The organism is Ruegeria sp. CDSC025, from assembly GCF_059610805.1.
The window spans coordinates 55,525-111,915 of record NZ_JBXWOJ010000010.1 but is presented as its reverse complement, the minus strand read 5'-3'; the positions used below and the strand labels follow the sequence as shown (position 1 = coordinate 111,915).

The following is a 56,391-nucleotide window of genomic DNA, read 5'->3' as shown; positions in this document are numbered from 1 at the left end:
TCCTCAGACACTCGACCAAATCGACGATTTCAGGTTCGCGCGCCGCGTTCTTCAGAACCGTTGTGCCTTTGGCCAGCGTGGCCGCCATGACAATGTTCTCGGTCGCGCCCACGGATGCAAATCGCATCTCATGCACGGCACCTTTCAACCCGCCCACAGCTTTGGCATGCAGATACCCGTCCTTAAGCTCAATCTCAGCGCCCAGCGCCTCGAGCCCTTCGACGTGCAGATCCATCGGACGCGCGCCGATTGCACAGCCTCCGGGCAGCGAGACGACTGCCTGCCCGAACCGCGCCAGCAAAGGACCCAGCACAAGGTTTGACGCGCGCATCTTTCGCACGATGTCATAGTCCGCTGTCTGACTGGTCAGGTCGTGGCTGGACATTGCGATCACCTGACCATCCTGCAATGACGACACCTCGGCCCCCAAGGACTGCAGCAAAGCCGTCATCGTCTTGATGTCGCTCAGCCGAGGCGCATTGGTCAGCGTCAGCGGTTCTTCGCTGAGCAAGGTCGCCGGCATCAGCGTCAGACACGCGTTTTTTGCCCCTGCAATCGGTATCTGACCTTTAAGCGGCCCGTTGCCTGTCACCAGAATCGAATCCATCTGCTCTTATCCCTCGTCTTTGTCGGCTTTGCCGTTCTGGGTTGCCCGCGCCTTAGCCTGCGCCTTACGCCGCGCCATATTCGCCTTGAGCGCCGCTTTCAGCCGCTCTTCGCGCACATCGCCGGATCTGCCGTGTTTTTTAGGTGTATTTTTTTCTGCCATAACCTTTCTCTACAGGAGGCGAAAAAAACCGTCCAGACACCCTTGCGCCGCGTTTCGTTTGAGTCTAATCACCCGCCCACAGCGCTGCTGTAGCTCAGAGGTAGAGCACTCCCTTGGTAAGGGAGAGGTCGAGAGTTCAATTCTCTCCAGCAGCACCATATCCCCAAAAAATTCATCTAATTATCAATGCGTTGTGTTTTTGATTCTATTTACAGCCCACCCCTTGGCCCACCTTCTGAAAATACCATTCTCAACTTCCTTGTTTGCTATCCGAAAAATCGGCGCGAGTGCCAACTGTGGTATACGAAATTGGTTTTCTCGAAGCCTTGCGACACTTCCACCTCAGAATTGGCAGGCCTTAACTGACAGAAAAGTAAGCTGATTCTCGGGGCTCGATACCTCAAGCTAAAGGACTTTTCTTTAATTCTCACTTTCGTCCGAAACCTAAGCATTCTGAAAAAATGTAGGTGGTGCTATATTGAGCATCCAAAATCAGAGCTTCACTTTAACCGCTACAATTTCTCCCACACCGATTAAACACTTGAGTCGCTACAGTGATCGAGTTGCACAACAAAGGGGTCGGGTTGCGGGCATAAGGAGCGTTGGCTGCAGCAAAAAAGTAGGCAGCTGGCACATTACAGCTAAAGGTCACAATAAGGAGATGAGGTTTTTCGGTGAATACCCAATTCCCAGAGAAATCGCTGGTCGCTACAACCCGATCCATGCAATGCTATTCAGGTGAAAAACCCAGCTAATACAAACGTTCAGGTGCTAAAATGTTGAAGCGGATGTGGGCGATGATCACCTGGAAACCATCGCGTAAGCATCCGCAAGATTTCTATTGCCTGACACCCTATCTGAACAGCCTAGACCCGATTGAAAATCCCCGCACCCGGATCCGCGACGGACAAAAGGAACGCGAAGCTGGGCGAGACAGAAGGACCGGCAAAACAATCTGGTTGCCGCTTTCTGATTAAGCGTCCTTCGTGCGTCAGCGATAGATCTGCCCCGACCATCGTCAGGTTCGCTAACCCGCGCCTTCGTTTTTCGGCATTGTGCAGCAAACACAGCGACCGTGATTTGCGTAACACAAGCGGATGGGGTGCTCTTTATCAATTTCTTTTTCTTGTTCTTTGTCTATGTCTTGATGGAAGTACGTTCGCGTCGCGTTCGTAGAAACCGCACATTGATTTCATTACAAAAACTCAAATCATTTCGGTTTTAACGATCACCGATTGCTACTGAAACCGGTGCGTTTTTTCCAACCTTGTATTCATCCGGAAGTTCCAATGGCCCTAACCGGCCATTGACCGTCGGCAACTGGTGCTGTGACGCGGCCCGCCGAACCTGCCATTCGCTGCAAGCGCAAATTCATCGGCTGGCTGAACTCACACAATGCGGACAAAACGGATGTACAGCATCACCGAAAGGTGGATGATCTCGAGATTGGTTTTAAGAATTTGAAAGAGGCAGGTCTAGGCATAGGCAAAAGCAAGCAAAACTCCTGCCCCGCCCAAGTAAAGTTCTTCTGACAAGACGCTTGAAAGATCTGCGTTTTGTAGCGCCGGATCGCTATTCAGCTCCCCGTCCGCCCAGAACTGATCTCTTCAGATGATCGCCAGCAGAATCTTAGTAAAGACCCGCGACCTTTGCCCTCAGTTTTATCAGTGATGCAACAGTGTCGATTGTGGGTGTTGCGATCCCGGTCAGTTGCCCCAATTCCTGTACTGAAGTGACCAAGGCATCAATTTCCATAGGTCGGTTCAGCTCCAAATCCTGCCACATCGAGGTCTTGTGTGCTCCGACAGCCGCTCCTCCGTCAATGCGCTTTTCGACATCAATCGGGAACCTAACCCCCAGTTTTTCACCGATTTCCTGAGCCTCTAGCATCATTCCACGTGCCACGGAGCGTGAACCTTCATCAGTACACAAGACATCAAGTGTTGAGTGGGTAAGTGCGGAAATCGGGTTGAACGACAAGTTGCCCCATAGCTTCAGCCAAATTTCGTCCCGTATTCTTGGTCTTACGGGCGCGCGTAACCCGGCGGTGGACAATGCAGCCGAAAGATTGGAGGCACGGTCTGATTTAGTGCCATCGGGCTCACCCAAAGAAAAACGATTGCCTTCGACATGCTTGATCAATCCCGGAGCAATGACTTCCGCGGCCGGATAAACAACACAGCCAAGCACACGATCCGGTCCGAAACCGTTCCATTGCGCGTCTCCCGGGTCTACAGATGACAATCTCGTCCCCTCGAAGGGACCGCCCAGCTTGTGGAAATACCACCAGGGTACCCCGTTCACTCCGCTCACTATTGTCGTTTCATCCCCAATCAGTGGCTGGATCGAGTCCACAACTGCTGGAACGGAATGCGCTTTCAGTGTCACAAAGACATAGTCTTGGGGGCCGAGATCGGCGGCATTGTCCGAGGCGCGTATTGGCACGTTGATCGGGTCCTGCCCATCCTCATGGAGAGTCAGCCCTTTTTCTTGCATTGCAGCCAGATGTGGGCCACGTGCAACGACACTGACGTCCACGTCAGTCTGCGCGAGCTTCGCAGCAACGTAACCTCCGATAGCTCCGGCACCAAAGATGCAAACTTTCATGTGTCTAAGCCTTTGCCAGTCCCAATTTAGCGGCCAGCCCAATCCTTTGTATCTTACCAGTCGCACCTTTTGGTATCTCTTCGAGAATAACCACTGAAGTCGGCACCTTGAATTTTGCGAGCCGTGCGCCAACAAAATCCCGGACGTCCTGACCTGCAATCGTCGCTCCTTCTGAGAGCACCACCGCCGCCGCTATGTCTTCGCCCAGTTTCTCGTGGGGAACGGCAAAACAAACTGCCTGAGCAACGTCCGGATGGCTTAGAAGCACGGCGTCAACTTCAAGTGGACTGATTTTTTCTCCACCGCGATTGATAAGCTCCTTAAGGCGTCCAGTCAGTAGCAGATAATCCTCTTCGTCGAACGACCCTTGATCACCGGTGCGAAACCAGAGTTTTCCATCCGCTTCAAAGAAATTGTCTGCATTTGCCTGCGGGTTGCTCTCATACCCAGGGGTCACGTTCGGACCGCTGATAACGATTTCTCCGACATCCCGCGAAGCGATCAATACATTTTCCGTTTCGTCTGCAATTCTGACTTCAGGGCCCGCTGCTACTCCGACGTATCCGGGCTTTTGCTTTTGTGGAGGAAGCGGGTTGCAACACATTTGATGCGTGGCCTCAGTCATACCGTAGGCCTCGATGACAGGCGCATTGAATGTCGCCACCAACTCTTCCATGACCGGCGCGGGCAACGACGCAGAAGACGACCGCAAGAAACGCAAGCGCGATTGCTCAATGACTGATTGGTTTCGGGCGGCTCGGGCGAGAATAGCTTGGTGCATTGTCGGAACCGCCGTGTACCATGTCGGATCAACCTCAGCGACCTGTGAAAAAAAGCTAAGAGCGTTGAACCCAGGGGCGCAGCTAATTTGCGATCCGGCGCCTAAAGAAGCCGCGACTGCTGCGATCAACCCATGGATATGGAACAGCGGCATGATGCTTAGACAACGATCATCGATTGTCAGCTTCAAAGACGAAGCCACGTTCCGTGCCGACGAGTAGATATTGGCCTGCGTCAAAGGAACGATCTTGGGGCGCGACGTTGTTCCTGATGTATGGAGTATCAGGGCGACGTCATCTTCACCCGGCGCTGATGTATCAGCCACTCCAATTGGGTCACAGGCCAAAACGGAAAACTGTCCAGCTGGACGAGAACTATCGCTAGAAATCCGCAAGACGGCCACACCCAGTTCAGTCGCCGCTTGCACGGCTGGGCCACTTTCGTTTTCGCTTACTACAAGAGCCTTGGCTTTCAAGTCTTTGAGATAGAATACATATTCTTCGATAGTATAAGAAGGGTTTAAAGGCGCCGTCGTCGCCACTTGGGCGACGGATATGAATGCCGTCGCCATCTCTGGTCCGTTAGGCAACACAATTGCCACCCTGTCGCCGCGCCCTATTCCGATCTGATGCAGATCCTCTTCGACCTTCGCGCAATGCTCGCGCAAACCAAGGTAGCTTAACCAAGGCTGGCCAGGGGCGCCAATGGCATTTGCCGTGTCTGCATGGTGTGCAATCAATTCAGCGACTAAATGGGGCATCTGTTATCCGTTTACACAAGCATCGGTTTCTTTCGCAATGTTAGGTCGTCGCAGCAGGTTCTAAGTCACGCGTACGTTCAGGCTGCCCAGCTTGTCGACGGCCAAGACCATAACATCCCCTCGGTTGACGGGACCAACACCAGAAGGTGTCCCTGAAAGGATAACGTCCCCGGCCGCAAGCTCGAAGTAGTCGCTCAGATACGAGATCATCTCGGGGACTTTCCAAATCATCTGGTTCAAGTCGCCTTCTTGCCGAACTTCACCATTCACCGTCAGAGTAATCGGACCTCTGTCGAGATGCCCGACCTCTGATGCCTTGTGAATTGGTCCGCATGGCGCCGAGCGCTCAAACGCTTTCCCAATTTCCCACGGGCGGCCCATCTTTTTCATCTGCCCTTGCAGGTCGCGACGGGTCATATCAAGCGAAAGGCCGTACCCAAAGACATGATCCAATGCATCGTCCACCGAGATATTCGTGCCGCCGGACTTGAGCGCAACAAGCATTTCTGCTTCGTGGTGCACGTCGGAACTGTGCGGAGGGTACGGGAATTCCCCTGAAGGGTCCAAATTGTTTGGGTTCTTTTGAAAGAAAAATGGAGGTTCCCGGTTCGGGTCATGGCCCATTTCAATTGCATGCGCCGCGTAGTTTCGCCCAATGCAGTAGACACGCCGGACAGGGAACGTGCCGCCCCCCGATACGGGTATGACATGCACCTGCGGCGCGGGAATTACATGATCGGACATCGCTTTCCTCCTGAACGCTTGACTGCCAAAGATCGGATTTCCGAACGGTCAGATACCTTCCGATCGATGCCACGCCACATTCAAACGGGCGCGGCGGCTTACCAAGTCATCGCCAAAATTCAGGCTGTTTTGCAAGACCAACGGCTACAATCTGCCCCGACCATTTCCCGAATTGGTTGGGCGCCAGCGCTACTTCAGCTGTCGGACTGGATGCTCGTAGGCAGCACCCGCGAATAAACCGATTTCAGGTGATCCACCATGGCACTGGCCGCAAGCTCACAGTCGCCCTTTGCTATGGCAGACACGATCACATCATGTTCGCTAAAGCTGGAATAGTTTTCTGCGGGCTTTAAAGTTTCGCGTGGCTGCCCCCAAACAATCGATCTTCGAACCGAATTCAAAGTCTCAAAGAAGTATAAAAAGAGCTGGTTACGAGTGGAGCGGGCTATAGCGTAATGCAAATTATTGTCCCAAGCTTCGTACGTGCGCCAATCCTCTGCGGTACGACATTTGTCCGCGCATAGCCTCATTTGCTCACGATCGGAACGTGTGGAATGGAGCGCTGCGAGGCGGCTAAGCTGCGGCTCGATAGTAAATCTAACAGATACAACCTGCTCAGGTTTAATTTGGTTGCCCAAATAAGTTACATCGGTGAGGTTGAGAACCGGCCTGGAACCAACAAATGTTCCCCGCCCCACATGACGCCAGATCAGCCCCTGGGCCTCAAGCTCTGCCAACGCTCTTCGCAACTGATTGCGAGTGGTCCCAAGTTTTGAACACAGCTCACGTTCAGGTGGGAGCCTGTCGTTATGCCTGTATCCGGCATTGTTAATCAGGTCGCGTACACGGTGCGCGAGTTCGGTTGGTGCACTCATATCTCCACCCAATTTGGCGATTGGTTGATTGATTGAAACGCCAAGTCGGAAAAAACTCAAGGGCAAGAGGAAAGCAAGAAACGAGTCGCCGGACAGGATCCGTGACCACGTCTTGACACAAGCACGAGGGAGGAGTGCCGAGTGCGGTTAGCAACTGTTTCCGTAGAGGGCCACGCCGTTTGCGTGGCAATACTAAACGATGGCGGCAAGTTGGACGTTTTGCGCGCAGCGCAAGTGCTTGGCGAAGCGCTGGACGCAGGTTCAATGCAGCATCTGATCGCAGGCGGAAAAGAAACGCTCGGCGTTTTGAAAACCCTCGTTTCATCGGCCGAAACGGGTAATCTAAACGACGCACTGGTCCCGGATGACGCGCCGTTTCTGGCACCAATTCCTTCCCCGCGTAAGAACGTTTTCTGTGTCGGGCGCAATTATGCTGAACACATCGCCGAGGGCGAACGTGCCCAAAACCAAAAAATTGGCGTAACAGAGCATCCGGTCTTCTTCACAAAACCGCCGACATCGATTGTGGCGCCAGAGGCAGACATTCTGATATTCCCCTCGGTCTCACATGCCATTGACTATGAAGTTGAACTGGCAGTTGTGATTGGAAAACCGGGGCGAAACATAGCCAAGGCTGACGCATACGACCATGTATACGGCTATACGATCCTCAATGACATCACCGCACGCGACATTCAACGCCGACATGGTGGGCAGTATTTCAAAGGCAAAGGTTTAGATGGGTCTTGCCCATTGGGCCCCTTCATAGTGACCGCTGATACAATCAGTGATCCGCACGCTCTATCAATCGGATTAACAGTCAACGGCGAACAGCGCCAAAACGGATCGACGTCGGACATGATTTTCGACATTCCAACGCTGATCGCATCCCTTTCAGAAGGTATGACCCTGGAACCTGGCGACGTAATCGCGACCGGCACACCGTCTGGTGTCGGATACGCCATGGACCCACCACAGTTCCTGAAAGACGGGGACACTGTGGTTTGTGAAATTTCAGAAATCGGCACGCTCAGGAATACCGTGCGCGTCGTTTAAGTGGCTCCTGCATAGCTGAATCTGCGGGTTGCCAACCATGCAAGGGAGGAAGACTAAAATGATGAACAGAAGGACTTTCACAGCGTCCTTGCTTTCGGCGGTTCCGGTAGCAGGAGCACTAGGAACACAGGGCTTTGCGCAGGACTTGCGTAAAATTACCTTCGTGCAGCCAAGCCCTTCGGCAATCAATTCATTTCCGGTTTTTGTCGCCATCGGCGAAGGTTATTTCGCTGATGAAGGGTTGGATGTGACCGTCGAGGCGATCAACGGCTCAGGAGCCGTGCTTCAAGCATTGTCCGCCGGACAGGCTCACTTCGGTCGCCCCGGTCCTGGCCCCTTAATTGCCGCACGGTCGCGGGATGTAGATGCCGTACACATCTACAACGTTGCGGCACGCAGCAACTTTGGCATAGCCGTGCCAGAAGACTCTGACATCCAAAGTGTTGAAGAGCTTCGAGGTAAAGTTATCGGAACAGGTACGGCCGATGGCGCAGAAGTCGGCTTTGCACGTAACGTGATGACCGGAGCAGGCATGAAAGAGGGTGAAGACTTTACCTTCCTTACCGTCGGCGACGGTGGCCCGGCGACCGCGGCTTTCCTAAACGGCGAAATCGACGCTTACTCTGCTTCGACGGCTGATACGGCAATTCTGAACCAGCGCGGAATGGCGGTGCGTGACATCACGCCTGCGGAGTTCGGGCGTTTCTTCGGTAACGGCATCGCCACAATGGCTGACACAATCGCCAACGACCGTGAATTGGTCGAAGCTTGGAGCCGCGCGTTCGCACGTGGTCATGCATTTGCACTGGATGATGCCAACCGTGAAGCTGTTTTGAAGCATTTGGCGGATGGCAACCCGCAGGAAGGCGAGGACAAGGAGTTCCAGTCAGCACTGTTCGATGCCGTACGCTCGAAAACTATCGCGGCGGATCCGAGCAATGGCCTGGGATGGTACCCCGCCGAAGTTTGGCAGGAATGGCAAGACGCACTTGTTGCAGGGGGCGAAATTCCGGGACCGCTTGATGACTTGAGCGCGGCCTGGACCAATGAATTTGCCGCCATTGGCAACGAGGCCGCCAGCAAATGAACGCTGCAGCCGCACAAGAGTTTTCCGGCGCGCCCTTGGGCACGCCGGTCTACGAATTGACCCATTTAAGCAAGACCTATGCACGCAACCTTGTTGTTGCGCTTGAGGATATTAATCTGACGCTACGGAAAGGAAGCTTCACTTCTGTCATTGGGTCCAGCGGGTGCGGCAAGTCAACTCTGCTCAAGATCATGGCGGGTCTGATCCCTCCCACCAATGGGCGTGTGATCCTACAAGGTCTGCCAGTCACCGGTCCCCGTCGAGACATTGGTATGATGTTCCAGCAGGCGACACTATTTCCCTGGAAAACAGCAGTGGAAAACATCGTGTTGCCAATCGAAATCCGCGACGGCAAGGCAGCCGCCAAGCAAGCAATGGGCAAGGCTCACGAGCTTTTGGACATCGTGGGTTTGAAGGGGTTCGAAAACGTATACCCGAACGAATTGTCGGGCGGCATGGCTCAGCGCGCCTCAATCTGCCGTATGTTGATCACTGAACCAGCTGTGCTTTTGTTAGACGAACCATTCAGCGCGCTGGACGAGCTGTCACGCGACATGATGAATATGGAACTGCAGCGGATTTGCCATGAACAGGATGCGACCGCTTTTCTTGTTACGCACTCTATTCAGGAAGCCGTGATTTTGTCCGACGAAATCGTCGTGTTGAAACCACGCCCGGGCAGGATTGCCGAGATCGTGAAGGTCGACCTGCCACGCCCACGCACGTTGGATATGATGACCACGCCCAAGTTTGGCGCAATTGTGGACTACATTCGCGGCCTTCTGGATAAGGGAGAAGAAATGTGAGCGACGTTCATAACCACTCACCTTCCCTAAAGGATTCTGACACCGCAGAAGACACGGTATGGGAACAGAAAATTCACTTTATCGACTCGGTCCCACGCTGGCTGGCGATGACCTTTGTCTTCGTGGTTTTCGTGGGCACATGGCAAAGTGTCACGAGCCTTGGGCTGGTTTCCCCAATCATTTTGCCGACACCGATGGAAACCCTGAAAGATATGATCTTCGTGGGACAAAATCTATTGACTGGCGGCTACATGCTTGTGGCGCTGTGGATCACAATCAAAGAAGTAATCTATGGTTTTGCGCTGGCAATCGCGATCGGTTTTTCGCTGGGCGTATTGGTGGGGGAAACGGCATTTGGTGAAAAGGCGGTGATGCCTTATCTGGTGGCCATCGATACCATGCCAAAAGTGGCATTTGCCCCACTCTTTGTAGCGTGGTTAGGCTTTGGTATTGAATCAAAGGTCGCACTTGCTGCCTTTATCGCGACATTTCCAATCGTGGTTGGCACTGCGGCCGGGCTTCACGCTGCCGACGAAAACGCGCGAATGCTTTTCAAGACGATGGGCGCAAGTCGGATGCAGACATTGTTCAAGATGAAACTGCCGACTGGCCTGCCGCAGATTTTTACCGGCCTCAAGATCGGAGCAGTCGGCGTAATGGCCGGTGCGATCACGGGAGAATTCCTGGGCGGTGGCAAGGGATTTGGCGAACTTATCCGAGTTGCGGCCTCGCAGCTCAACACGCCGCGCGTGTTCTCCTTGATCCTGTACCTAAGTCTCGTTGGTCTCGCTGTATTTGCGACGGTGGTTTGGACACAGCGAAAACTGGTGTTCTGGCACAAAGAGCAGGTTGGCAGAGATGACTTCTGAGCCAGTGAAAATAAACTGCCAGACCTTGCGTGAATTTGTGGCGAGCGCGCTCGAAACTCGAGGTGTTCCAAAAGCGGATGCAGATCAGGTGGCCTCGACGATGGTTGAGGCCGACATATTCGGATATGGCACCCATGGAGTCTTTCGCTTGCGCCAGTATCTTGCCCGATTGGCCGGAGGCGGGTGCAACGCCAAACCAAACGTTACCGTCATACATCAGTCTGTCGCGACCGCGTTGATTGACGGCGATGACGGCCTTGGGCATTTGGCTATGTCGGCGGCGCGAGATCTTGCGATAGAAAAGGCGAAAGAGGCAGGTATCGGATGGGTCGGTGTTCGGCGCGGCAATCATGCTGGACCTTTGGCACTTTATGTGCGCCCACAAGCCGAAGTTGGAATGCTTGGCATGGCCGCAGCGGTGGGCAGTGCTAACCACGTTCCGCCCTATGGCGGAAGCGACTTGCTTCTTGGCACCAATCCTATCGCCTTCTCTGCACCTGCCGATGGCCCCGACCCGTTTGTGTTTGATATGGCGACGACAGTTGCCGCGATGGGTAAGATCAAGACCCTGTTGCAGCAAGGCGAACCTATGCCCGAAGGTTGGATGGTTGGGCGTGATGGCAATCCGTTAACGGACCCTGCTCGCAAATCAGAAGGGTTTCTTTTGCCGATCGGAGGTCCGAAGGGTTTCGGCCTTTCCGTGGCCATAGGGTTGATGGCCGGAGTCTTGAACGGCGCTGCATTCGGCTCTGACGTAGTCAACTTCACATCAGACACAACCTCACCCACAAACACAGGGCAATTCGTAATGGCGCTTGATCCGGCGGCCTTTGGAATGGAAAAAGACTTTGCTTCGAATGCAGCCCGCGTCTACTCTGAAATGCGCGCATCCGCCCCCCTGCCCGGTCATGACCCGGTACGCCTGCCCGGAGACGGAAAAACGGCTGCAGCTGAGGCCCGTCGCAAAGACGGTGTAAGCCTCAACCCCGCTCTTTGCCGAGAACTTAACAATCTCGCCCTGGACTGTGGACTGCCTCCCCCGTTTCCTGATGTTAACACTGACTAGCGGCATATCTGAGGGAAGCCGGACTGCACTTTTGACCAGGGTTTAGCGAGGCGTCACTTCTGGCTTCAGCGCTTTTACAAGCGCCGAAAGTTTGTTCATCATGTGAAGTTTCATTGCCTTACCAAGCCCATCTGCATCTCGGGCCTTGAGCAACTCCATCATGGTTTCATGTTCGTCTATTGCCTGTGCCCAACGCTCGTCCGACAAGTTGGCCAAAAAACGTGCACGGCGGACCCGCGCGGCCAAAAGCTTGTGGTGGTTTTCCAGTATGTCGTTTCGCGCGCCCTTTATAAGTGCCTGATGGATGTCTTGATTGGCTTTAAAGTACGCCTGTCGATCACGCGCTTCGTACGCGCTCAGCATATCCTTGTGGCTACTTTCAATCCGTTGAATTTCCGCAACGTCCATTTGCTGACACGCTAGTTCCCCCGCCAGTTGCTCAAGCGCTGCGAGCACTGGAAACGTGTTTTCCAATTCTTCCCTCGTAACACTCGCGACACGGGCACCCCGGTTGGCTTGAAGCACCACAAAGCCTTCGGATGCAAGAACCTTTAGGGCCTCTCGCAATGGTGTCCGGGAAACACCCAATGAGTCGCAAAGCTGTTTCTCGGGCACTTTCTCACCCGGCTTCAAAACGTCTTCGACGACAAGATTGCGCAAGCGTTCGACCAACTCTTCATGTAGGGTCGGGCGATTAATGCTGTCCGTCAGGTTCATATCCACATCCTAATATTCAAGGACCATATCCAGCAGGCGCGCGACGTGCATCGCTTGGCGCTGCGTACCTTCGGCGATTTGGTGGCGGCATGATGTTCCATCCGCCACAACAATTGCATCCGCAGGCGCCGCGTCTAAAGCTGGAAACAGGTCGAGCTCTGCCATCTTGATCGAGACATCAATAGTACCGGGCGCGTATCCAAACGCCCCGGCCATACCACAACAACTGCTTTCGATCATGTGAACCTGTGATGCGGGAATACGCTTAAGTAAGTTGAGCATCGGTGTAACGGCATCGTGTGCTTTCTGGTGGCAATGACCATGCACATAAATGGGGCGATCTACCGATTTGAGAGGCAGATCCGGCTGTTTGGCCAGAAACTCCTCAAAGGTATGAGAGGCTTTGGATAGCAACTCCGCATCCCGCCCCGGACAAAGAGCCAAATATTCGTCCCGGAATGTGAGGATAGAAGAAGGTTCGAGACCGACTACCGGTATGCGCTGTGCAGCTGCTTCTCGCGTCGCGTCAATCACACGCTGTGCCTCGTGACGCGCCTCTTCCACGCAACCCTCAGCCAAAAGAGTGCGCCCGCAATCCAGCGGCCTTCCTGTTTGGTCATCTCTTGCTATGGCAACCCGAAGCCCTAGCGCACGCAGAACCCGGACAGCGGCGCGCAGATTGTCTGGCTCGAAATATCGGTTGAACACATCGGCAAACAGAAGCACCTGCGGATCTATGTCTTGGGCCTCGACATCCCGGAACGGGTCGGAGGACCACACTGGCAGGTCACGTCGCGCCGAAATTCCAGTTGGTTTCTCCAACAGCGTACGCAAGGGCCCAATTTTGTTCCGAGCATTCAATAACCACGCGACTTTTGCAGCTTTTGGCGCATATCTCGGCAGATAAGCTATTAATTTATCAGCCAATGTCAGCCCGTCTTTTTTGCGCTTCGCTGAAAGTACTTCGATCTTCATGCGGGCCATATCGACGCCAGTCGGGCATTCACGCGCACAAGCCTTGCAAGACACGCAGTATTCCATCGTGTCCTGCATTGCGTCTGAAGTTAAACCACCCGGCAACTGCCCGCTGATGGCAAAACGCAACGTGTTTGCCCGCCCACGTGTGGCATCACGCTCGTTTCTCGTCGCACGAAAGGAAGGACACATTACTCCGCCCTTGAGCTTGCGACACGCACCGTTGTTGTTGCACATCTCGACGGCACCCTGAAATCCTCCTCCGGCACCCGGCCAAGCGGACCAGTCCAGCGCCGTTTCGAATTCAGGAACTGAGTAGTCCGGGCTGTAGCGGAATAGGCGGCGATCATCCATGGCAGGCGCGTGCACGATTTTGCCGGGGTTCATTAGCCCGGCAGGGTCAAACCGGGCCTTAACCTGTTCAAACGCGGAAACGATACGAGGGCCGAACATCTTTTCATGAAACTCTGATCGCACGATCCCATCACCGTGTTCGCCTGAATGAGACCCTTTGTATCTCTTGACTAGATCAAAGGTCTCTTCGGCAATCGCCCTCATTGTCCGGACGTCTTTGTCCTGCCGCATGTTCAGGACAGGACGAACATGGAGACACCCGACTGAGGCATGCGCGTACCATGTCCCTTTTGTGCCGTGCCGGGTAAAAATTTCGGTCAGGCCAGCGGTATAATCGGCGAGATCAGGCAACGGGACGGCGCAATCTTCCACAAAAGAGATCGGCTTGCCGGCCTCCTTCATCGACATCATAACGTTCAACCCGGATTTTCGGTATTCGGCGATCGAGTTTTGCAGTTTGGTATCAGTAACTGATACAACCCCGCCCCAACGGTTTTCAGTCCCACTGAAATCAAACCCGAGATCTCCCATCAGTTGCGATAGCTCGACAAGCTTTGCAGCATTGGCGTCAGCGCTACCCTCAGCAAATTCCACTAACAACAACGCTTCAGGGCTGCCTTCTACAAACGCCTCAATCGTACTGCGGAATAATGGGATATCTCTCCCCAACGCAATCATGGTGTCGTCGATCAATTCTACCGCCTGCGGCTTGAGCGTCACGAGGTGCTGTGTTGCTTCCATCGCAGCACGGAACGTCGGGAAATGACACACGCCGACAACTTTCTCGCCCGGCAAGTGAGCAAGGTTCAGTTCCAATTCAGCGAAATAGGCCAGAGTGCCTTCTGACCCCACCAGCAAATGAGACATGTTGACGTCGTTGCCGACAAGCGCATCGATGTTATACCCGCCCACACGACGCTGGAGATTGGGAAACCGGGCGTCAATTTCCGCAGCCTCGCGACGCCCCAGAGCACGCATGTCCCCAACAAGATCGGCATAATCGCCAGATGGCGTCGTATCGGCGCTGAACCGTGCTTCCATACCATCGCTGAGGATTGCACTTATTGCACGGACGTTATCGCGCATGATCCCGTAGCGCAGGGATTTTCCACCAGAAGAGTTGTTGGCAGCCATTCCTCCAAGCGTGCAACGCGACGCGGTCGAGGGGTCTACGGGAAACCATAAGCCATATTGCTTTAGTGACTGGTTCAACTGATCCAGAACAACGCCGGGCTGAACACGCGCGACACGGTTCTCAACGTCCACGTCAAGAATACGATTCAAGTGCTTGGTGTTGTCTAAGATAACGCTTTGATTGACCGTTTGCCCACATTGCGATGTGCCGCCGCCGCGCGGAAGAACGGAGCATCCTTCGTCGCGCGCTACAGACATCACGGCCTGCACGTCCTCTTTGTTTCGGGGAATGACCACGGCGTCCGGCATCCTCTGATAGATCGAAGCGTCAGTCGAGTATCGTGCGCGTGATGCCGAGTCAGCCATCACCTCGCCTTGGACGTCAGACATCAGTCGGCGATGCAACGATCCATTCTCAAGCATCGGGTTCGCCTTCCCTTCCCAACTAGCCAATTAGAAGCTTCACTTCACCGTTGACTGAATAATGAATTCATAATTAACTTTTGCCAATAGGTAATTGCGCCACTGTTTCGGCGCCAGCGGAAGGATCAGTTCAAATGCGCCAGGCGGGCAGACATTTTTTGCAAATCCCAGGGCCAAGTGCCGTGCCGGAACGCATCCTGAAGGCCATAAGCATGCAGACCATCGATCACCGGGGGCCAGATTTTGCAGAAGTAGGCCACAAAGCCCTCTCTGGGATGAAAACAATTTTCAAGACAGAACAAAACGTCTTTATCTATCCTTCATCCGGTACAGGCGCGTGGGAAGCTGCGCTTGTGAATACAGTGTCGCCGGGCGGAAATGTTCTCATGTACGAAACAGGACATTTCGCATTCATGTGGTGCAACTTGGCTGAAAAAATTGGGTTACAGCCAGAGTTGATTGAAGGGGATTGGCGTGGCGGTGCGGACCCCAATCAGATAGAAGACCGCTTGCGCGCGGACAGTCAGCACGAGATCAAGGCGGTATGCGTCGTCCACAATGAAACTTCTACCGGGTCAGTCTCGCCTATTGAGGAAGTGCGCAGGGCAATAGACACGGCGAAACACCCTGCCCTTCTTTTGGTTGATTCAATCTCTGGCCTTGCATCGATCGATCTTAGGTTCGACGAATGGGGCGTAGATGTCTGTGTCTCCGGTTCGCAAAAAGGGATGATGCTACCGCCGGGTCTCAGCTTCAACGCTGTGAGCGATCGTGCTCTGGAACATTCAAAATCCGTGACCATGCCACGCAGCTATTGGAATTGGCAGGATATGGTCGAGCCGAACCAGAAAGGGTTCTTCCCTTATACCCCTGGCACCAATCTTATCTATGGATTGAATGAGGCCATCGATATGTTGCACGAGGAGGGGCTGGAGAACGTATTCGCTCGTCATGCCCGCCACGGAGCCGCGACTCGAGCTGCCGTGCAAGCATGGGGGCTTGAGGTATTGTGTGCCCGCCAAGGTCAGGAGTCAGGCGTACTGACCGCTGTCAAAGTGCCTGAGGGACATTCTGCTGATGCCTTTCGTGCGACGGCGCTGGAGCACTATGATATCTCACTCGGAAATGGTCTATCCAAAGTAGCCGACAAGGTATTCCGAATAGGTCACTTAGGCGATTTCAACGACCTGATGTTGATCGGCACACTCTCAGGCGTAGAAATGGGACTCGCCAAAAGCGGCGTGCCGCACACTACAGGCGGTACTCAGGCTGCATTGGAGTATCTCAAGGCCGCGTAACGCCGGACAGAGTCTCCAAAAACTCAACCAGGTCTGCAATCTCCTGCTCGGATAAATTCAGTTCAGAGAGTATGGCTTCGCCATCGGCGTGAAGCCTTTCTATATCAATTTCGTTATAGTGTCGGACCACGGCGTCCAGATCATCCAGGCTGCCGTCATGCATATAGGGGGCGGTTTCGGCTACACCTCGAAGGCTGGGCGTACGAAAGGTTCCAAAATCGGAATGGCTCCTTCGTACATTTCGGACCGCCCACGCGCCTTGCTTTTCCGGATCGTCAGTCCAGTCTCCGTCCAATGTGTAAGGGCTGGAGAGCAAGAAGTTCAGCCCTCCGAACCGGCCATCGTCGACTTCGGTTTCACTCAGAAAATATGGCACGCCCGCGTCGTGGAATTCGTTGTTGGAAAATCTCGGGCCATTATGGCAGAACGCGCAATTCCCGCGCCCCAAGAAGAGCTGAAGCCCTCGCTGGGCAGCTTCGGGGTAGTTCGCAGCCTCTGCCAGATCGCTGCGCTCCAACGCGTCGCGAAAATCGTCAAATTGTGTCCGCTCGGTTACCCGCGTTTCCAGGTAAGCTGATAGGGCTTTGGCAATGTTTACCAAGACCTGCTCTGTGTCTTGGCTTTGAACATCGCCAAAAATGACCTCAAAATCTTCAATGTGCGTACTCTCGGAAATGGCTCTCATTAGGCTTTCTTTGCTGTGCGCCATCTCTTGTTCTTCAATGATCGGATGCAAGCTGGCAGCCCACAGATTATCGCTCTTTCCGCCCCACCCGTACCATCGCAGACCTGCCAGATTTCGCAGTGATGGCGTATTCCGATCCAAAATCACGCGACCGAATGTTCGTGCCTCGGAGTTGGTGAGTGCCTGCTCGGGGTCGTGACAACTTGCACAGGCAAATGCACCATCAATCGACAACACCGGATGGTCGAAAAGCGCTGCGCCCAGCGCAATCGCTCGGGGATCGTTTGAAACCATGTTGCTTGGATCAGGTTGGAATGATGGTGGCCACGGCCCAAAGGACAGCGTTTGTTGGATTTCATCTTCTGACAATAGGACTTCTGCACGCACCGAACTCGTCAGTAAGACTAGCGCAGCTGTCACCCACAACTTCATTTCAGCGCAATGTCAAAGGTGTAGGATACCGATTGCCCTTTGTATTCGACGTCCACTTGAAGCTCCCACATACCCGGCATGTGAAACAGCATATCATCAACACGGAACACACCGTCGCCTTTTGCAGTGACGACTGGAAGGTAGTTCATCCCGTGTTGGTGAGCAGGCATGATTGCATCGACGCGCATATCAATCACGGTAATTTCGCTGCACACAGTGAGGAGTATTGAAAACGGTTGAGCCAACGGAATTTCGTTGACAGTCAAATGCACAGCAGGCGCGTTCTGAATTTCAGAACCCATCCGTTGCCCGGTCGCCTCACAAGCGACGGCAGCGCCGGAAGATACCAGAAACCAGACGAGCCAGCGGATCATTTTGTTGCCAGCAATCGTTCTGCGTTGGCATAGGCAATGTTGTCCGCTATCTGGTCTGGAAGCAAATCCAGCCATTCGCGTGAAAATTCTGCATGCGGGCCGACGTAATACCAGCGCTCCGGCGCAAATGTATCGGTACCGACCATAAACCGATCAGGATGCGCTTCGAACGCAGCTTGCCAATCCGGATCGACACGGCCCCGCGAGACCATGTCGGAACGGAACGCCAGATCGGCCCAAAGCCGGGGATACGCATTCAAAGCGTCGACAACCTTTCCTGGATCGTCAAAGCCAGAATGTGCCCACAGTACCCGAGCCTCCGGCCAGGTTTCGAAGATCAGGTCAACCGCGTCGCGATCACCGTGATGGTGCAGAATTAAGTTCCGTTCCTTCGCCAGTGCGATCATACGCTGGATAACCGGCGTTTTGATATCGTCCCCATAGGCGTGAAACTCGCCGATGGCTTCGTAGTCGTTCTTCGACAGATTTGCTTCCAGATAATCGATTACTGTTTCGTCGTGCATCCAGGTGTTGATCTCACCGCGACGACGATAGGGACGAAGTGCCGGAACAACGATGTCCGGCGCTGCAGCCAAAAGCAGTTGCGTTCCGCTATCGTCCGAGCTGGAAACCAGGGCTTTCCGCACGCCTGCATCCCGCAGGATTTTGGCCACTTGTTCGGGCGGAACCAGTTTCACGGCATCATGGCTGTAGTGAATATGTGCATCGAAAATCGGTCGCTCATCGGCGATGGCCACTCCGCTGACTAGCGCTGCATATACAATGAATATGTATTTTAGCACTTCAAGCATCCTCCATAGCGTTCAGTCCCGAGCAAGCGTGACGTCGAAATTCACGTGCAGGTAAGGTTCAGTGATCCTACCAGAAAGTGCCATGTCATCGGGAAATTCCGAAGCTGGTCGTTCAACATACGTCATCACCAGATCGTCTCGAACACCAAAGACCGTATCCTGATCCAGATAGGGATCGTCGTCCGGAAAAATCTCGGTCACGAGTGAGCGATAGCCGGGGGCTTTGACGATAAAGTGCAGGTGTGAGGGCCTCCACGGATGGCGACCGCAAGCACGCAGAATATCGCCAACTGGCCCGTCAGACGGCACAGTGTATTCAACTGGCTTTACTGTGGTGAACGCGTATCTGCCATCGTCACCAACTGTCATCAGCCCGTGGAAAGAGTAGGTGTCCTGTTCTTCATCCTGACTGGCGTAGAGGCCGTTGGGTGCCGTTTGCCAGATGTCGAGTTCTGCTCCTGCAATGGGATTGCCCGCTGTGTCCCGAATGATGCCTTCAGCAAGCAGAACCGACCCGCCGTAGTGTCGTTTCATATCCCCACCCATGGGCAGCGGAGGTGCGCCGGATACATGAAACGGGCCCAACACCGACGAACTTGTTGCGTCTGGACTTGAATGCAGCATGTCCACCAAAGAAGACAGGCCCAGCACGTCCGACGCCAGCACAAACTCGTGCCGGTCCTCGGTTTCCACAGCGGCACAGCCCTCGAGAAACGCAATCCCAGCGCGCCATTCGTCATGCGTCAGGTTGGTTTCGCGCGCGAAGTCATGAAGGTGTTTGACAAGTGACCCCATGATTTCGCGCATCCGCGGATCGGTGTCCTTGGACAGGTATCCCATGAACACGTCGGTGATATTATCTTTGGTGACAGAGCGCATCTGTGCCTCCTTAAATCAGGGCAAGGCTGAGGATCGGGAACTCGATCAGAATAAACAGAACGATCAGCATCACGAACGCAAAGGGAAGTGCGCCCATGAACACATCCTTGAGCGATATTCGGTCATCGTTGATCGTCGATTTGATGACGAAGCAAGATATGCCCAAAGGCGGGGTCAAAAGCCCGATTTCGGCGCCGACCACAGTGATAATGCCAAACCAAATAAACGACATGTCCAGGGCTTCGGCCATGGGCAGGAACAGCGGGACGACGATCAGAATGATGGACGCTGTATCGAGCAAAGTTCCCAGAAAAAGCATCAAGAGAACGTAGAGCAGCATGATCGACCAAAAGGACGCGGAATTTCCCGCGAGCAAATCCTGCAACTGATTGGGCAGCCCGGCCAGCCCCAGCATGCGACTATAGATCGAAGCCGCCGTAATCAGGAACAAGATCGCCGCTGTAATATGACCGGTTTCCAGCAACGCGTCCCAGAACGCTCTTGGTGTCATGGACTTGCGTACGACTGCGATCACGAGCGCAACCAGTGCCCCAGCGGCACCCGCCTCGACAGCGGTTAGCCATCCTGTGTAAATGCCACCGAGCACTACCGTGATAATGAACAATGTGGGCAGGGTCTTGGATGCGATCTCGCGCCAGGACATCCATTCGGTGTCTTCGACGACCCGGCCGCCCACAAATGCAGGTGTAAAGCGGCCCATCAACCAGATCGCGCCCACATAAGCTATTGCCAGCATGATACCGGGTATAACTCCCGCCAGAAACATGTCCCCTACGGACTGTTCGGCGACAAAGGAATAGATGATCAGCATCGCCGAGGGTGGAATAATCATCCCCAAAACCGACGACCCGGCCACAACCCCAACCGCAAAACGTGGATTATATGCCTGCGCCATCATCTGCGGGACCGAGACCTTGGTGAACACTGATGCGGACGCAATGGACGACCCGGTAACGGCCGCAAACACAGCATTTGCTCCGACGGTCGCCATTCCGATACCGCCTTTGACCTTGCGAAATCGCATGGTCATGACCTCGTAAATATCCCTCCCTAGTCCCGCTTTTGAAACGATGAGGCCCATAAAGGTAAACAGCGGGATTGTCGCGAAACTGTATTCCATCGCGCTGTCGCCCACCGCAACCTTCAGCAGGTTGAGCGCAAGCGTGAAGTTGTCCCGCATCAGCCAGATCGACACGAAGGAGACCACGCCCAAAGCAATTGGAATATAGACCCCCGCGTAAATCAGAAAGACTATGGCAACGACCGAGATCAGGCCAATCTCAATCGGCGTCATTCTGCGGCCTCGTCATGCTCTGGGGTGCGAATAAGTTGCGGGCGGTCCTGCGCCGTGACGACCTTGAGCAGGAAGATCACGCAGGCAAGCGCAGTACCGCACGCGATGACCAGTTTGACCGGCCACCAAGGCAATGTGAAAAGACCGGGCACTCCGAAGTAGTCCTGTGTTTCCCACATGTGAAGAAATTCTGGGAAGGTTACATAGGCGATCAAGGCCATGAAGATTGCCGAAATGGCGTTGATGATGCGCCTCAGGTTGGCTGTCAGACCGGGGCGACGATGGTGTAGCAGGTTCAGAAACCCATCTGAGCGCGTCAATCGATCCACTCTGACAACGTCGGCCAGCTGCAGGAACACGATCATCACGACCGAGAATTGCACCATCTCGTAGGTTCCGCGCAGTGGGGCCGAAAACAGGCCCCGCGCAATGACGTCAACATTCAGAATGACCACCAACGCTAGGACGACAAGCGTACCCAATGCGTTGGCGGCGATAGCAAGCGAATTGGCGACCCGCGACAGGACAGCAACAGCAGTCTTCAGCATGTAAGGCCCCTTTCTCAGGTCGCCGAAAGGTTATTTGACCGTCCAGTCGCGCACACCAGTGAATCCGGCGCCCTGAAGCTTGCTCAGATAAGCGGCTAGCATCTCTGTGCCCTGTTCGCCGTTTTCGTTAAGCGTTGCAGCCCATTCCTGCGCAACATTGGGCATAGCATTTGCCCACGCGGCGCGGTCTTCATCCGAGATTTCAATGATCGATCCGCCAGCTTCTACAAAGGCATCTCGTGACGCTGCGGCTCGGTCCATCGCAATGCCTGCCACATGGTCACGGTAGTCAATAGCCACGGCCTGTAGTACTTCTTTGACCTCATCGGGCAGACTCGCCCAGTAGTCGGCATTGACGGTGACTGTTTTTGTATTCACCGCACCAAGGTCTGCCTTCAACATGTAAGGGGCCACTTCGACGATTTTGAACGTCTTGGAAGCTTCCGGCCAAATCATTACGCAATCGACGAGGCCGGTTTGGACCATGTTGTAGAAATCTGTAAGGCCACCGCGAACGCCAGCCGCGTCCTTGATACCCTCGAGATAGCGCAGGTTCAAACCAGCACCCGCGATCTTGCGTCCTTCAAGGTCTGCAACTTTCTCGACCGGCTCTGAGCAGAACATCTGATATGTGTCGAGCACAACGCCTGTTGCCAGATAGACCTGATTTTGCGCAGCGAACTCATTCTGCATCGCCGGGTATTCTCGCGCGATCTCGTCGACCGCCTTGGCCACCGCGCGAGCATCCGACGCGACGAATGGTGTCGAGCCCGAGATCCCCTGGCTGGGCAGCTTGGACGAATGGAAGATGGTTGTGACGATGCCAATGTCGCCCAAACCCAACTGTACGCCCTCCAGAACACCTTTGGGTTTTACAATAGAACCGCCATAGTTCTCCTGCCAGTTCATCTTGTAATTGCCGGACTCGGCCAACCGCTTATCCACTTCAGGAATAAAGAAGTTTGTGAATTCTTTAACCCACAAGGCCCGGTCTGGGTAACCATCAATTACGACAGCTGAAATGGTCTCTTCCGCTGCGACTGACAGTGCCATAGTGCTTGCCACGGCAACACCCAGTAGACTGCACTTGGTCCAGTTTTTCATTATCTCTCCTCCCAGAAAGTTTGATCTTGTTGCCCTTTATTTGTTCGCCTTGAACCCCGGCAGTCAGTCCTTTCCACACCAACGGATTTGCGCAGCATTGCGACGGCAAAGTACTTGGCCGATTGGCCTCCCACTTGCGTCATTTCCTCATGCATAAGAACAAACCCTGTCGAACGGAAATCGCGGCAGTTTGTGAAACAAACCCGTTTCATCGGCGTAACCTAGATTGCACAGAAAGTTCGATTTGAGGGTGGTTCCTGCAAAGAACTCCTCGTCGACAATCTTGTTCGAAAAGCCTGACATGGCACCAACGTCCAACCCAACGGCCCGTGCCGCGATCATGAAGTAGGCGCCCTGAAGCGTACCATTGCGAAACGCCGTATCGGCCACGTAATCGGGATTATTTTCGAACAACGGCCGACGATCTTCGTGTGGGAAAAGGAAGGGCAGTTCCTTCCAGAACTCCATGTCGTGGGCAATTATGGCCGTGACTGGCGCGCCCATCATCTTTGGCACGTTCTTTGGCTTCAAAGACTTGGCAAGCCGCTCTTTGCCCTCGGCACTTTTCACGAAAATGAACCGCGCAGGCAGTGTATTCATACTGGTCGCGCCGCTGATCGTGATGTCGTAAACCTCTTCAAGCAACTCGTCGGAAACCGGCTTGTTTGTCCACGCATAGTGCGACCGTGACTCGCGCAGAATCAAGGCGATTGCGTCATCCGACAGACGAGGAATGCGCGCGCGCAGTTCGCGATGATCTTGCTGCGCCTTGGCGCGAAGTGCCTCCAGCTCTGCCCCGGTCGGTGCGCTCATTCTGCTGCCACCTTTGACCTGTTGTCTTTTTCGTCCACGATCGGGCTGGAACAGACGCCGATACCTTCGATCTCGACTTCAACGGTTTCGCCTGGCTTCAACCAGCGAGGGTCGGGTTTTTTGGCGTGGCCCACGCCCGGCGGTGTTCCCAATGCAACCAGATCTCCCGGTTCCAGAGTCATGAATTCCGAAATTGTCGCGATCACCTGGCGGACACCCCAGATCATGTTGGCGGTATTCGAACTTTGAAGAACCTCATCGCCAACGCGGCTTTCGATCTTGAGGCCCGAAGCGCCTTCGGGCAACTCATCCTGAGTCACGGTGAAGGGGCCAATTGCGCCCGTGTCGTCAAAGTTCTTACCCGGTGTCCACTGAACCGTTTTGCGCTGATAGTCCCGCACCGAACCATCGTTGAAAACGGTATAACCAAACACATGATCCAGCGCCTTTTCTTCCGAGATATGGCGACCGCGTTTCCCAACGATCAGCATCAATTCCGCTTCATAATCGAAATGCTCGGAAGCCGCCGGTCGCACCATGGGTTTGCCAGCCGCCATGATTGAGTTCTTTCCGCGCATGAATAGCGTTGGGTACGCGGGAATGTCGTATCCACCTTCTTTGATATGGTCGGTATAGTTCAATCCCATGCAAACAATGGTGCCGGGGGCGGCCACCGGCAATGCCGGCGTGATAGTCGAGACTGGCACAGGCACCGCTGCTGAGATTTTATCGGCCAGTGAGTCGCTCAAACCAGGATCGGCAATCAACCCCATCAGATCTGTGCCGACACCAGAGTCCAAAGCCGTTAAATTTACTGCTTTTTCGCCGTTCACGGCAAACACCGCGGTACCTTCCAAAGTCTCTCCCACTAGGTATTTCATTTTCATCATCCATATCAGTTTGCTTGATTTTTGCCGATTATTTTGCCATATGTCAATTAATATCGATTTTATTGGAGGGCGCAGATGGTTGCCTGGGCAGACTACAAATCAGAAGCACAGAGCCGCGGCGCACTTGCTTTGGAGCTTTACGTTGCACACAGCACGCCTGCCAAAGCGCCCGAAGACGTGAAGGCGTCACTTCCTGATCACTTGGCATATCAGGCGCAGCTTGAACGTTCGGGTCAGCTGGCTTTTGCCGGACCAATGTCGGATGAAACCGGTGAGCATATGCAGGGAATGGGCCTGATCATCTACCGCGCCGACAGCCTTGAGGTCGCTCGAAATCTAGCCGAGGACGACCCGATGCATAAAAGCGGGGCGCGCAGTTTTGTTCTTCGGCGCTGGATGATCAACGAAGGCTCACTGAACCTGACAGTCGGTCTATCGACCGGAACAAGCGCCCTCAGTTAAAAGCACTTCAAAGATTGCGCATTCAAAGAGGAAAAGTCGGATATGGACGTCATGCTTGATACCGAGGGCAAAGAGAAATCAGCCACTCATGGTGCGTATCGACGGCTGCGCGATATGATCCTCACAGGCGAGTTGCCGCCCGGACAGAAGCTCAAGATCGAACAACTCCGTGGCCTTCTGGATACGGGCGCAAGCCCGGTTCGGGAGGCGCTTAGCCTCCTGACGTCTGACATGCTGGTCGAGCGGATTGATCAGCGCGGATTTCGGGCGGCGCCAGTCAGCAAATCCAACTTCGAGGAAATACTGTTGCTCCGATGCAACCTCGAGGAAACAGCGCTGCGCGCTTCCATCGCTAATGCAGATGGAGCTTGGGAGGACAGGCTTGTTTTGCGGCATCACCATATGAAAAAGGCCAGTCAAAAGAGTGCACCAGACTTCGAAGACGCCCACAAAGTGTTTCATATGGCCTTGTTGGAAAATGCAAAACTGCCGTTGCTGCTACGGTATTGCTCGCAGCTTTATGACCTCAACATTCGCTATCGTTATCTGGCGGCGGGAGGGCCCAGTTACAAAAAGCGCGATATCGCTGCCGAACACCAGCAAATCCTGGATGCCGCACTCGACCACGATGCAGACGGCGCGACCCAGCACTTGCTCAACCACTACCGCCGAACGGGTGAGTACCTGAGCAGTCAGATGGAGTCCTGAAATGCAGCGGAACTGGTTTCTGGGCGATCTGCTGAATCAGCTGTTCGATCGTCCCGGCAAAAAGCGCGGCAACGATGACTATCGATCCATTGCAGAGCTTTGTGAGGCCTTGTTGTCCGCAGAAGGCGAAGTATCGGGCTTCACCCTCGGCTCCACAATTCTTGATCGGTACCAGACCTTAGAAGACCCCGAGAAATTGGAGTTTTTTGCCTATTTGAATGACCAACTTGAGCTGGACGCGGATCAGCTTGCCGAAGTGGCAAGCCTCTATGCAAACGACAGAAGTGTCAATTTATATCAAAAGCTTAGCGAATTCGCGGAACCCAAACGGCAAGAGTTGTTGCGCCGATTGAACCAACCATCCGGCGCGACACAAGAACTCGTAGCAATGCGCGTTGACTTATTGCGCTTTCTTAAATCCAACCCCGAGCTCAAACGAACAGATATTGATTTCGTTCATTTGCTGAGAAGTTGGTTCAATCGGGGCTTTCTTGTCCTCAAACAAATCAGTTGGGATACCCCTGCCCGCGTTTTGGACAAGATCGTTGCCTACGAAGCGGTCCATCAAATCAACGATCTGGATGATCTGCGACGCAGGCTCTACCCGCCGGATCGTCGTTGCTTTGCATTCTTCCATCCTTCGATGCCAGATGAGCCGCTGATTTTTGTCGAAGTTGCTCTGACGGCTGAAGTTCCAGACGCAATCGATGCGCTTTTGTCCGAAGATCGGGAACCGATCGAAACCGAACAAGCGAAAGTCGCGGCGTTCTACTCTATCTCGAATTGCCAGAAAGGTTTAACCGGTATCAGCTTTGGCAATCTGTTGATCAAACAGGTTGTAACTGAGCTGTCGCGAGAACTTGAGGGGCTTGATACATTTGTGACCTTGTCGCCGATACCAGGACTGAACCGTTGGCTAGAGGGCGAAACAGACAATCCTGAGCACGGCCACGCCGCCGAGGCCGTACTTGCGGCAACAACCTCGCCGCAAGATTTGCGCGCAATGGCCGCCCGGTACCTGTTGTTCGCCAAGCGCGAGGATGGGATGCCGTTGGATCCCGTGGCCCGCTTTCACCTCGGAAACGGTGCCGAGTTGCACGAGTTGCACGCCGAAGCCGATTTGTCACCGAACGGACGATCACAATCCGGCGGTGCGATGGTGAACTACCTGTACGATTTAAACAAAACAGAACGTCATCACGAAGAGTTCGCGACACATGCGACGATCGAAGCCTCGCGTTCTGTTCGCGCGGCCTCAACCGCTGCGCTTGCGACCAAGCCAAGGGAAAATACCGCGTGACCAACACTCTATACGACAGCCTGTTTGCCCGGCATGAGGGCAACGAGGCTCCGTTCCTGCAATTCGACGATGACCAGGTTGTGTCCTATGACGCGTTTTTGAAGCGCACCGCGCAGGTCGCGCATGTTTTGCAAAACAACGGCGTTTCACCAGGCGATCGCATCGTTGTGCAAGCGCCCAAGTTGGCCGATACGATTGCCCTCTACGCCGCTTCGGTACAGGCAGGTGCAGTCTATCTGCCGCTTAACACTGCCTACACTTTGGCAGAGTTGGACTATTTCATCTCTGATGCCCAACCTTCGATGATCGTTTGCGATAGCAGAGACGAAATTGAAGTCGGAAAATTGGCGGCTCGGTCTGGGGCAAAGCTGCGAACACTCGGCGGCGTTTACCCTAGCCTGAGCAGCGAGGCCGACGCGCAGCCCTGCGTCTTCGAAACCGTGGATCGCGCTCCGGACGATCTTGCCGCGTTGCTCTACACATCAGGCACAACAGGCCGTTCCAAAGGCGCAATGCTGAGCCATCAAAACCTATTGTCCAACGCCCAAGCTCTTGTTGGTCTGTGGGGTATCACAAACGACGATCGCTTGGTTCACGCGCTGCCGATCTTTCACACGCACGGGCTTTTCGTGGCGATGAATACGTCACTACTCGCCGGTGCCAGAGTTCGCCTTATGCAAAAGTTCGACCTCGGCGCCATCCTGGATGAATTGCCCAAGTCGACCCTTTTGATGGGGGTTCCCACTTTCTATACCAGACTGTTGGCAGACGACCGGTTCACAAAAGAGATCACAGGGAACATGCGCCTGTTCGTCTCGGGCTCTGCCCCCCTGCTTGCCGAAACCCATCAGGCATTCGAAACGCGCACCGGCCACCGAATACTTGAGCGCTATGGCATGACCGAGACGAACATGAACACCTCTAACCCCTATAGTGGCGAACGTCGCGCGGGAACTGTTGGCATGGCACTGCCCGGCATCGAGGTGATCGTCACACATACGAAAACCGGAGAACCACTTCCCCCGGGCGAAGTTGGAATGATCGAAGTCCGCGGCCCCAACGTGTTCAAAGGCTATTGGCAGATGCCCGAGAAAACCGCCGAAGAGTTACGAGAGAACGGGTTCTTCATCACCGGGGACTTGGGCCAATTCAGTGAGGACAGCTATCTATCGATTGTGGGGCGGTCGAAAGACTTGATCATTACCGGGGGTTACAACGTGTATCCCAAAGAAATTGAAGAGATACTGAACGACATCGACGGTGTTCTGGAATCGGCGGTTTTCGGCGTCCCCGACAACGATTTTGGTGAAGCAATCATCGCCGCTCTGGTTATTGAGCCAAGCGTAAAACTTGAAGCGGATCAGATTGCTGAGACCATCAGGGACAAGCTGTCGCGCTTCAAACATCCGCGCCGCTACGAATTCGTCTCGAAATTGCCGCGAAACACTATGGGAAAAGTTCAAAAGAACGTGCTGCGCGAACGGTACGCGGACATGGAACTGTCGCCGGCAGAATCTTAGTAAGCCCATCCAGACGCTCAATCAAATAAAGACTTTCAGATCGGATACTACCCTCCCCTTCAGACTGCCAAACTCATTAGGAGATTCATAATGACCCGCATGACGGCAAAAGACTTCGACCAGGAACTTCTGGACCTGTACGACTTTTACGCGCACGGCAAGATCACCAAGCGCCAATTCCTGGATCGCGCCGGAAAGTTCGCGGTCGGCGGCGTGACAGCGGTTGCGTTGCTGAACATGCTCAGCCCGAATTATGCGATGGCTCAGCAAGTGTCATTCAACGATCCCGATATCCACGCAGACTACATTACCTATCCGTCACCCAATGGAACCGGTGATGTCCGAGGGTATCTTGTCCGGCCCGCTGGCGTTGAAGAGCCCCTACCTGGGGTGCTGGTGATCCACGAAAACCGCGGTTTGAATCCTTACATCGAGGATGTGACGCGCAGGTTGGCAAAAGCCGGATTTATGGCGTTGGCCCCCGACGGCCTGACATCGGTTGGCGGCTACCCGGGCAACGACGCCGATGGGCGCGAGTTGCAAAAGACAGTGGACCGTGTCGAGTTGATGAACGATTTCTTCAATGGGTTTGAATACCTGTTGAACCGAGATGACAGCACCGGAAAGGTCGGAGCAGTGGGTTTCTGCTATGGCGGCGGTGTAGTCAGTGCAATTGCCGTGGCCTACCCGGAACTGGCCGCAGGCGTGCCGTTCTATGGTCGCCAGCCAGCAGCTGAGGATGTAGCCAAAATTCAAGCGCCGTTACTAATTCAGATGGGAGAGCTTGATGAGCACATCAACGCAGGTTGGCCGGATTTTGAAGCCGCTCTGCAATCCAACGGAAAAGTTTACGAGGCCTACATCTACGAAAATGCCAACCACGGTTTTCATAACGACAGCACGCCTCGTTATGACGAGGAAATGGCAAACCTAGCCTGGGACCGCACCATTGATTGGTTCAACACTTATCTGAAGTAACTACAGTGTACAGCGAAGCGAGCATTGTGTTTTCATAGCTACGTCCCAACCCAAGGTTCATCTTAGCCGAGCCCTCAGTGGCCTTAGAAATTTGACTTTCGCAGACTGCGTTTCCGCGACCAGGTCTTGGCCTACTATCCCAAACATTGGATATTTTTTTGGTGTTGAAACGATTGGAAAGTAATGTCGAAGCAGATTTAGGTGAAGCGATCCATCGTTAGGTGTTCAGCTTATCTGCGGGTTAAGCACACTATCACTTTAATGCCGCTAATAGCAGCCATTGATCATGTGTTCGGAGAAAGGCTCCTCTTAGTTTGAATTAACCAATTCTATATTCACCAACCGCTACCAGATTTTTGATCGAGGTGCCCAGTCAGTTCTGTTTGAAACTCGGCTGGCTTTTAAACAGTCACAGCAGATTGGATCGGATAAACTTGGACAACTGCTATCGTTTCTACGCGTAGTTAGCCGTTCTTTTGGTTCTCTTCGGTATCCCGAAACCGCCGCACGAGATAATCTACGAACGCGCGGGTTTTTGGTGCCAGATTCCGCCTTTCGGCAAACATTACGACAATATCTGTGCTGGGTGGTGCATACTCCGGCATGACGTGGACAAGTTCGCCGGAGCTAAATTTAATGTTTGCCATATAGCATGGCAGCCGTGCGATCCCAATGCCAGCAAGAGCGGCTCGAAAGACGACATCGGTGCTGTTTCCCTCAAAACTACCCGTTGCTTCAAATTTTTCGCCTGCGTTCGGTTCGATGCTGTTCCAAGCGTTCCGCTGGCTTCTCCCAGCAACTCTCAAGCAGTTGTGCTCAGCCAATTCGGCGAAATTCGACGGTGTTCCAGAACGCTCAAGGTATTCAGGTGAGGCACATAGTACCCTCCGACTCTGCATAATGCGCCTGATGACCATATCTGGATTCTTGTGTTGTTCCGCAAAGCAGATCGCCACGTCAAACCCTTCACTGCGAGGATCAATCTCCCGGTCGGTTAAGTCCAACGATACTTGAACTTCAGGATTCTCCTCCATGAATTCAGGCAAGGCGGGGATCAACTGTGACTTACCAAAGGCGACAGTGGACGCGATCCTGAGTTCTCCGCGTGGGACGCCGTCAAAGCTATGGATCATCGCTTTGGCTTCATTGAATTTGTCAGCCATCGCTTTGCATTTTTCATAGAAATCTTGGCCTTCTCGCGTCGGAGAGACACCCGTTCGGGTGCGATTAAGAAGGTGGTAGTGAACCTGATCTTCAAGTAATCCGATCTGCTTACTTACTGCTGATGGGGTCTGCCCCATTGATCTTGCAGCCGCAGAGATGCTGCCCTGCTCGACAACCGTCGCAAAGATTAACATTTGCGCAGAAATATCCATGTCATGACCCTTGCTGTTCCAATCTGGCATGGGGCCTATGCCAGATTGCCAAATTGTGAGCGCTACCAAACAGGCGTACCTCTGCATTGCAGCATAAATACTGCACTGCAGCAACGGACGAGGCAATATCATGGCAATTACACGATCAAACAGCGCGCTGGATGTCGTTTTCGAAGCTGGCCGCACGTTCTTTCATCAAAATCTGGACACGATGCGAAAGGCACAGGCCAAACGCAGGGTTTATCGCGCAACGTATTATGAGCTCTCGGTGCTATCTGACCGTGACTTAATAGATCTGGGCATTCCACGCAGTAGCATCAAAAAACTTGCTATGGAGGCTGCATATGGCTGCTAACACCCAAACGGCTAGTACAGATCGTAGTCACTCCATCGCCCTATCAATCAGCTTCCTGGCGAGGATCGGAGCCACGGCCAATGCGGCCTTGAAGGCACTGAAAATGGCCCGGATGCTCTCTGCGCTTTCAAATATGAGCGATTACCAACTCTCTCAGATCGGAATTTCGCGATCTGAGATCCCGGAATATGCCGGAAAATTGATGGCTGACGAATAGGTAAGCGAGCCCTCAGGTCCAAAAGCTTACACGGAAAATGCTGGTTCTCGCTCCTCCCAGAGTAAGCCAGCATGAGCGGTGGCGAAAAAGCCAACAGGGAGCGCCAACGCACGGGCCAGCATTTTCAACTCCTCCCGAAAGTGCTGGCCCAAACCAACCTGCCAAGCAGGAGCCCCGAGAAATGAGCGATAGGAGAACTTCACAAGATCTGGTCGTCCGTCGTCTCGGTTTCGGCGATCAAGATAAAATCTGTGATCATTTTCTGCGGTTAGATGTCCAAACGCGGCCGGCACGGTTTTGTGGAGCCGTCGACGACAATGGTGTCTTGAGTTACGCACAGAATATCCTTCGATACAACAGTATCGCTTGTGGAGCGTTTGTCTGGGGCCAATTGAGGGGCCTTGTGGAACTGCGCGGCCTCTTTCATTCATGGCCATCAAAGCCAGAGGTTGCACTCTCTGTCGAAGCCGAATGGCAAGGCATTGGGATTGGCGACGCTTTGTTTCGACAGATGTACGCGATGGCGCAGAACAGAGGCGTCCGGACTATCCAAATGATGTGTCTGAAGGAAAACCGCCACATGCGCTATCTTGCGGCGAAACATAACGCGCGGTTTGTAGCTGACGCAGATGTTGTTGAATCAGTGTTGCATCCCAACTGGCCCACGCCAACGTCAATTGCCATTGAGATTTTCGCTGAAATTAGGGCACACTCACATCTGCTTTTTATTTAGACGACCAATGGCACACTGCGTATTGCGGTCTTTTGATTGCACTTAAGCGAATGACCTTTTCTAATGCCTTTATTGTTTCAGTGTTAAAGTTACCTTTCTTGAGATAATGGCCGTGCGGTGCGAATATTCCACGTTAAACACAAGTCGGGATTTATCGCCTCAGGCTGTAACACGCAGTGCATCGACAGGAACCAGCGCTCCCTTGGCTTGGATTACGTAGCTGGCCAATTGGCAGCCTAATGATATTCCTGCGCGGAAATCGCTTTTCTCCAAAACGCTGAGCAAAACGCCAGCGTTGAAGCTGTCACCAGCGGCTGTTGTATCAATAGCGGAAGTTTCCGGCTTAGCGGGCACCTCCCCTCTAATATTCCCATCTTGATAAACCACAGAATGCTCGCCGTTCTTTACGACGATCCGCTCCACACCATGTCTTGCATATCGTTCAAGAGTCGCGGTCGGACAGTCGTCATTAAACCACGCGCTTTCATCGTCAAAAGACGGCAACACGATATCCGAGAGTTCAGCAGCGCGCATGATTGAACGTTTCATTTCTTCGGTACTCGACCAAAGTTTGGGTCTGATGTTCGTATCGAAAGCCACGGTTTTCCCTACATCGCGCCCCTTTTGGAGAGCACCAAGTAGGTTTTCTCGCGATTGAGGACCAAGAATTCCCAGCGTAATTCCTGAGTAATAGATCAAATCCGCTTTTTCGATAGCACGGTCAAGCGCGTCTGGGTCGTCAGCAAGCCGTCTGGCGGCAGAGCTGTTGCGCCAGTAGGAAAAACTACGCTCACCGTTGGAAAGGTGGATCATATAGAGACCCACAGTTCCATCCGAGATTTCACAAATGTGAGAGGTATCGATGCCTGTTCTGTCAATAAAGGCTCGCATTTCGCGGGACAGTTTGTCGTCACCAACTGCCGTAAAATAAGCGACCTCTGTATTCGGTGATATTTTCGCTAAATACCAAGCTGTGTTGAACGTATCACCAGCGTACCCGATCTTGAACTCCCCTGGACCGCCTAGGGGAGCAAGTTCCGCCATGCACTCGCCGATTGCTAAGATACGCATGGGTTCTACAAAAAATCGTCACGCCGCGGAGTGAAGCTATCCACGAGCTTTCCTGGTTCCAGGCAAACACATCCGTGGGTTTGATCTGAAGGAATGACAAAACTGTCTCCTGGCCCGAACTCTTGGTCACTTTCGCCCAAAGTGAACCGGAACCGGCCGCTTTCGACATATGTTGACTGGACATGCGGATGGCTGTGCAACGCGCCTATCGCACCTGCTTTGCTGAACCGAAAGGCAACAACCATGAGATTAGGATGATCAGAGAGAACTTGCCGTGTGACATTCTCTCCTGTCGAGACAACTGGAAATTCAGGCAAGGTGTACCTCCGCTACATTATGAGAAAAGCATTCCACCATTCAGATCGACATTAGCTCCTGTAATGAAAGCACTGTCGTCGCAGGCTAGGAATAGGACAAGGTTTGCGACATCCTCAATGGTGCCCTGACGTTTCATTGGCGCAGCGGCTTCAAAGCCGCGACGTCCTGCGTCCGGTGTGTGGATGTTATGAAAATCAGTATCAATCATCCCAGGGCAAAGCCCATTGACTCTGATATCCGGGCCTAGCTCTTTGGCCAAACCCCGCGTCAGCGTCATGATCGCGCCCTTTGAGGTCGCATAGGGAACTGAGCCGGGGCCACCGCCATCGCGAGCGGCTTGGCTTGCCAAGTTGACGATTGTACCGCTTTTCATATGAGGCAAACAGGCGTTCGTCATCATGAAGTTGCTGGTCAGATTCAAGTCCATCACATACCGCCAATGCTCAAGTGAGGACTCTGCGACTGTTTTGCGGGCAACCAAACCGCCCGCATTATTGACCAAAACGTCAATACTGCCGAACTCCGCGAGAGATCGCGCCACCAATGCGTCAACGTCGCTTTTCTGCGTTAAGTCTCCTTGAAGCGCGAATGCGGTTCCGCCATTTGCTTTGATCCTGGCCACAACGTCCTCAACGCCTGCGCTGCTGGCAAAATAGTTTATTGCAACTTGTGCGCCCTCGGAGGCTAGTTTGATTGCAGCAGCTGCACCGATATCTCGGCCGGCTCCAGTTACAATTGCCGATTTTCCAGCGAGCTTCATAGCCATCCCTCATCATTGCTCTGAATTGAAAATTGTCGTGCTCCAGCGGGCGCTTGCTCAGGCTGCACCGCGTTTGACGAACATGTCGTAGATTTCGGGGACATTGCCTTCGCCCATCCCTGCATCAAGCGCCGTTTGAAGATTTGCGGAAGTGCCTTCAGCGATTTCGGAGCGTGTTCCAATGTCAGTGATCATCTGAACGAAGTAAGCGATGTCCTTGTTGGCATTGCTGATCGAAAACCCAAGATCACTTACACCATCGACGGCGTAATTCTTGCAAAATTGCATGAATGGAGAATTGGACGGGCCCGCAGACATGATCTCAAAAAGCTGCTGGCCATCGATGCCCGCTTGTTTTGCAACTGCAAATGCCTGGCTCATGGTACACGCTGTTGTCATACCCATGAAGTTGTTGATCAGCTTAGTCGTATGGCCCGCGCCGAGTGTGCCAAGATGGAACACGTTCTCGCCCTGCACGTCGAGCACAGGTTTGACCTTTTCAAACGTTTCGATATCGCCCGCTGCCATGATGTTCAGCAAACCGTCCTTGGCGTGCATAGGTGAACGCCCCAACGGTGCGTCGAGCATCCCGGCCCCTTTTGTCGCAAGGTCCGCGCCAATTTTCTTTGTTGACGCTGGAATGGACGTGCCGAAATCTATGACCACCGCGCCTTCTTTGATCCCGGCGAGAATACCATTCTTGCCGTAAATCAGGCTTTCGACCACGTCAGATGTTGTCACGCAGAGCATGACGATATCACTGGCCTCGGCGAGTTCCTTAGGGGTGCTGACCTCGACCGCGCCGCGCGCAACGGTTTGGGCAACCGCCGCTTTGTTGCGGCCCATGACCACAAGATCAAAACCATTGTTTTGGAGGCATTCAACCATCTTGCTACCCATTTGGCCTAGACCAATGAAACCGATTTTTGGGTACGACATTTGCGCCTCCTAAGCGTTTGGGTTTTTCATTTTGGAAAGGACGTCGGCCCCAGCTTGGGCGACGTCATGATCTTGCGAAGGTGAGCCTGAGCTAACACCAATGCCGCCGACGACATCAGAACCAGCAAGCACAGGAAGACCGCCGGCAACGGTCACCATACGTCCGCCTAAGGCCGAGGCGATGCCATACGCTGGCATTCCCGGTTGACTGACTTCACCCAGGGCTTGCGTGCTCTTTTTGATGCCGGATGCGGTGTAAGCCTTATCGATCGCCAGATTGACGCTGGTAATCTTGGCGCCATCCATTCGCTCAAATGCGATGAGGATGCCGCTTTCGTCGGTAACAGCGATGCACATTGGCACCCCGATATCCTCGGCTTTGAGCCTAGCGACCGCGATCAGCCGTCGCGCCTCTTCAATGTCCAATCGTTTGATATTCAGCATAGCGGTGTCCTTTGGGCTTTATGGGCCGATTAGGAGAGTCGGAAGTGTGAGCGAGATGGCAGGAACGAAGGTGATCAGCATCAGCGCTGCGAAGATCGCAAGGTAGAAAGGCCAGATCGTTCTAATGGCTTTTTCCATCGGCAACTGGCCAACCGCACAGCCTACAAACAGACACGTTCCGACCGGAGGCGTGCAAAGCCCCAGACCAAGGTTCACCAGAAGGATCATGCCGAATTGCAGCGGATCGATCCCCAGCATATTCATCACCGGTAAGAAGATCGGCGTGCAGATGAGGATCAAAGCTGCCATATCCATAATCATGCCAAGCAGCAAAAGAACGGCGTTGATCATCAGCAAAATCAGGATCGGGTTCTCGGTTATCCCCAAAAGGAACTCGACCGTTTTGGTTGGTACGCGGTTGTAGGTCAGCATGTAGGCGAAGGCCCCGGCGCAAGCGATCAGGATCATGACCATCGACGTTGTGCGCACGGACGAAATTACAGCAATCTTAAAGGCATCCCATGACAGGCTGCGGTAGACGATCAGCGTGACAACAAAGGCATACATAGCCCCGAACGCACCGGACTCTGTCACAGTAAAGATGCCTGAAAGGACACCTCCGACGATAATGACCGCAGTCAGCAAGCCGGGGATGGAGCCGACAAACGCGTACGCCAGCGCCGTCCATCCTGGAAACCGTTCAGCCTGATAGCCGCGCTTTACCGCGACCACATACGCAGCAATTGCCAAGCAACAGCACATCAGGATGCCGGGGATCACACCCGCCAAGAACAGCTTGGAAATTGATACCGCACCGCCCGTGGCAAGAGCAAAGATGATCATATTGTGACTGGGTGGAATGATGATCCCGGCGATGGAAGACGTCACCGTCACATTCACCGCATAGTCAGCGTCGTATCCCTTGTCCTTCATAACGGGGATGAGAATTGAGCCCAGCGCGGATATGTCCGCAATCGCCGAACCTGAAATCCCACCAAAAAGCATGGAAGAAAACACGTTCACAATGCCAAGCCCGCCGCGCACGGCACCGACAGCAGCTTGCGCGAACCTGACCAATCTGACGGCTATACCGCCGTGGAACATAAGCTCGCCAGCGAAAATGAAAAACGGGATCGCCATAAGCGAAAAAACGTTGATTCCTGCGACTATTCGTTGAAAGCCGACGAACAAGGGCAAGCCTTCATACCAAAACGCAGCCAAGGCAGAAATCCCGAGTGCGTAAGCGACTGGAGTGCCGATGATGACGGAAAGGGCAAAGACCCCGAGAAGAACTGCAAGTCCCATGATTAACCCTGATCTATACTGTCTTGACGCGCGTCCTCGCCCAGAAACAGGCGGATCAGATGACCGATGGAAAACAGAAGGACCAATGCTCCGCTAATGGTCATAGGCAGGGATCTCAGGCCCTCGGGCCATTGAATAAGCGGGATCAACGTGCCCCATTTGAATTCGGTCAATTCAAGCCCATACCAGAACATCATCGCGCCAAATCCGGCTAGCAGCATATCTGTGATGCAGACAAAGACTGTTCGTACTTTCGGCGGCACCATGCCACGAAAAAGAACAACAGAGAGGTGGGTATGGTTGTGCACTCCGGCTGCTGCGCCGAGGAAGGCAATGACCATGACAAGTAAAAGCGATACCTGTTCAACCCAAGTGGGCGTGTCATTGAGGACGTACCGGCCAAAGACCAGCCACGCGAAGATGGCGGTCATAGTCACGATGGCGACGCCGGCCAACAAGGTACAAAGGCGGGCGAGCAGGTCGAGGAAGATATCCATCCTCCTCATAAACTCTGATGTCTTGCCTGAAACTCGCATGCCGCCCCCTTTTTTGTTTTACGAGCCCGGCTTCTTTGAAGGAAACCGGACGCGCCTTTTTTGTGTTCGCTTTGGAAAATCACTCAGTGGCCTGGGCCATCTCGACCAACGCTGTCATATCTGGGTTGGCAGCAAGGTAGTCGGCATAGACTACGTCCATCGCGGACTGGAAGGGGCCCTTGTCTGCTATTTCGTTGACTGTGATGCCAGCCGCTTCAACGTCAGAGCGCGCTTGCTCAGATCCAACAGCCCACAGTTCGCGCTGATACAGAGCCGCTTCTTGTGCCGCACTGCGTACAGCTTCTTGTAGTTCGGGGCTAAGCGCGTTGAACTTAGCCGTATTCACACAGATGCACTCGGGGATGATCAGATGCTCAGATAGGGAATAGTGCGATGTGACTTCATAATGGCCAACGTTTTTGAACGACGGGAAGTTGTTCTCTGCACCATCAACAACGCCTGTTTTCAGTGCCTGTTGTACTTCCGAAAACGCCATGGGAGACGGATTTCCACCCATCGCCGAAATCATCGAAGTGTAGAGATCGTTGTTCATAACTCGGATCTTCAGGCCTTCCACATCGGCTGGAGAGTTGATCGGCTTCTGGCTGTAGAATGACCGGGCTCCAGCATCAAAATATGCAAGTGGAAGGACCCCTGCCTCACCCATCGCTTCGGCAACGACCGCGCCAGCTTCACCTTCCATTACTCGGAACATGTGCGGCACACTTTTGAAGATGAACGGAAGCGATACAAGGTTTGCCTCTTTGACCATCGGACCAATCGGGCCAAGGTTGAAGTTGCCAACCTCGATGGCTCCAATACGCACTTGCTCCAGCGCATCGGGCTGCGAGCCAAGAACGCCGCCGTGGAACACATCTACCGTGACTTCACCATCTGTGGCTGTGTCTACAAGCTCAGCAAACTTGTCCATCGCCGCCGTATTGGGGTGGCCGTCATTGTGAATGTTCCAAGCGCGCCAGCTTTCGGCCGATGCTGATGAGGCGATCAGTGCAACGGTTACTGCTGCAAAAAGCGATTTCGTAGAAGTCATGGGTCTCCTCCAGTTTTTTTGGGCAGCAACAGGCCAAAAAGTGTCGTCTGGAGGATGAAAGTCGCAAAACTTCCTGCTTCCTCCCTGAGCCGGAATCACTGCTGAACTTATAAGGACACTAGTATCCAAGTTAAGTCAACAACTCGTTTGAAACATGTGACGGCCTTGACTTCAATGATTACAGGCTCTTTGATATTAGCTGAAAAAGCCTTACTGAAATACGTAGGAGATACGGATTTTAGTATTATATAACAATGCCTTAAACACCCCCCAGACCATGGCGACAGAATTATGAATCAGAGGATGGAAGAAAAAATCGTGAACGGAATTAGAACCCGAACAACCACTGATGCCGTCTACGAAACACTGCACGATCAGATCGTTTCGCTCGCAATTCTTCCCGGTACAAAATTATCCGAGACGGAAGTCGCACGCCGATTTGGCGTCTCTCGCCAACCTGTTCGCAACGCCTTCACCAGGCTTGGAAATGAGGATTTACTACTTATCCGACCGCAAAAAGCGACAGAGGTGCGCGGCTTTTCAATGGACCGCCTAGAGCTTGCTCGTTTGGTACGCAGGGCCGTCGAACTTGAAGTTATTCATGGAGCGATCGAAACTTGGGACGCAGAGAAGGATGCGAAGCTTGGAGAAAACCTCGCCCTTCAGGAGAACGCCTTGGCCAAAGGGGATTTACCCGCCTTCCATGCGCTTGATTATGATTTTCACAAACTGATCTATGTTCTGGGCGGCAATCCACTAGCATTCGAAGTAATGCTGGAATGCAAGCAAAAAGTGGATCGTCTCTGCATGCTTGGCCTTGGGAAAGACCGCGAAGCAAATTCCATTTTAGAAGACCATTATGAAATCGCAGGCGGGCTCGCTTTGCGGGATCTGTCAAGAGCGCAGACCGCAGTTAGAAAACACTTGTCCCGCCTTGATGACACCATTGCGTTTATTCACGAACGCCATCCGGAGTATTTTGAATAAGTTCGGAAACCCGCGTATCGTATTTTTCTTTCACGACCTGGACCGGCGAAGAAACCGTACTTGCCGGCTTCTTTTTTAGCGAATGATATTCTTGCTTAGTTTCACCGGGCAACACCTCGCATACTAAAATCCAATGTCCGCTTATACTCGACAACATTCAGAACGGTTGTTGTATCGACATCGCTGGAGGGCTTGGCGTGGCCGCAACGGACGGCAGCTCTGGGCTCAAAGCAGCTATTCGCAGCACTCGGCTTGAATAACTGCTCTGCGGACGAAGCGGACGTGTGTACATGCGGCTATTGCTGACGCAGCATTCTTTTGCGGTTGCGGCAGGCCGGACGCTGCCCCGCAGCGAAGATCACCGAACCGGACGTTAGCCAGCGTTTACAAGGCTAGAACCGAGACCGCACTTTCGCCGCGATATGGTCAGACTAGCGAGGTGCGGACAAACCGGACTCGAGTAATCGCGGCTATTGCTAATGCAGAATCTGCTTGAACTTGCAGCCGCGGATTGCTGCGTTTGGATCGACGTCACCAAACCGGTCATTCGAGGGTGTCGAATTCCGCCGGAATGGGACCACATCTTGCGGCAACTCGGTTGAATAAATGAGACCTAGCCAACCCCAAAACTGAACATAGCGCGTCCAAACAGTGGCCGCCTTTTAGTTGAGTGAACTACCTGTTACCGCCGCAACAAAGGCTGTCTAATAGGCTTCCAGCTGGGCAGTGGCGTTGATATCTGTCAGTATGATGAGGTTCAGAGAGATGGAAACTCTGACGAATTCGTAGACATCAGCGGATAGCTCACCGAATTCGAGTTTTAATCCGTCGAGGCTCTGGCAATCTCACGAAATCCTTTCCGAATTGCATCCGCAAGCGCACCGACACGCCGCGGTTGCGCGCGTCCGGGCGGGAACATTATTTGCAGAGGGTTCGCAGATGCGGCGAAATCTTCAAGAAGGGCCACCAACCGGCCAGTTGACAAGTCTTGTCTGACATCAAGCTCGGACTTCAGAATGACTCCGTGGCCTGCCAAAGCCCAGCGGCGCACCAGATAGCCATCATTGACGACTTTGTCACCACGCACGGTAACCTCCTGAGCCGATGCGCCGGTTCCGAAGCGCCAGACGTTATCCAGGCTGTTGCCGAACCTCATGATCAGGCAATTGTGTCGCGTCAGGTCTTCCGGTGTTCGAGGGGTGCCGTGCTGGTCCACGTAGGATGGTGCGGCGCACACGATACGGCGATATCGACCGATGCTGCGAGTCCGTAGCGAACTGTCGGTGATCGTTCCGAACCGCAGGGCCAGATCAAATCCCTGCCCCACGATATCGACATAGCCGTCCGACAAGGACAACTCGACCGAAATCGCGGGGTGGTCTTGTGTAAATCGCTCGACAATGTCGGACACGATACTTCGCCCAAGATCGACAGGGGCACTGATGCGGATCGGTCCCGAAAGCGTATCCGCGCCATGCCGGATGCGCGTATCAAGATCTTCGATCTCGGCCAGCACTGACTTTGCGCCGTTGAGCAGGGTCCGCCCTTCTTCAGTCAGGCTGAGCGAGCGTGTGGTGCGATTGAATAGCACAACGCCGTAGTGCGCCTCCAACGCGGCAAGTCGTTCAGACACGGTGGTGGCCGACATCCCGACTTCGCGGGCGGCTGCAACAAGGCTTCCCTTTTCGGCGATGGTCTGAAACAGGCGAATGTTGTCGATCAGCATTAAACGGATATCTCGGATTATTTATCCGATGATCTCCCGTTTATCCGGTCAAGGCAAGCAGCTACCTTCGGCCCATAAGCTTTAGAACCCCGAAAGGTGACACCATGACCCAGCTGACCATCGTCGCGAACATTCACGCGAATGCAGACAAAATCGACCTCGTGAAATCAGAGCTGATGAAGCTGATCCCGATCACCCGCTCCGAAGAGGGCTGCATCAACTACGATTTGCACCAAGACAACGAGAACCCCGCCCATTTCACTTTCTATGAAAACTGGGAAAGCCGGGAGCTGTGGCAGGAACACATGAACGCTCCGCACCTGGCGGCCTACATGGCAGCGACCGAGGGCGCAGTTGCGCAGTTCACGCTCAACGAAATGACCCGGATCGATTGATCCGGGCAACACAGTCCACAGGAGCGCGCAACATGCCAGCTATTCGACGGCCTCCCCAGACGTTGCATCCGACCGGCCTGACGGCAATTCGGAATGCCGGGTCCGCGCAGATGGCCGTCGACCTGAGCGCGTGGCTGCGCCGCCTTTGGAGCAGATCGCCCCGCGTGTGAAGACATCTGCCTGCACGAAACAAATGGCCCGGCGCCTGCGTGCCGGGAACGTCTCACTATTGCTTGAAGACAGAACAGGATCAGAGCCATGACCATTCACATTACCGACTTCGCTCAACAACGCCACACCACCAAGGCCTATGTACCGCGCCGCATCTCGGGAGCCGATATGGTACAGGTGCGCGAGCTGCTACGCTTCGCGCCGTCCTCCACGAACCTGCAACCTTGGCATTTCGTGATTGCGGGAACGGACGAGGGCAAGGCCCGTGTCGCCAAGGCGGCGGAAGAGAAATTCCCCTTCAACGTTGGCGCAATCAAGAACGCCTCGCATGTCGTTGTCTTTGCCGGACGCATCGATGCCGACGAGGCCTATCTTCAGAAGGTTCTGGCGCAGGAAGAGGCCGACGGCCGCTTTGCCGGGAACCCGGATGAATTCAAGCCTGCCATGCACAAGGGGCGGTCGATGTTCGTCGACATTCACCAAAACCAGATCGGCGACGGCCAGCAATGGATGGCACATCAGGTCTACCTGAACCTCGGCCAGTTCCTGCTTGGTCTGGCGACGCTTGGAATTGATGCCACCCCGATGGAAGGCGTGGACACCGATGTGCTCGATGCGGAATTCGGCCTGCGGGACAAGGGCTACGCCAGTCTCTTTGTCGTGCCCATCGGCTATTCCGACCCGGATGCCGATTACAACGCCGCGCTTCCGAAGTCTCGACTGATCGAGGCCGAGATCATCACCGACGTCTGACGAGGACGTCCATCATGCCCTGCCGACCCATTCCCCTACGACGGAGAACCCCGATGACCACCACCAAGCTTCTCACATCCGCTGTTGCCCTGACAATTTCCCTCGCTGGTCAGGTCCTTGCGGACAACTCCTTGACCACGTTTGCCGAAATCACCGACACGCGCCCCGGCAATATCACCGTGACACCGGACAACCGGGTGATCATCACCCAGCAGCCGCTGGATGGCCCCGCGCTTCGAGTGGTCGAGGTGCTGGCCGATGGCACCAAAGTGCCATTCCCGACGCAGGACTGGGCCGACGGGCCAGAGACCGGTGATGTAGGCATCGCCGGGACGATCGGGATCAAGTCTGATTCGAATGGCGTGGTCTGGATTCTGGACATGGGCGGTGAGACCAGCGGGCCCAAGATCGTCGCTTGGGACACGCAGAAAAATGTCCTGCACAGGACAATCGACATTCCCGCCGACGTGGTGACACCGATTTCCTTCCTGCAGGATTTCGCGTTGGATGAGGCGCGGGGCCAGATCTACATCGCCGACATGACCTTTACGGCACCGGCGAGCGACCTGAAGCCTGCCTTTGTGGTCATCGACCTAGAAACCGGGGCGGCCCGCCGCGTGTTGGAAGGTGCTGAGCCGCTGATGCCGTCGGACGAGGACGTTGTGATTGACGGCAATCTTGTCGGCTTCACCGATGGAGAGGGCAACCCGCAGCCCTGGCATCTTTCGATGAACGCGATCTCGATCGATCCATCATTCGAGCATGTGTATTTCGGCACCATGAACGGCCGCGATATTCTGCGCATTCCGGCCGCTGCGTTGGCGGATGACAGCCTTGATGACGCGGCCCTGGCCGCGCAGATCACCCGCTATAGCGAGAAGGGCCCGAATGACGGCTTCATCGTTGACGGCGCGGGCCGCGTCTTCTCGGGCGATGTCACCAGAAACGCGGTGACCGTTTCCACCGCCGACAGCTTCGAGGTGTTTGCGCAGGACGACACGCTGCTGCGCTGGCCGGACGGGTTTGCCTTTGCGCCGGATGGCACGATGTACATCGTCGCCAACCAGTTGCACACGCACCCGGCCCTGAACATGGGCGAGGATGGCAGCGACCACCGCTATTTCATCCTGACCGCGAAACCCTGAACGCCACGCCTCCCGCCGTCCCACCGGGCGGCGGGCCCCTCTAGCCGACAGGAAAGAAACCATGAACCATCAGAACTGGCCGATCGAGGCCGAGATCTTTGCCGAACTCCCAGAGGCGGTGGGGAACATCACCTTCACGCCGCACAGCGACGTGATCTTCAGCCACCATCCGTTCTTCGAACCGGACATTCGCGTGGCCAAGCTGAACGAAGCACGCAACGGATCGAGCCCCTGGCCAAACCGTGAGTGGAACACGCCAAAGACCGACAGCGATCACTACCTCGATTCCGTTCTTGGTTTGCGCGGCGACGGCAACGGCTTGATCTGGATGCTGGACATGGGCACCCGCGGCGGGCTGACGCCCAAGCTGGTTGGCTGGAACAGCAACACCGACAGCCTGGAACGGATCTATTATATTCCCGCGCCGGCGAGCCTGCCGGAATCGCAGCACAACGATTTCACCATCGACGAAAAGCGCGGCCTGATCATCATCGCCGACGAGGGCATCGGCCCGGGCGGCGACGGCACCAAGGCCGCGCTGGTGACCATCGACATGAAGACCGGCAAAACGCGCCGTCTGCTGCAGGGCCACGAAAGCTGCCTGCCCGAGGATGTGCCAATCAAACTGGGCGACCGCGTGCTGACGGTGGACGATCAGGGCACGCCGCTGCGCATCGGCGCCGATGGGATCGTGGCCGACCTGGAGTATGAATGGCTCTATTTCGGCCCGCTTAGCGGATCCTGGATCTACCGCGTGCGGCTGGACGATATCGCCGACGAGCGGCTTGGCGCCACGGAATTGGGCGACCGCGTGGAACGCTACGCGCAAAAGCCGAACAATGGCGGCTTGGGCATCGACCGTGCCGGGAACCTCTACCTGACGGCAGTCGAAACGACGGCAGTCGGCGTCATTCCGGCTGAGACCCGCGAATATGCCGAATACGCCAGCCACCCCCGCCTGATCTGGCCAGACGGGGTCAGCTATGCCGCCGATGGCCAGATGTATGTCTCCGCCGCTCAGGTCTCCGAAGCCGCAGGTTTCAATGGCGGTGAAGAACGCACCGCAGCCCCTTATTACATCTTCCGCTTCCCGCCGCTCGCGCCCGGGCGGTTGGGCCACTGAACAAATTCTGAAAGGAAAAAACCATGAAAGCCATTGGCTACACGACACCTGGTTCCATTGATCGCGACGATGCGCTGATTGATCTGGACATCGCAAAACCCACGGCAACCGGCCATGATATCCTGGTCAAGGTCGCGGCCGTTTCAGTGAACCCTGTTGACACGAAGGTCCGCTCCAGCCGCGCGGCCGAAGGCGACACGCCCGTCATCCTCGGCTGGGACGCCGTGGGCGAGGTCGTTGAAACTGGTGAGCAGGTCACTCGGTTCAAAATCGGCGACAGGGTCTGGTACGCGGGCGCGATCAACCGCCCCGGCACCAATTCGGAATACCATCTGGTCGACGCGCGCATCGTCGGCCATGCGCCCAAGTCCATCGATACCGCAGCCGCAGCGGCCCTACCGCTGACCACCCTGACCGCGCAGGAGATGATCTTTGACCGGCTAAAGGTTACCGATCCGGTGCCCGGAGCAGCCAATGCCATCGTCATCATCGGCGGCGCTGGCGGCGTGGGCTCTATCGCCATTCAGCTTTTGCGCGAACAGACCGATCTGACTATCATCGCGACCGCCTCGCGCCCGGAAACGCAGGACTGGGTGAACGAGCTGGGCGCGCACCACGTTGTCGACCATTCCAAACCGCTGCCTGAACAGATCGCAGCGCTCGGGATTGGCGCGCCCGCCTTCGTGTTCTCGACCAACTATTCCGAAACCTATGTCGCGCAAATCGCCGAGTTCATCGCGCCGCAGGGCCGGTTCGGCCTCATCGACGACCCCAAAGGCTTTGATATCATGCCGTTCAAAGGCAAAGCCGTTTCGATCCACTGGGAATTGATGTTCACTCGTTCCCTGTTCACGACCGAAGACATTGCGCGCCAAGGCGACATTCTTGATACCGTGGCTGGCTTCATTGATGCGGGAAAGATCCGATCCACCGCCACCGAGAGCTTTGGGGTGATCAATGCCGTGAACCTCAAGCGTGCCCATGCCTTGATTGAAAGCGGCAAGGCCAAGGGCAAGATTACGCTGGAAGGGTTCTAAGATGCAGGTGCGCAGGCTCGATCACGTCAATATTCAAACCACGCAACTGGACAAGATGGTGGCGTGGTACGAAGAGATACTGGGCCTGCGCACCGGCCCGCGCCCGGCCTTTCCATTCCCGGGCGCATGGCTCTACGCGGGCGGGAACGCTGTCATCCATTTGGTTGGACATGATGGCACCCCTGCGGTGGGGTCCGAACAGGATTTAAAACTCGAACACTTTGCCCTGACCGCAACCGGCCAGAACTCGTTCGAAGCCAAACTAAACGAACGCAAGCATCACTATAAGCGCCTTGAACTGGAAGGCGTTGGGCTCGTTCAGTTTCATTTGCGCGATCCGGACGGCAATCACGTCCATATTGATTTCGCAGTCAACGATTAAACACGGTCGGACATGAGGGAGGAGGATCGCTTGTCGAAAGATCCAATCAAACACCTAAAAACGGTGGAGCAGCGGCTGTTGTGGCTCTCCCACTGGATGATCCACAACGCCAACCACCTGCGCACCAAGGAAGACGGCATCAAGATCGGCGGTCATCAGGCGTCCTCCGCGTCGATGGTGTCGATCATGACCGCGCTCTATTTCTCGGCGCTTCGCCCCGAGGACCGGGTAGCGGTCAAGCCGCACGCCTCGCCCATTTTCCACGCCATGCAATATCTGATGGGCCACCAGACCCGCGAGAAGATGGAGAACTTCCGCGGCTACGGCGGTGTGCAAAGCTACCCGAGCCGCACCAAGGATATCGACGATGTGGACTTCTCCACCGGGTCTGTGGGCCTTGGCGTGGGGGTCACCGCGCTTGCGTCCATGGTGCAGGACTTCATCACCGCAAAGGACTGGGGCGGTGATGTTACTCCGGGCCGGATGGTGGCGCTTGTGGGCGATGCCGAGCTTGATGAGGGCAATATTTACGAGGTCTTGCAGGAGGGCTGGAAGAACGACCTGCGCAATACCTGGTGGATCATCGACTACAACCGCCAGAGCCTTGATGGCATCGTGCGCGAGGGGCTGTTTGGCCGGGTCGAGAAAATCTTCGAGGCGTTCGGCTGGGATGTGGTGCGGGTGAAATATGGCGCCCTGCAACGGGCCGCCTTTAAGGAACCCGGCGGCGCGGCCCTGCGCGACTGGATCGATGCCTGCCCGAACGTGGAATACTCCGCGCTGACCTATATGGGCGGGGCCAACTGGCGCAAACGCCTGATGGAGGATCTGGGCGATCAAGGCGTGGTCTCGGCACTGATCGACAAGCGCAGCGACGCGGAACTGGCGGCTCTTATGGAGAACCTCGGCGGCAACTGCGTTGAAACGATGGCCGATACATTCGCCGCCATCGACCACGACCGTCCGACCTGCTTTCTGGCCTATACGATCAAGGGCTGGGGCACGCCGATTGCGGGCCACAAGGACAACCACGGCGGTCTCATGACCAAGGCGCAGATGGCCGAGTGGCAGACCCATATGGGTGTGGCCGAGGGCGAGGAGTGGGAGCCGATGGCGACCGTTTCTGACACAAAGGTCTTTCAGAGCTTCCTCGATCAAGTGCCGTTTTTTGCCAAGGGGGCGCGGCGCTACTCGGACGCGCGGCTTTCGGTGCCTGCCGTGGCGGTGGACACAAGCCGCGAGATTTCAACGCAGATGGCCTTTGGCAAGATCCTTGACGATCTGGCGCGGGGCAACAGCGATCTTGCGGCGCGGATCATGACCACCTCTCCGGATGTGACCGGCACCACGGGGCTTGGTCCATGGGTCAATCGCCGCAAGCTCTTTGCGCGACAGGCCCAAAAGGACGCCTTTATCGAACATCGCATCCCCTCGACGGCCAAGTGGAATTTTGACCCCAAGGGCCAGCATCTTGAACTGGGTATCGCGGAGATGAACCTGTTTCTCCTGTTGGGGGCGGCGGGCTTGTCGCACAGTCTCTGGGGCAAGCGGGTGATCCCGATTGGCACGGTCTATGATCCCTTTGTGCACCGGGGCTTGGATGCGCTCAGCTACGCCTGCTATCAGGACGCGCGGTTCATGATCGTCGGCACGCCCTCGGGGGTGACGCTGGCACCGGAAGGCGGCGCGCATCAGTCCATCGGCACGCCGCTCACCGGCATGGCGCAGGACGGACTGGCCTCGTTTGAACCGGCCTTTGCCGATGAGCTCGCGGTCATCATGGAATGGGCCTTTGATTACATGCAGCGCGATGGCGAAGGCGACCCGGACGAGCGCACCTGGCTGCGCGATGAAACCGGCGGATCGGTCTATCTGCGCCTGACCACCAAACCGCTCGAACAGCCGGGTCAACGGGTTGACGATGCCTTCCGTCAGGGGGCCATTGATGGGGCCTATTGGCTGCGCAAGCCGGGGCCGAACTGTTCAGTTGTCATCGCCTATCAAGGTGCGGTCGCGGATGAGGCGATTGCGGCGGCAGGTCTGGTCGGTGAGCATCGCCGCGACGTTGCCGTGCTGGCGGTGACCTCGGCGGATCGTCTCAATGCAGGCTGGACCGCCGCGCAGCGGGAACGGGCGCGGGGCAACCCGCAGGCCGTATCGCATGTGGAGCGTCTTTTGGGCGAACTGCCAGGCCATTGCACCTTGATCACCGCGATTGATGGCCACCCGGCGACGCTCTCGTGGCTAGGCTCGGTTGCAGGGCATCGGGTTGTGTCGCATGGGGTCGAGCACTTTGGCCAGACCGGCACCATCGGGGATCTTTACCGTCACTTCGGTCTTGATCGGCACAGCCTCGCGCGTTCAGCCATAGTGCTACCTTAGGTGGGGCCATCAATGGTCCAGTTTCGCCCGCGGTTGTCATCGGCCTTGGCAAATGACAACCGCGACAGCAGCATTACGGGCGGATGTGCCAAAGCGGCGACGGCCCTTAAATGCAAATTGCCCCCAGAATTTTTCTGGGCAAATCACCAAACGACCGGTTAACCGCCTACGTGAAAGCACTTCGACCGAGGCTACGGCAGCCAGTTCTCCACTGCGCGCCCATACAGCAAGAAATCAAATTCACAGGTTGGGCTCCGCACCGACCAACGCCGCAGAATGGACAAACACCCGCTTCGAAATGGCGAACGGCAGGACCGTTCGCCAAGATGGCTCAGATGTCGATACGCTCAGCGATGCTCAGGGCATCTTCGAGTTCGACGCCAAGATACCGAACAGTACTGTCGACCTTGGTGTGGCCAAGCAGCAGTTGAACGGCACGGAGATTTCCGGTTTTTCGGTAAATCTCCGCTGCCTTTGTTCGGCGGAGCGAATGAGTGCCATATCCACTGGGCTCCAGTCCGATCGCCGTAACCCAATCACGAACGAGCCGTCCATACTGGCGGGTTGAGATGTAGGGCCGATCATGGATGCGGCTGGGAAACATAAACCGAAACGCAAACATCTCCGGTGATTTGACCCAAGCCCGCACGGTTTCACGCGTGTTTTCAGTCAGTTCAAATTGAACCGCTCGCTTGGTCTTGCTCTGGATGACCGACACACGTTCACAGACGCGGTCATCTTTGACGAGATCGGATACTGACAGTTTAACCAGATCACAGCCACGCAGCTTGCTGTCGATGGCGACGTTGAACAAAGCCAGATCGCGAAGATAGCCCGCAAGTTCGAGCCTGGCCCGGATCGCCCAGACCTGTTTTGGCAACAGCGGCCTCTTCTGACCAATGATGCGTCCTTTGTTCCAAGCCTTGCGCTTGGGGGTGACTGCGGGAAGTTGAACTCGTGGCATAATATGCCCTCCGATCCGCCCTCCGCACCCAAGCATCAGCACCGCGCTGACGGGACGATCCTACAGTCTGAAAGAATGATCCTACAGTCTGAAGGGATGACCGGTGTCAGAGACGCGCGATTTCAGTCGTTGCCGCGCTGGCATTGGTCCGGTCAGAGCCCATGTTGTCGGATGCTGCGCGATGAATGAATGTCCGCTTGGGCTTCTGGTCGAAAAGTGGCTGTCGACGGTGTCGACACTTCGCTGCGCATGGCGCGCGCGATGGGCATGGCGGTGCTCATCGCGCGCTTTGATTGGCCTTGAGAGACATCCAAACCATCAGGCCGGAAATATGCAAAAATGCTGCTGCGCAACAAACAACTCCTGCAGCTTCTGCTCGAACCGATCATGCGCCGATCCGTTAGCTTCTGAGTTTGAGTGCTTACCGAACGAACGTTTTGGCCGCCGGAACCACATCTCCTAATCGTCCTCCAAGAAGTAGCTCAGTTGCTCGACGAAACCGAACTTACGCATCATCGCATCACCCTCCGGCGTTCGGCTGATGGCACGCATTTTTTCAAGGTCGTGGACCTCGCCAACGACGGCCGCCTGATTGGCATCATTCGGGTCCCGCAGGAAAATTAACTTACCGGCGGCATCTCCAAAAAGCTCTTTGTGTGCGGCGTGAAATTCTTCGAGTTCAGGTCCCACGGGGATGTGAGAGACGCGGGTTACAGATACGAGCAGTGCCATGATGTGTCCTTTCAATCATCAGAGATACCGGGCAGTTGCCCGATGTCCTGAATGTTGGCACACCCAAAATTATGTGAGTATATAGGCATTATGCGGTTCATAATTTCATAGGATCGAACAATGATTGATCAACTCAGAACGATGGCGATCTTTCAGACAGTGGCGGAACTAGGATCGTTCCGGCAGGCGGCGAAAAAGCTGAGCCTCTCACCATCAGTAATCAGCCACCACATCTCAAAGCTTGAGGAAGACCTCGGTACACCGCTGCTGTATCGCTCGACCCGCCGCATGTCCTTGACCGACGCAGGCGTAGCGCTTTTGGCGGCTAGTCAACGTATGACCGCAGCGGCTATAGACGGGCTTTCGGCGGTTCAGCGACGAGCGTCGCACCCGACGGGAACACTGACTATCGCTGCGTCGACCCCGTTTTCCCACAGCCCTTACGTCGAAACTTTTACCCGGTTTGCCCAATCCTATCCGGGTGTGCATCTGTCCATTCAGCTTGAAGACCGTGCGATCCCTTTGGAAGGGTCGACCATTGATGTCGCGATCCGGGGCCGCGTGGGCGACCTCGATGACAGCAGTTACAAAGCGCGCAAGTTGGGTAACGTTAAGTTCAGCGTCTTCGCGGCACCGTCATATGTGCAGGGCCGACCCACCCCCCAATCCATGAACGACTTGGCCGAATGGGACTGGATACAAAGCCTGCCGGTGCCTTGGTCTGCATTCGCAACGTTGGCAGACGGGACAGACCCAGATCGGGTACCAAAGACAGTAGTCACGTGCTGCAACTTTACGATGGCGCGAAAATTTGTTGATGAAGGGCTGGGGTTCATGATCGAAACCAATCCGCTCGTCGCAGATGATTTCCGCTCTGGGCGCCTTGTCCACGTGCTGCCGCATGTGAAGCTACGCCCGATCGACGTTTACGCGATCTATCCCACGAATAGTCCGCAAGATGGCCTCGCGCATCTTTTCATAGATTTTATGATGGATCAGATTTGGGCAACGGAATACGGTTTCGGTCTCAGGTGATCCTTACACGCGAAACGAGAAAAGCCGCCATTGGCTCTTCCAAACTCTTAGGCAGCTTTGTCCGCAACCCGTGAGTTGCCCTAAAAATCCTCGCTGCGCGGTGAACGATTGGCAGCGATCTCCGCCGCCGCGCGGCGTCACAAAATATGCACTCGCAGCATTTTTCGCGCTGCGAGCGCGCGCAGCGAAAAATGGCAATGACTGCCATGGGCTCTTCGGTAGCCTTCGCTGCAACGGACAGGAGTGGCTGCTTCTGGAAATCGCGCCGTTCGCTGCGCGGTGCACGAACTGGTAAGATGCGGACAAAACCGCCATTTACAAAAATCAGAAAGTGTCGGCCATTTACTCAAAGTAATGACCCGTTTGGGTCGCCAAAAATGTAGTTTCACAAAGGCGAGCTTGCGGCTGTGTCCAACGAAAGCTCGCCCTGCATTTGAATAGTGGAAGTTCAGTTTTCTACTGAGACATGCCACCTTCCTTGGAAGTTTGTTCTTCTACGTGGCTCTGATTTGCTACCGGTCGTCCTCGCGGCGGGAAGTCTTGGAAGGTCGCCAAGTGCGATTGCACAATGCGTGCGGCGGGCCCGAACGCCCACATTTTTTCTCCCATCCAACGGACATACATGCCACTTTCATCAGCTGCTTTCTCATACGGGTCTCTGCGCAAGTTATAGAGCAACGGAGCTACCAACTCTTCTTTTGGGCCAGACCATCCATGGTTTTGAACTACGAAATGAGCTTTCCAATCATTATAGCGCACAGCTTGAAGGTCCGTTCCCTGGTAGTAGAGCAGTTCCCGACGGCTGCTCTCTTCCGCTTCTCCGCTCAGATAAGGAAGTTGATTGTAGCCATCGACGTGGACTTTGAAGCCTTCATAACCTTCTAACAGTTTCTCTTTGAGGTCCGCCGGACCACCCGCAGCAGCAACAAATGTTGGCATCCAGTCCAAGCCGCTGAAAATACCGTTCAACACCTGCCCTTCGGGGATCTTGCCGGGCCACCTGATGACCGCCGGGACGCGGAAACCGCCCTCCCAAGTCGTTCCTTTCTCGCCATGAAAGGGTGTCGTGCCTCCATCCGGCCACGTCAGCGTCTCCGGACCATTGTCCGCGGTGAACATGACGATAGTATTGTCGGACACTCCAAGGTCGACCAGATGAGCTAAGACTTTCCCGACGTTGTCATCCAGTTCTTTCATAATGACATCTTGCAGACCGCGACCGTCACCAAGCATCGCCTCATACTTGGGACTAAGATGTGTCCAGACATGAGCCCGTGCCGGAGCCATCCACACGAAGAATGGAGTATCTGCTTCTACCGCGCGAGAAATGAAGTCTTTGGTGTGATTTGTTACCTCATCGTCCAAGGTCGCTTGCCGTTCTGGTGGGGCGGGCCCATCATCGACAATGCGTTGTTTTCCAACTTTACCAAAACGAGGGTCGATCGTTTCGTCGTCTTCTTCGGTAGCGTACGAATGGATGATGTTACGTGGACCGAACTGCGCCACGAATTCCGGGTCATCGGGCCAGTCTGGGTCACTTGTGTATTCCATTGCGTTCAAGTGATACAACCAACCCCAATATTCGTCGAAGCCCTTGGTGGTAGGCAAAAACTCATTCAGGTCTCCAAGATGATTTTTGCCAAACTGACCCGTGGTATAGCCCAATTTCTTCAAAAACATTGGCAGCGTGGGATCATCGGGGTGCAACCCAACTGGATCGCCCGGGAGACCAACAGTGTGCATACCTGTTCGAATAGGCATTTGTCCTGTCATGAATGCCGACCGACCCGCCGTACAACTGGGTTCAGCATAGTAATCCGTCAGGCGTACACCTTCGGAAGCAAGCTGGTCGAGATTTGGGGTCTCGATACTTTTGATACCCCCATGGTAAACGCCGAGGCTTGCCCATCCTACGTCGTCAGCCATAATCACGAGTATGTTTGGGCGCTCACTTTCGTCACTCCAAACGCTAGACCCTACGATACACAGCCCAAGTGTCATTGCCGCTAATGTTTTCATTTGTCCCTCCGCCTTTTTACTTTCCGCAGCCTATCCACAGCGCGACTAGGTGACCACACTACATTTCAATAATCTATACTTCTGAATAAGATACTATCCTTTATACCGTTGGAGGGGGGTGCCATACTGGGTTAGTAGGCGACGCTCCAACAACATCGAAACCATGGGAACGGTATCATGACAGAACGCTCGTTATTGATCCTGGCTGCCTTGGGCCTTGTGCCCATAGCGTTATCTTACGGCCTCATGCCGTCGGCTTCCGTAACCTATCTGTTGGGTTTTCCCGTCGAAGGTGTAAACCAAACGCATGTCTTCCGCGCCATCATGGGCCTCTATCTGGCGAACGCACTGTTTTGGTTGGTTGCGTCGACAAAGCCGAAGTTGCAGCGGTCCGCGCTGTGGGTACTTTTTCTGTTCATGGCAGGGCTTGCTGGCGGCCGTGCTTTGAGCATCCTGTTGGATGGTCTGCCGGGGGCAATACTGGTATTTTATCTGATAGCCGAACTGGTTTTTGCTGCTCTGTCACTCATGCTCTTGCTCAAAAATGGGGAAAGCAAATGAAAGACCTGAAAAATCTAATCCATCATTGTCAATTTAGTCTCGTTGCAGCATCTCTGGTGCTGACCGGAGGGTCCGAAGCATATGCGTCCTCAGCCGAGGCGGCTGTAGATAACAGTTTTGCTGCCATTGAGCGCGCAGTGGAAGACGCCGGGTTCAACTCAGTTGTGACAATTGATCATGCGCGGTTAGCAGCAGCAGAAGGTGTTGAGATGCCGCCGTCACGGGTTCAAATATTTTCGGACCCGAGTATCAACACATCGATCCTGAGCGACAATGTCAGAGCAGGCTTAGACCTGCCGTTTCGGGTGTTGTCCTTTGCGCAGGATGGAACCGCCAAGGACATTTATACGAACGCAGAATTTTTGAAGATCCGGCATTCTTTAGACAACCAGCAATCACTCAACAACTTTGGGATCCGACTTAACGCGGTAGTGGATGGTGCAGGCGCAACACCGGCACCTACAGATGGATTGACCCCAGACTTCGGCATTATCGAACTGACCTCCCCACTTAGCGTCGCTGAAGCAGTATCAAACCTGACCAGGATTGTGACGGCACAGGACGATACGGTCTGGTTTGGTGAAATCGATTTCGCCAAGCAAGCCTACAAGCATGGCGTCACGCTACCTGACGCTGTCTTGCTTCTCTTTGGGGGGCCAGCGCCGGGCGGCGTTGCAATGGCGGATTTCCCCGCAATTGGTCTGGATGCATTTTGCCAGAAACTTCTTGTATATGCAGGCGAAAATGGAGGGTCTGTGGTGATATTTAACGACATCGCCGCGTTGGCAGAATTGCACTACGGTTCATCTGCTAAACCTCACCACGCGTTGAACGAGCGGCTTACAGCCACATTCAAAAAAGCACTCGAACAGAAGAGTTTGGCCGCAACCAAAGACTGAAAGTGGCAAGCAACGGAAGTGATTTGCATCGATTTGCAAAGGCTGCTTTGGGCTCACGGCCGCCGTTAGATCGATCGCAGCATCTTGGCCAGAAAGTGCCACAGCCCCTAGCAAGGACGGCCCATACCGGTCGTTGACCAACTGGTCGAGATGCTGCGGTCGCAATCCGCATTGCCGACTTTCGCTGCAACCGCAAAATCTGGATGAGGTCGAACTCACAGTCGCGGGACGGAGCTGACGTACTCCTTTTCCCTTTGAACGACCGCTACAGATATCTGAAGAAGAGTTCCAAATCAGCCATCAACGGTTGTATTGCGCATGTTTTCTCACTATCTGCACATCATCTGTAATGGAGATTTCATGTCCCGGTAAGGAAGGGAGGCAGCGCGCCTCCCGGAGCACATGCAACACCTGAAATATTGCCGTCGCTTTGCAGCTGACGGACAATCCTGATGTGCTCACTCGTTTCCTACCATCCGTGCCCAAATATGACTTGGGCCAGAGACATGAAAGTGAACACCCTATGACAAGGGATTATTTGGACTTCCTTCCGCGTCACGCGCGCGACGCCCAACCACACGCCAAACTCAGCCCTCTTCAGGCACTTGGATGGCAACCCTTCTTCGCCCAGCAAATCAGCGTGGACGATTTGACCGCGACACCTCCCGTTCGCGTTGTCGAAGTGCATCGCAGTGGGCTGCACGCCCTTGGAGACAACATTGATGTTGTACTTCCTCCCAGAGCGGATGTGACCGTGGGCGACTGGCTGATGCTGGACGCTTCGCACCCGCGATCCAGTCGCCTTCTTGAGCGTACAAGCCTCATCAAGCGGCGTGCGCCCGGCACCGACCGGCAGGAACAGCTGATCGCGGCGAACATTGATACAGCCTTTATCGTCACCTCCTGCAATCAGGACTTCAAAGTGGCGCGGCTGGAACGCTATGCCGCGCTGGCGTTCGAAGCGCGGATCGCGCCCGTCATCGTCCTCACGAAAACCGACCTCGTGGCGGATCCTCAAGACTACATCGACGCGGCCCGCGCGGTGTCGGACATGATCGATGTCGTCGCACTTGACGCGCGCGGTTCTGCCCCGAAGACGGACCTTGCGACCTGGTGCAAGCCCGGCAAGACGGTGGCATTCCTCGGCTCGTCCGGTGTTGGGAAATCGACGCTGGCCAATGCGTTGCTCGACAGCCAATCCATCGAGACCCAGACCATTCGCGAAGACGACGCGAAGGGGCGGCATACGACGACGCGGCGTGAGCTTCATGCGATGCCCAATGGCTGTCTGATCCTGGACACGCCGGGCATGCGGGAATTGCAGCTCACCGATGCGGCGGACGGGATCAATGACCTTTTTGCTGATATTCAGGAGTTGGTCGCGCGCTGTCGATTCAACGATTGTCGGCACGAAACCGAGCCGGGATGCGCTGTTCTGGAGGCTGTTGATGAGGGTATTCTCGATGCCCATCGGCTTGGCAGATGGCGCAAGCTCATGGCGGAGGACGCGTTCAACTCCGCGAGCCTTGTGGAACGCAGGTCGCGCGACAAGGCGTTCGGGAAGATGGTTCGCGGCGCCAAGAAAATCAAAGATGTCAGGAGGTAAGACGATGACGCAGTCGAAAGCAGGTCAAATCGTATGGCACGACCTTTTCACATCGGACAGAGAGTGCTCAATGGCATTCTACCAGCACGTCGCCAACTGGACGTATGAAGTCGAGCGGGCGACGGATTTTGCCTGGGGAGGCGGCGGGAAGGATTTCGTCCTTGCCCTCTCCGGGAACGAAGCGGGTGCGGGGTTTGCCGAGACGCCTGCCGAGCAGGAAAATGGCTGG

Annotated in this window: 58 protein-coding genes and 1 tRNA gene (2 of these 59 cut by a window edge); 29 read left to right on the top strand and 30 right to left on the bottom strand. The window is 54.8% G+C overall.

What is annotated here, in order from left to right; all coding sequences use genetic code 11:
- A protein-coding gene (gene murA / locus AC2FH8_RS14925; protein WP_281973612.1) for a UDP-N-acetylglucosamine 1-carboxyvinyltransferase crosses the window boundary here: on the bottom strand, window positions 1-607 show its start. 662 nt of this gene lie to the left of the window's left edge; 607 of the gene's 1,269 nt are visible here — the first part of the coding sequence; its start codon is at window positions 605-607; the stop codon falls past the left edge of the window.
- 6 nt (window positions 608-613) lie between these two features.
- A complete protein-coding gene (locus AC2FH8_RS14920) occupies window positions 614-769 on the bottom strand; it encodes a hypothetical protein (RefSeq protein WP_185956727.1) in 156 nt (51 codons plus the stop codon).
- 83 nt (window positions 770-852) lie between these two features.
- Between AC2FH8_RS14920 and AC2FH8_RS14915 the strand changes: the two genes are divergently transcribed.
- Window positions 853-927, top strand: a tRNA-Thr gene (locus AC2FH8_RS14915).
- A 1,471-nt stretch (window positions 928-2,398) separates the two neighbouring features.
- On the opposite strand, the gene AC2FH8_RS14910 is transcribed toward AC2FH8_RS14915, so the two are convergent.
- From AC2FH8_RS14910 to AC2FH8_RS14895, 4 genes are all read right to left on the bottom strand, one after another.
- Window positions 2,399-3,376 (bottom strand): 2-dehydropantoate 2-reductase, encoded by a 978-nt coding sequence (locus AC2FH8_RS14910; protein WP_496690122.1) that lies wholly within the window; start codon window positions 3,374-3,376, stop codon window positions 2,399-2,401.
- 4 nt (window positions 3,377-3,380) lie between these two features.
- Complete coding sequence (locus AC2FH8_RS14905) at window positions 3,381-4,916, bottom strand: acyl--CoA ligase (protein ID WP_496690121.1); 1,536 nt, start codon at window positions 4,914-4,916, stop codon at window positions 3,381-3,383.
- Between the two features lie 60 nt (window positions 4,917-4,976).
- Window positions 4,977-5,660 (bottom strand): fumarylacetoacetate hydrolase family protein, encoded by a 684-nt coding sequence (locus AC2FH8_RS14900; protein WP_170383457.1) that lies wholly within the window; start codon window positions 5,658-5,660, stop codon window positions 4,977-4,979.
- 194 nt (window positions 5,661-5,854) lie between these two features.
- On the bottom strand, window positions 5,855-6,535 hold the full coding sequence (locus AC2FH8_RS14895; RefSeq protein WP_171188346.1) for a FadR/GntR family transcriptional regulator: 681 nt from the start codon (window positions 6,533-6,535) through the stop codon (window positions 5,855-5,857).
- Window positions 6,536-6,676: 141 nt separating this feature from the next.
- Between AC2FH8_RS14895 and AC2FH8_RS14890 the strand changes: the two genes are divergently transcribed.
- From AC2FH8_RS14890 to AC2FH8_RS14870, 5 genes are all read left to right on the top strand, one after another.
- Complete coding sequence (locus AC2FH8_RS14890) at window positions 6,677-7,591, top strand: fumarylacetoacetate hydrolase family protein (protein WP_281995639.1); 915 nt, start codon at window positions 6,677-6,679, stop codon at window positions 7,589-7,591.
- Between the two features lie 61 nt (window positions 7,592-7,652).
- A complete protein-coding gene (locus tag AC2FH8_RS14885) occupies window positions 7,653-8,678 on the top strand; it encodes an ABC transporter substrate-binding protein (RefSeq protein WP_281995638.1) in 1,026 nt (341 codons plus the stop codon).
- Window positions 8,675-9,484, top strand: coding sequence for an ABC transporter ATP-binding protein (locus AC2FH8_RS14880; protein WP_281995637.1), 810 nt, complete (start codon window positions 8,675-8,677; stop codon window positions 9,482-9,484). The genes AC2FH8_RS14885 and AC2FH8_RS14880 overlap by 4 nt, the downstream gene beginning before the upstream one ends.
- A complete protein-coding gene (locus AC2FH8_RS14875) occupies window positions 9,481-10,353 on the top strand; it encodes an ABC transporter permease (protein ID WP_496690119.1) in 873 nt (290 codons plus the stop codon). Before AC2FH8_RS14880 ends, AC2FH8_RS14875 begins: the two co-directional genes overlap by 4 nt.
- Window positions 10,343-11,419, top strand: coding sequence for an Ldh family oxidoreductase (locus AC2FH8_RS14870; protein ID WP_496690118.1), 1,077 nt, complete (start codon window positions 10,343-10,345; stop codon window positions 11,417-11,419). Before AC2FH8_RS14875 ends, AC2FH8_RS14870 begins: the two co-directional genes overlap by 11 nt.
- A gap of 42 nt (window positions 11,420-11,461) precedes the next feature.
- Here the strand turns inward: AC2FH8_RS14870 and AC2FH8_RS14865 are convergent, their stop codons facing one another.
- A complete protein-coding gene (locus AC2FH8_RS14865; protein ID WP_170711979.1) occupies window positions 11,462-12,136 on the bottom strand; it encodes a GntR family transcriptional regulator in 675 nt (224 codons plus the stop codon).
- 9 nt (window positions 12,137-12,145) lie between these two features.
- A complete protein-coding gene (locus tag AC2FH8_RS14860) occupies window positions 12,146-14,989 on the bottom strand; it encodes an FAD-binding and (Fe-S)-binding domain-containing protein (protein WP_281995634.1) in 2,844 nt (947 codons plus the stop codon).
- Window positions 14,990-15,156: 167 nt separating this feature from the next.
- On the opposite strand from AC2FH8_RS14860, the gene AC2FH8_RS14855 reads away from it, so the two are divergent.
- Window positions 15,157-16,320, top strand: coding sequence for a pyridoxal-phosphate-dependent aminotransferase family protein (locus AC2FH8_RS14855; protein ID WP_281995633.1), 1,164 nt, complete (start codon window positions 15,157-15,159; stop codon window positions 16,318-16,320).
- Here AC2FH8_RS14855 and AC2FH8_RS14850 read toward each other — a convergent pair.
- The 9 genes from AC2FH8_RS14850 to AC2FH8_RS14810 all read right to left on the bottom strand — a co-directional run bounded on the left by AC2FH8_RS14850 (window position 16,307) and on the right by AC2FH8_RS14810 (window position 24,163).
- The gene (locus AC2FH8_RS14850) at window positions 16,307-17,299 is read right to left on the bottom strand and encodes a cytochrome-c peroxidase (RefSeq protein ID WP_496690117.1); all 993 of its coding nucleotides are present in this window, start codon (window positions 17,297-17,299) and stop codon (window positions 16,307-16,309) included. The genes AC2FH8_RS14855 and AC2FH8_RS14850 overlap by 14 nt on opposite strands.
- 134 nt (window positions 17,300-17,433) lie before the next feature.
- The gene (locus tag AC2FH8_RS14845; RefSeq protein ID WP_171211985.1) at window positions 17,434-17,811 is read right to left on the bottom strand and encodes a hypothetical protein; all 378 of its coding nucleotides are present in this window, start codon (window positions 17,809-17,811) and stop codon (window positions 17,434-17,436) included.
- Window positions 17,808-18,623, bottom strand: coding sequence for an amidohydrolase family protein (locus AC2FH8_RS14840; protein ID WP_217360844.1), 816 nt, complete (start codon window positions 18,621-18,623; stop codon window positions 17,808-17,810). The genes AC2FH8_RS14845 and AC2FH8_RS14840 overlap by 4 nt, the downstream gene beginning before the upstream one ends.
- A gap of 12 nt (window positions 18,624-18,635) precedes the next feature.
- Complete coding sequence (locus tag AC2FH8_RS14835) at window positions 18,636-19,502, bottom strand: dioxygenase family protein (protein ID WP_171126188.1); 867 nt, start codon at window positions 19,500-19,502, stop codon at window positions 18,636-18,638.
- 10 nt (window positions 19,503-19,512) lie between these two features.
- Window positions 19,513-20,817, bottom strand: coding sequence for a TRAP transporter large permease (locus tag AC2FH8_RS14830; protein ID WP_281995631.1), 1,305 nt, complete (start codon window positions 20,815-20,817; stop codon window positions 19,513-19,515).
- Window positions 20,814-21,365, bottom strand: coding sequence for a TRAP transporter small permease subunit (locus AC2FH8_RS14825; RefSeq protein ID WP_171211988.1), 552 nt, complete (start codon window positions 21,363-21,365; stop codon window positions 20,814-20,816). Before AC2FH8_RS14825 ends, AC2FH8_RS14830 begins: the two co-directional genes overlap by 4 nt.
- A 30-nt stretch (window positions 21,366-21,395) precedes the next feature.
- Entirely contained in the window at window positions 21,396-22,469 is a 1,074-nt protein-coding gene (locus tag AC2FH8_RS14820) for a C4-dicarboxylate TRAP transporter substrate-binding protein (protein WP_171211989.1), read from the bottom strand.
- Between the two features lie 147 nt (window positions 22,470-22,616).
- Window positions 22,617-23,282: a malonic semialdehyde reductase gene (locus tag AC2FH8_RS14815; RefSeq protein WP_171211990.1), complete on the bottom strand. Its 666-nt coding sequence runs from the start codon at window positions 23,280-23,282 to the stop codon at window positions 22,617-22,619.
- Window positions 23,279-24,163, bottom strand: coding sequence for a fumarylacetoacetate hydrolase family protein (locus AC2FH8_RS14810; RefSeq protein ID WP_171211991.1), 885 nt, complete (start codon window positions 24,161-24,163; stop codon window positions 23,279-23,281). The genes AC2FH8_RS14815 and AC2FH8_RS14810 overlap by 4 nt, the downstream gene beginning before the upstream one ends.
- Window positions 24,164-24,247: 84 nt before the next feature.
- On the opposite strand from AC2FH8_RS14810, the gene AC2FH8_RS14805 reads away from it, so the two are divergent.
- From AC2FH8_RS14805 to yghX, 5 genes are all read left to right on the top strand, one after another.
- On the top strand, window positions 24,248-24,634 hold the full coding sequence (locus tag AC2FH8_RS14805) for a YciI family protein (RefSeq protein WP_281995630.1): 387 nt from the start codon (window positions 24,248-24,250) through the stop codon (window positions 24,632-24,634).
- Window positions 24,635-24,676: 42 nt separating this feature from the next.
- Window positions 24,677-25,342 carry a GntR family transcriptional regulator gene (locus tag AC2FH8_RS14800; protein ID WP_281995629.1) on the top strand — a complete coding sequence of 222 codons (666 nt, stop codon included), beginning with the start codon at window positions 24,677-24,679 and terminating at the stop codon, window positions 25,340-25,342.
- A 1-nt stretch (window position 25,343) separates the two neighbouring features.
- Entirely contained in the window at window positions 25,344-26,642 is a 1,299-nt protein-coding gene (locus AC2FH8_RS14795) for a malonyl-CoA decarboxylase (RefSeq protein ID WP_281995628.1), read from the top strand.
- A complete protein-coding gene (locus AC2FH8_RS14790; protein ID WP_282027872.1) occupies window positions 26,639-28,162 on the top strand; it encodes a malonate--CoA ligase in 1,524 nt (507 codons plus the stop codon). Before AC2FH8_RS14795 ends, AC2FH8_RS14790 begins: the two co-directional genes overlap by 4 nt.
- Before the next feature lie 90 nt (window positions 28,163-28,252).
- Window positions 28,253-29,140 (top strand): YghX family hydrolase, encoded by an 888-nt coding sequence (gene yghX, locus AC2FH8_RS14785; protein ID WP_496690116.1) that lies wholly within the window; start codon window positions 28,253-28,255, stop codon window positions 29,138-29,140.
- Between the two features lie 464 nt (window positions 29,141-29,604).
- Here the strand turns inward: yghX and AC2FH8_RS14780 are convergent, their stop codons facing one another.
- The gene (locus AC2FH8_RS14780; protein ID WP_281995625.1) at window positions 29,605-30,546 is read right to left on the bottom strand and encodes a LysR family transcriptional regulator; all 942 of its coding nucleotides are present in this window, start codon (window positions 30,544-30,546) and stop codon (window positions 29,605-29,607) included.
- A gap of 100 nt (window positions 30,547-30,646) precedes the next feature.
- Between AC2FH8_RS14780 and AC2FH8_RS14775 the strand changes: the two genes are divergently transcribed.
- From AC2FH8_RS14775 to AC2FH8_RS14765, 3 genes are all read left to right on the top strand, one after another.
- A complete protein-coding gene (locus AC2FH8_RS14775) occupies window positions 30,647-30,871 on the top strand; it encodes a YjiS-like domain-containing protein (RefSeq protein ID WP_281995624.1) in 225 nt (74 codons plus the stop codon).
- Window positions 30,861-31,088, top strand: coding sequence for a DUF1127 domain-containing protein (locus AC2FH8_RS14770; protein WP_171126200.1), 228 nt, complete (start codon window positions 30,861-30,863; stop codon window positions 31,086-31,088). The genes AC2FH8_RS14775 and AC2FH8_RS14770 overlap by 11 nt, the downstream gene beginning before the upstream one ends.
- A gap of 181 nt (window positions 31,089-31,269) precedes the next feature.
- Window positions 31,270-31,821 carry a GNAT family N-acetyltransferase gene (locus AC2FH8_RS14765; RefSeq protein ID WP_496690115.1) on the top strand — a complete coding sequence of 184 codons (552 nt, stop codon included), beginning with the start codon at window positions 31,270-31,272 and terminating at the stop codon, window positions 31,819-31,821.
- A 159-nt stretch (window positions 31,822-31,980) separates the two neighbouring features.
- Here AC2FH8_RS14765 and AC2FH8_RS14760 read toward each other — a convergent pair whose 3' ends face one another.
- The 8 genes from AC2FH8_RS14760 to AC2FH8_RS14725 all read right to left on the bottom strand — a co-directional run bounded on the left by AC2FH8_RS14760 (window position 31,981) and on the right by AC2FH8_RS14725 (window position 38,245).
- Window positions 31,981-32,892 carry a sugar kinase gene (locus tag AC2FH8_RS14760; RefSeq protein ID WP_281995622.1) on the bottom strand — a complete coding sequence of 304 codons (912 nt, stop codon included), beginning with the start codon at window positions 32,890-32,892 and terminating at the stop codon, window positions 31,981-31,983.
- A gap of 5 nt (window positions 32,893-32,897) precedes the next feature.
- Window positions 32,898-33,209 carry a cupin domain-containing protein gene (locus AC2FH8_RS14755; protein WP_170662651.1) on the bottom strand — a complete coding sequence of 104 codons (312 nt, stop codon included), beginning with the start codon at window positions 33,207-33,209 and terminating at the stop codon, window positions 32,898-32,900.
- A 17-nt stretch (window positions 33,210-33,226) separates the two neighbouring features.
- Window positions 33,227-33,970 carry an SDR family NAD(P)-dependent oxidoreductase gene (locus AC2FH8_RS14750; RefSeq protein WP_281995621.1) on the bottom strand — a complete coding sequence of 248 codons (744 nt, stop codon included), beginning with the start codon at window positions 33,968-33,970 and terminating at the stop codon, window positions 33,227-33,229.
- Window positions 33,971-34,027: 57 nt separating this feature from the next.
- A complete protein-coding gene (locus AC2FH8_RS14745; RefSeq protein ID WP_281995620.1) occupies window positions 34,028-34,909 on the bottom strand; it encodes an NAD(P)-dependent oxidoreductase in 882 nt (293 codons plus the stop codon).
- A 9-nt stretch (window positions 34,910-34,918) separates the two neighbouring features.
- The gene (locus AC2FH8_RS14740) at window positions 34,919-35,353 is read right to left on the bottom strand and encodes a GlcG/HbpS family heme-binding protein (RefSeq protein ID WP_281995619.1); all 435 of its coding nucleotides are present in this window, start codon (window positions 35,351-35,353) and stop codon (window positions 34,919-34,921) included.
- 18 nt (window positions 35,354-35,371) lie between these two features.
- Window positions 35,372-36,658 carry a TRAP transporter large permease gene (locus tag AC2FH8_RS14735; RefSeq protein WP_281995618.1) on the bottom strand — a complete coding sequence of 429 codons (1,287 nt, stop codon included), beginning with the start codon at window positions 36,656-36,658 and terminating at the stop codon, window positions 35,372-35,374.
- Between the two features lie 2 nt (window positions 36,659-36,660).
- Window positions 36,661-37,155 (bottom strand): TRAP transporter small permease, encoded by a 495-nt coding sequence (locus tag AC2FH8_RS14730; protein WP_282027874.1) that lies wholly within the window; start codon window positions 37,153-37,155, stop codon window positions 36,661-36,663.
- Between the two features lie 118 nt (window positions 37,156-37,273).
- Window positions 37,274-38,245 (bottom strand): TRAP transporter substrate-binding protein, encoded by a 972-nt coding sequence (locus tag AC2FH8_RS14725; protein ID WP_170620204.1) that lies wholly within the window; start codon window positions 38,243-38,245, stop codon window positions 37,274-37,276.
- Between the two features lie 303 nt (window positions 38,246-38,548).
- Here AC2FH8_RS14725 and AC2FH8_RS14720 point away from each other — a divergent pair, with 303 nt between their 5' ends.
- The gene (locus AC2FH8_RS14720; RefSeq protein ID WP_281995616.1) at window positions 38,549-39,232 is read left to right on the top strand and encodes a GntR family transcriptional regulator; all 684 of its coding nucleotides are present in this window, start codon (window positions 38,549-38,551) and stop codon (window positions 39,230-39,232) included.
- Window positions 39,233-40,052: 820 nt separating this feature from the next.
- Here the strand turns inward: AC2FH8_RS14720 and AC2FH8_RS14715 are convergent.
- Window positions 40,053-40,958, bottom strand: a complete 906-nt coding sequence (locus AC2FH8_RS14715) for a LysR family transcriptional regulator (RefSeq protein WP_496690114.1) — start codon at window positions 40,956-40,958, stop codon at window positions 40,053-40,055.
- 104 nt (window positions 40,959-41,062) lie between these two features.
- Here AC2FH8_RS14715 and AC2FH8_RS14710 point away from each other — a divergent pair, with 104 nt between their 5' ends.
- The 8 genes from AC2FH8_RS14710 (at window position 41,063) to AC2FH8_RS14675 (ending at window position 48,346) form a co-directional block, all read left to right on the top strand.
- Window positions 41,063-41,353, top strand: coding sequence for a putative quinol monooxygenase (locus AC2FH8_RS14710; RefSeq protein WP_496690113.1), 291 nt, complete (start codon window positions 41,063-41,065; stop codon window positions 41,351-41,353).
- Window positions 41,354-41,385: 32 nt separating this feature from the next.
- Window positions 41,386-41,523: a hypothetical protein gene (locus AC2FH8_RS14705; RefSeq protein WP_496690112.1), complete on the top strand. Its 138-nt coding sequence runs from the start codon at window positions 41,386-41,388 to the stop codon at window positions 41,521-41,523.
- Window positions 41,524-41,611: 88 nt separating this feature from the next.
- Window positions 41,612-42,277: an oxygen-insensitive NAD(P)H nitroreductase gene (gene nfsB, locus AC2FH8_RS14700; RefSeq protein ID WP_496690111.1), complete on the top strand. Its 666-nt coding sequence runs from the start codon at window positions 41,612-41,614 to the stop codon at window positions 42,275-42,277.
- 53 nt (window positions 42,278-42,330) lie between these two features.
- Window positions 42,331-43,422 (top strand): L-dopachrome tautomerase-related protein, encoded by a 1,092-nt coding sequence (locus AC2FH8_RS14695; RefSeq protein ID WP_496690110.1) that lies wholly within the window; start codon window positions 42,331-42,333, stop codon window positions 43,420-43,422.
- Window positions 43,423-43,483: 61 nt separating this feature from the next.
- Complete coding sequence (locus AC2FH8_RS14690; RefSeq protein ID WP_496690109.1) at window positions 43,484-44,545, top strand: L-dopachrome tautomerase-related protein; 1,062 nt, start codon at window positions 43,484-43,486, stop codon at window positions 44,543-44,545.
- A 23-nt stretch (window positions 44,546-44,568) separates the two neighbouring features.
- Window positions 44,569-45,582: a zinc-binding alcohol dehydrogenase family protein gene (locus AC2FH8_RS14685; RefSeq protein WP_496690108.1), complete on the top strand. Its 1,014-nt coding sequence runs from the start codon at window positions 44,569-44,571 to the stop codon at window positions 45,580-45,582.
- A gap of 1 nt (window position 45,583) precedes the next feature.
- Window positions 45,584-45,964, top strand: coding sequence for a VOC family protein (locus tag AC2FH8_RS14680; protein WP_496690107.1), 381 nt, complete (start codon window positions 45,584-45,586; stop codon window positions 45,962-45,964).
- 30 nt (window positions 45,965-45,994) lie between these two features.
- A complete protein-coding gene (locus tag AC2FH8_RS14675) occupies window positions 45,995-48,346 on the top strand; it encodes a thiamine pyrophosphate-binding protein (protein ID WP_496690106.1) in 2,352 nt (783 codons plus the stop codon).
- A 331-nt stretch (window positions 48,347-48,677) separates the two neighbouring features.
- On the opposite strand, the gene AC2FH8_RS14670 is transcribed toward AC2FH8_RS14675, so the two are convergent.
- On the bottom strand, window positions 48,678-49,310 hold the full coding sequence (locus tag AC2FH8_RS14670; RefSeq protein WP_496690105.1) for a tyrosine-type recombinase/integrase: 633 nt from the start codon (window positions 49,308-49,310) through the stop codon (window positions 48,678-48,680).
- Window positions 49,311-49,769: 459 nt separating this feature from the next.
- Window positions 49,770-50,042, bottom strand: a complete 273-nt coding sequence (locus AC2FH8_RS14665; protein ID WP_132245889.1) for a hypothetical protein — start codon at window positions 50,040-50,042, stop codon at window positions 49,770-49,772.
- A gap of 120 nt (window positions 50,043-50,162) precedes the next feature.
- Between AC2FH8_RS14665 and AC2FH8_RS14660 the strand changes: the two genes are divergently transcribed.
- On the top strand, window positions 50,163-51,077 hold the full coding sequence (locus AC2FH8_RS14660) for a LysR family transcriptional regulator (protein WP_496690104.1): 915 nt from the start codon (window positions 50,163-50,165) through the stop codon (window positions 51,075-51,077).
- A gap of 456 nt (window positions 51,078-51,533) precedes the next feature.
- On the opposite strand, the gene AC2FH8_RS14655 is transcribed toward AC2FH8_RS14660, so the two are convergent.
- On the bottom strand, window positions 51,534-53,078 hold the full coding sequence (locus tag AC2FH8_RS14655; RefSeq protein ID WP_281286306.1) for an arylsulfatase: 1,545 nt from the start codon (window positions 53,076-53,078) through the stop codon (window positions 51,534-51,536).
- A 213-nt stretch (window positions 53,079-53,291) separates the two neighbouring features.
- Between AC2FH8_RS14655 and AC2FH8_RS14650 the strand changes: the two genes are divergently transcribed.
- The 4 genes from AC2FH8_RS14650 to AC2FH8_RS14635 form a co-directional block, all read left to right on the top strand.
- The gene (locus tag AC2FH8_RS14650) at window positions 53,292-53,657 is read left to right on the top strand and encodes a DUF4345 domain-containing protein (protein WP_271951933.1); all 366 of its coding nucleotides are present in this window, start codon (window positions 53,292-53,294) and stop codon (window positions 53,655-53,657) included.
- Window positions 53,654-54,556, top strand: a complete 903-nt coding sequence (locus tag AC2FH8_RS14645) for a DUF302 domain-containing protein (protein WP_142640381.1) — start codon at window positions 53,654-53,656, stop codon at window positions 54,554-54,556. The genes AC2FH8_RS14650 and AC2FH8_RS14645 overlap by 4 nt, the downstream gene beginning before the upstream one ends.
- A 523-nt stretch (window positions 54,557-55,079) precedes the next feature.
- Window positions 55,080-56,162 (top strand): ribosome small subunit-dependent GTPase A, encoded by a 1,083-nt coding sequence (gene rsgA, locus AC2FH8_RS14640; RefSeq protein WP_496690103.1) that lies wholly within the window; start codon window positions 55,080-55,082, stop codon window positions 56,160-56,162.
- A 4-nt stretch (window positions 56,163-56,166) separates the two neighbouring features.
- Window positions 56,167-56,391 carry the 5' end (the start) of a VOC family protein gene (locus tag AC2FH8_RS14635; protein WP_496690102.1) on the top strand. It continues 543 nt past the right edge of the window, so the window shows 225 of its 768 coding nt (coding positions 1-225); the start codon lies at window positions 56,167-56,169; its stop codon lies beyond the right edge, outside the window.

Bases quoted from the DNA above. Each gene is read 5' to 3' on its own strand.
- AC2FH8_RS14920 (WP_185956727.1), bottom strand. From the start codon at position 769: ATGGCAGAAAAAAATACACCTAAAAAACACGGCAGATCCGGCGATGTG.
- AC2FH8_RS14910 (WP_496690122.1), bottom strand. From the start codon at position 3,376: ATGAAAGTTTGCATCTTTGGTGCCGGAGCTATCGGAGGTTACGTTGCT.
- AC2FH8_RS14905 (WP_496690121.1), bottom strand. From the start codon at position 4,916: ATGCCCCATTTAGTCGCTGAATTGATTGCACACCATGCAGACACGGCA.
- AC2FH8_RS14900 (WP_170383457.1), bottom strand. From the start codon at position 5,660: ATGTCCGATCATGTAATTCCCGCGCCGCAGGTGCATGTCATACCCGTA.
- AC2FH8_RS14895 (WP_171188346.1), bottom strand. From the start codon at position 6,535: ATGAGTGCACCAACCGAACTCGCGCACCGTGTACGCGACCTGATTAAC.
- AC2FH8_RS14885 (WP_281995638.1), top strand. From the start codon at position 7,653: ATGAACAGAAGGACTTTCACAGCGTCCTTGCTTTCGGCGGTTCCGGTA.
- AC2FH8_RS14880 (WP_281995637.1), top strand. From the start codon at position 8,675: ATGAACGCTGCAGCCGCACAAGAGTTTTCCGGCGCGCCCTTGGGCACG.
- AC2FH8_RS14870 (WP_496690118.1), top strand. From the start codon at position 10,343: ATGACTTCTGAGCCAGTGAAAATAAACTGCCAGACCTTGCGTGAATTT.
- AC2FH8_RS14865 (WP_170711979.1), bottom strand. From the start codon at position 12,136: ATGAACCTGACGGACAGCATTAATCGCCCGACCCTACATGAAGAGTTG.
- AC2FH8_RS14860 (WP_281995634.1), bottom strand. From the start codon at position 14,989: ATGTCTGACGTCCAAGGCGAGGTGATGGCTGACTCGGCATCACGCGCA.
- AC2FH8_RS14855 (WP_281995633.1), top strand. From the start codon at position 15,157: ATGCGCCAGGCGGGCAGACATTTTTTGCAAATCCCAGGGCCAAGTGCC.
- AC2FH8_RS14850 (WP_496690117.1), bottom strand. From the start codon at position 17,299: ATGGTTTCAAACGATCCCCGAGCGATTGCGCTGGGCGCAGCGCTTTTC.
- AC2FH8_RS14845 (WP_171211985.1), bottom strand. From the start codon at position 17,811: ATGATCCGCTGGCTCGTCTGGTTTCTGGTATCTTCCGGCGCTGCCGTC.
- AC2FH8_RS14840 (WP_217360844.1), bottom strand. From the start codon at position 18,623: ATGCTTGAAGTGCTAAAATACATATTCATTGTATATGCAGCGCTAGTC.
- AC2FH8_RS14835 (WP_171126188.1), bottom strand. From the start codon at position 19,502: ATGCGCTCTGTCACCAAAGATAATATCACCGACGTGTTCATGGGATAC.
- AC2FH8_RS14830 (WP_281995631.1), bottom strand. From the start codon at position 20,817: ATGACGCCGATTGAGATTGGCCTGATCTCGGTCGTTGCCATAGTCTTT.
- AC2FH8_RS14825 (WP_171211988.1), bottom strand. From the start codon at position 21,365: ATGCTGAAGACTGCTGTTGCTGTCCTGTCGCGGGTCGCCAATTCGCTT.
- AC2FH8_RS14820 (WP_171211989.1), bottom strand. From the start codon at position 22,469: ATGAAAAACTGGACCAAGTGCAGTCTACTGGGTGTTGCCGTGGCAAGC.
- AC2FH8_RS14815 (WP_171211990.1), bottom strand. From the start codon at position 23,282: ATGAGCGCACCGACCGGGGCAGAGCTGGAGGCACTTCGCGCCAAGGCG.
- AC2FH8_RS14810 (WP_171211991.1), bottom strand. From the start codon at position 24,163: ATGAAATACCTAGTGGGAGAGACTTTGGAAGGTACCGCGGTGTTTGCC.
- AC2FH8_RS14805 (WP_281995630.1), top strand. From the start codon at position 24,248: ATGGTTGCCTGGGCAGACTACAAATCAGAAGCACAGAGCCGCGGCGCA.
- AC2FH8_RS14800 (WP_281995629.1), top strand. From the start codon at position 24,677: ATGGACGTCATGCTTGATACCGAGGGCAAAGAGAAATCAGCCACTCAT.
- AC2FH8_RS14795 (WP_281995628.1), top strand. From the start codon at position 25,344: ATGCAGCGGAACTGGTTTCTGGGCGATCTGCTGAATCAGCTGTTCGAT.
- yghX (WP_496690116.1), top strand. From the start codon at position 28,253: ATGACCCGCATGACGGCAAAAGACTTCGACCAGGAACTTCTGGACCTG.
- AC2FH8_RS14780 (WP_281995625.1), bottom strand. From the start codon at position 30,546: ATGCCAGATTGGAACAGCAAGGGTCATGACATGGATATTTCTGCGCAA.
- AC2FH8_RS14775 (WP_281995624.1), top strand. From the start codon at position 30,647: ATGGCAATTACACGATCAAACAGCGCGCTGGATGTCGTTTTCGAAGCT.
- AC2FH8_RS14770 (WP_171126200.1), top strand. From the start codon at position 30,861: ATGGCTGCTAACACCCAAACGGCTAGTACAGATCGTAGTCACTCCATC.
- AC2FH8_RS14765 (WP_496690115.1), top strand. From the start codon at position 31,270: ATGAGCGATAGGAGAACTTCACAAGATCTGGTCGTCCGTCGTCTCGGT.
- AC2FH8_RS14760 (WP_281995622.1), bottom strand. From the start codon at position 32,892: ATGCGTATCTTAGCAATCGGCGAGTGCATGGCGGAACTTGCTCCCCTA.
- AC2FH8_RS14750 (WP_281995621.1), bottom strand. From the start codon at position 33,970: ATGAAGCTCGCTGGAAAATCGGCAATTGTAACTGGAGCCGGCCGAGAT.
- AC2FH8_RS14745 (WP_281995620.1), bottom strand. From the start codon at position 34,909: ATGTCGTACCCAAAAATCGGTTTCATTGGTCTAGGCCAAATGGGTAGC.
- AC2FH8_RS14740 (WP_281995619.1), bottom strand. From the start codon at position 35,353: ATGCTGAATATCAAACGATTGGACATTGAAGAGGCGCGACGGCTGATC.
- AC2FH8_RS14735 (WP_281995618.1), bottom strand. From the start codon at position 36,658: ATGGGACTTGCAGTTCTTCTCGGGGTCTTTGCCCTTTCCGTCATCATC.
- AC2FH8_RS14730 (WP_282027874.1), bottom strand. From the start codon at position 37,155: ATGGATATCTTCCTCGACCTGCTCGCCCGCCTTTGTACCTTGTTGGCC.
- AC2FH8_RS14725 (WP_170620204.1), bottom strand. From the start codon at position 38,245: ATGACTTCTACGAAATCGCTTTTTGCAGCAGTAACCGTTGCACTGATC.
- AC2FH8_RS14720 (WP_281995616.1), top strand. From the start codon at position 38,549: ATGGAAGAAAAAATCGTGAACGGAATTAGAACCCGAACAACCACTGAT.
- AC2FH8_RS14715 (WP_496690114.1), bottom strand. From the start codon at position 40,958: ATGCTGATCGACAACATTCGCCTGTTTCAGACCATCGCCGAAAAGGGA.
- AC2FH8_RS14710 (WP_496690113.1), top strand. From the start codon at position 41,063: ATGACCCAGCTGACCATCGTCGCGAACATTCACGCGAATGCAGACAAA.
- AC2FH8_RS14705 (WP_496690112.1), top strand. From the start codon at position 41,386: ATGCCAGCTATTCGACGGCCTCCCCAGACGTTGCATCCGACCGGCCTG.
- nfsB (WP_496690111.1), top strand. From the start codon at position 41,612: ATGACCATTCACATTACCGACTTCGCTCAACAACGCCACACCACCAAG.
- AC2FH8_RS14695 (WP_496690110.1), top strand. From the start codon at position 42,331: ATGACCACCACCAAGCTTCTCACATCCGCTGTTGCCCTGACAATTTCC.
- AC2FH8_RS14690 (WP_496690109.1), top strand. From the start codon at position 43,484: ATGAACCATCAGAACTGGCCGATCGAGGCCGAGATCTTTGCCGAACTC.
- AC2FH8_RS14685 (WP_496690108.1), top strand. From the start codon at position 44,569: ATGAAAGCCATTGGCTACACGACACCTGGTTCCATTGATCGCGACGAT.
- AC2FH8_RS14680 (WP_496690107.1), top strand. From the start codon at position 45,584: ATGCAGGTGCGCAGGCTCGATCACGTCAATATTCAAACCACGCAACTG.
- AC2FH8_RS14670 (WP_496690105.1), bottom strand. From the start codon at position 49,310: ATGCCACGAGTTCAACTTCCCGCAGTCACCCCCAAGCGCAAGGCTTGG.
- AC2FH8_RS14665 (WP_132245889.1), bottom strand. From the start codon at position 50,042: ATGGCACTGCTCGTATCTGTAACCCGCGTCTCTCACATCCCCGTGGGA.
- AC2FH8_RS14660 (WP_496690104.1), top strand. From the start codon at position 50,163: ATGATTGATCAACTCAGAACGATGGCGATCTTTCAGACAGTGGCGGAA.
- AC2FH8_RS14655 (WP_281286306.1), bottom strand. From the start codon at position 53,078: ATGACACTTGGGCTGTGTATCGTAGGGTCTAGCGTTTGGAGTGACGAA.
- AC2FH8_RS14645 (WP_142640381.1), top strand. From the start codon at position 53,654: ATGAAAGACCTGAAAAATCTAATCCATCATTGTCAATTTAGTCTCGTT.
- rsgA (WP_496690103.1), top strand. From the start codon at position 55,080: ATGACAAGGGATTATTTGGACTTCCTTCCGCGTCACGCGCGCGACGCC.